The 57,671-nt window shown below is 69.3% G+C and carries 43 protein-coding genes (2 of these 43 cut by a window edge); 22 read left to right on the top strand and 21 right to left on the bottom strand.

Annotated elements, in window-relative coordinates; all coding sequences use genetic code 11:
* Together SCAB_RS37190 and SCAB_RS37185 are read left to right on the top strand one after the other, a co-directional pair.
* A protein-coding gene (locus SCAB_RS37190; protein WP_013005187.1) for a hypothetical protein crosses the window boundary here: on the top strand, positions 1–895 show its 3' portion. Its footprint begins 161 nt before the window's first position; only the last 895 of its 1,056 coding nucleotides appear in the window; its start codon lies beyond the left edge, outside the window; its stop codon occupies positions 893–895.
* Positions 896–1,048: 153 nt separating this feature from the next.
* Positions 1,049–2,437, top strand: coding sequence for an MFS transporter (locus tag SCAB_RS37185; protein WP_013005186.1), 1,389 nt, complete (start codon positions 1,049–1,051; stop codon positions 2,435–2,437).
* On the opposite strand, the gene SCAB_RS37180 is transcribed toward SCAB_RS37185, so the two are convergent.
* The gene (locus SCAB_RS37180) at positions 2,399–3,244 is read right to left on the bottom strand and encodes a spermidine synthase (protein WP_013005185.1); all 846 of its coding nucleotides are present in this window, start codon (positions 3,242–3,244) and stop codon (positions 2,399–2,401) included. The two genes, SCAB_RS37185 and SCAB_RS37180, sit on opposite strands and share 39 nt — an antisense overlap.
* A 125-nt stretch (positions 3,245–3,369) precedes the next feature.
* A complete protein-coding gene (tuf, locus tag SCAB_RS37175; protein ID WP_013005184.1) occupies positions 3,370–4,539 on the bottom strand; it encodes an elongation factor Tu in 1,170 nt (389 codons plus the stop codon).
* Between the two features lie 513 nt (positions 4,540–5,052).
* Between tuf and SCAB_RS37170 the strand changes: the two genes are divergently transcribed.
* Complete coding sequence (locus tag SCAB_RS37170; protein WP_013005183.1) at positions 5,053–5,835, top strand: TVP38/TMEM64 family protein; 783 nt, start codon at positions 5,053–5,055, stop codon at positions 5,833–5,835.
* 35 nt (positions 5,836–5,870) lie between these two features.
* Here the strand turns inward: SCAB_RS37170 and SCAB_RS37165 are convergent, their stop codons facing one another.
* The 3 genes from SCAB_RS37165 to SCAB_RS37155 are packed head-to-tail and all read right to left on the bottom strand — an operon-like array spanning position 5,871 to position 8,727.
* On the bottom strand, positions 5,871–6,584 hold the full coding sequence (locus SCAB_RS37165) for a cupin domain-containing protein (protein WP_013005182.1): 714 nt from the start codon (positions 6,582–6,584) through the stop codon (positions 5,871–5,873).
* The gene (locus tag SCAB_RS37160; protein WP_013005181.1) at positions 6,578–7,513 is read right to left on the bottom strand and encodes a DUF6807 domain-containing protein; all 936 of its coding nucleotides are present in this window, start codon (positions 7,511–7,513) and stop codon (positions 6,578–6,580) included. Before SCAB_RS37160 ends, SCAB_RS37165 begins: the two co-directional genes overlap by 7 nt.
* Positions 7,510–8,727 carry a Gfo/Idh/MocA family protein gene (locus SCAB_RS37155; RefSeq protein WP_173402942.1) on the bottom strand — a complete coding sequence of 406 codons (1,218 nt, stop codon included), beginning with the start codon at positions 8,725–8,727 and terminating at the stop codon, positions 7,510–7,512. Before SCAB_RS37155 ends, SCAB_RS37160 begins: the two co-directional genes overlap by 4 nt.
* A 356-nt stretch (positions 8,728–9,083) precedes the next feature.
* Between SCAB_RS37155 and SCAB_RS37150 the strand changes: the two genes are divergently transcribed.
* The 7 genes from SCAB_RS37150 (at position 9,084) to SCAB_RS37115 (ending at position 16,186) form a co-directional block, all read left to right on the top strand.
* Positions 9,084–9,959: an undecaprenyl-diphosphate phosphatase gene (locus SCAB_RS37150; RefSeq protein ID WP_013005179.1), complete on the top strand. Its 876-nt coding sequence runs from the start codon at positions 9,084–9,086 to the stop codon at positions 9,957–9,959.
* Between the two features lie 455 nt (positions 9,960–10,414).
* A complete protein-coding gene (locus SCAB_RS37145) occupies positions 10,415–11,950 on the top strand; it encodes an ISL3 family transposase (protein ID WP_225966627.1) in 1,536 nt (511 codons plus the stop codon).
* A 353-nt stretch (positions 11,951–12,303) separates the two neighbouring features.
* Positions 12,304–12,666 carry a MaoC family dehydratase gene (locus SCAB_RS37140; protein WP_075693505.1) on the top strand — a complete coding sequence of 121 codons (363 nt, stop codon included), beginning with the start codon at positions 12,304–12,306 and terminating at the stop codon, positions 12,664–12,666.
* Between the two features lie 892 nt (positions 12,667–13,558).
* Positions 13,559–13,999, top strand: coding sequence for an ester cyclase (locus SCAB_RS37130; protein WP_044472782.1), 441 nt, complete (start codon positions 13,559–13,561; stop codon positions 13,997–13,999).
* Positions 13,996–14,550 carry a TetR/AcrR family transcriptional regulator gene (locus SCAB_RS37125; RefSeq protein ID WP_231885174.1) on the top strand — a complete coding sequence of 185 codons (555 nt, stop codon included), beginning with the start codon at positions 13,996–13,998 and terminating at the stop codon, positions 14,548–14,550. Before SCAB_RS37130 ends, SCAB_RS37125 begins: the two co-directional genes overlap by 4 nt.
* A 217-nt stretch (positions 14,551–14,767) precedes the next feature.
* Positions 14,768–15,610, top strand: a complete 843-nt coding sequence (locus SCAB_RS37120; protein ID WP_006379149.1) for an alpha/beta fold hydrolase — start codon at positions 14,768–14,770, stop codon at positions 15,608–15,610.
* 123 nt (positions 15,611–15,733) lie between these two features.
* On the top strand, positions 15,734–16,186 hold the full coding sequence (locus SCAB_RS37115) for a DUF1569 domain-containing protein (protein ID WP_006379044.1): 453 nt from the start codon (positions 15,734–15,736) through the stop codon (positions 16,184–16,186).
* 433 nt (positions 16,187–16,619) lie between these two features.
* Here SCAB_RS37115 and SCAB_RS37110 read toward each other — a convergent pair whose 3' ends face one another.
* From SCAB_RS37110 to SCAB_RS37090, 6 genes are all read right to left on the bottom strand, one after another.
* Complete coding sequence (locus tag SCAB_RS37110) at positions 16,620–18,746, bottom strand: glycoside hydrolase family 2 protein (protein ID WP_173402941.1); 2,127 nt, start codon at positions 18,744–18,746, stop codon at positions 16,620–16,622.
* Between the two features lie 237 nt (positions 18,747–18,983).
* The gene (locus tag SCAB_RS49470; protein ID WP_158512272.1) at positions 18,984–19,388 is read right to left on the bottom strand and encodes an alcohol dehydrogenase catalytic domain-containing protein; all 405 of its coding nucleotides are present in this window, start codon (positions 19,386–19,388) and stop codon (positions 18,984–18,986) included.
* A gap of 384 nt (positions 19,389–19,772) precedes the next feature.
* The gene (locus SCAB_RS37105; RefSeq protein WP_216868753.1) at positions 19,773–22,751 is read right to left on the bottom strand and encodes a glycoside hydrolase family 2 TIM barrel-domain containing protein; all 2,979 of its coding nucleotides are present in this window, start codon (positions 22,749–22,751) and stop codon (positions 19,773–19,775) included.
* Between the two features lie 82 nt (positions 22,752–22,833).
* Complete coding sequence (locus SCAB_RS37100) at positions 22,834–23,775, bottom strand: carbohydrate ABC transporter permease (RefSeq protein ID WP_006379287.1); 942 nt, start codon at positions 23,773–23,775, stop codon at positions 22,834–22,836.
* Complete coding sequence (locus SCAB_RS37095; protein WP_006378583.1) at positions 23,772–24,794, bottom strand: carbohydrate ABC transporter permease; 1,023 nt, start codon at positions 24,792–24,794, stop codon at positions 23,772–23,774. Before SCAB_RS37095 ends, SCAB_RS37100 begins: the two co-directional genes overlap by 4 nt.
* Positions 24,791–26,086, bottom strand: coding sequence for an ABC transporter substrate-binding protein (locus tag SCAB_RS37090; protein WP_006378736.1), 1,296 nt, complete (start codon positions 26,084–26,086; stop codon positions 24,791–24,793). Before SCAB_RS37090 ends, SCAB_RS37095 begins: the two co-directional genes overlap by 4 nt.
* Positions 26,087–26,607: 521 nt before the next feature.
* On the opposite strand from SCAB_RS37090, the gene SCAB_RS37085 reads away from it, so the two are divergent.
* The 3 genes from SCAB_RS37085 to SCAB_RS37075 all read left to right on the top strand — a co-directional run bounded on the left by SCAB_RS37085 (position 26,608) and on the right by SCAB_RS37075 (position 31,321).
* Positions 26,608–27,672 (top strand): LacI family DNA-binding transcriptional regulator, encoded by a 1,065-nt coding sequence (locus tag SCAB_RS37085; protein ID WP_173402939.1) that lies wholly within the window; start codon positions 26,608–26,610, stop codon positions 27,670–27,672.
* Between the two features lie 224 nt (positions 27,673–27,896).
* Positions 27,897–29,954, top strand: coding sequence for an RICIN domain-containing protein (locus tag SCAB_RS37080; protein ID WP_037727461.1), 2,058 nt, complete (start codon positions 27,897–27,899; stop codon positions 29,952–29,954).
* Positions 29,955–30,064: 110 nt separating this feature from the next.
* Positions 30,065–31,321: a sensor histidine kinase gene (locus SCAB_RS37075; protein WP_006378614.1), complete on the top strand. Its 1,257-nt coding sequence runs from the start codon at positions 30,065–30,067 to the stop codon at positions 31,319–31,321.
* A gap of 117 nt (positions 31,322–31,438) precedes the next feature.
* On the opposite strand, the gene SCAB_RS37070 is transcribed toward SCAB_RS37075, so the two are convergent.
* The 7 genes from SCAB_RS37070 to SCAB_RS37040 all read right to left on the bottom strand — a co-directional run bounded on the left by SCAB_RS37070 (position 31,439) and on the right by SCAB_RS37040 (position 41,700).
* Positions 31,439–32,242, bottom strand: coding sequence for an alpha/beta fold hydrolase (locus tag SCAB_RS37070; protein WP_006379216.1), 804 nt, complete (start codon positions 32,240–32,242; stop codon positions 31,439–31,441).
* Entirely contained in the window at positions 32,239–33,837 is a 1,599-nt protein-coding gene (locus tag SCAB_RS37065; protein ID WP_006379147.1) for a glycoside hydrolase family 43 protein, read from the bottom strand. Before SCAB_RS37065 ends, SCAB_RS37070 begins: the two co-directional genes overlap by 4 nt.
* Before the next feature lie 11 nt (positions 33,838–33,848).
* The gene (locus SCAB_RS37060; RefSeq protein ID WP_006378835.1) at positions 33,849–34,997 is read right to left on the bottom strand and encodes an alginate lyase family protein; all 1,149 of its coding nucleotides are present in this window, start codon (positions 34,995–34,997) and stop codon (positions 33,849–33,851) included.
* Between the two features lie 85 nt (positions 34,998–35,082).
* Positions 35,083–38,496 (bottom strand): hypothetical protein, encoded by a 3,414-nt coding sequence (locus SCAB_RS37055; RefSeq protein ID WP_006379029.1) that lies wholly within the window; start codon positions 38,494–38,496, stop codon positions 35,083–35,085.
* Positions 38,497–38,506: 10 nt separating this feature from the next.
* The gene (locus SCAB_RS37050; RefSeq protein ID WP_173402938.1) at positions 38,507–39,373 is read right to left on the bottom strand and encodes a carbohydrate ABC transporter permease; all 867 of its coding nucleotides are present in this window, start codon (positions 39,371–39,373) and stop codon (positions 38,507–38,509) included.
* Positions 39,370–40,323, bottom strand: coding sequence for a carbohydrate ABC transporter permease (locus SCAB_RS37045; protein WP_006379128.1), 954 nt, complete (start codon positions 40,321–40,323; stop codon positions 39,370–39,372). The genes SCAB_RS37050 and SCAB_RS37045 overlap by 4 nt, the downstream gene beginning before the upstream one ends.
* 48 nt (positions 40,324–40,371) lie before the next feature.
* A complete protein-coding gene (locus SCAB_RS37040; RefSeq protein ID WP_006378647.1) occupies positions 40,372–41,700 on the bottom strand; it encodes an ABC transporter substrate-binding protein in 1,329 nt (442 codons plus the stop codon).
* 377 nt (positions 41,701–42,077) lie between these two features.
* Here SCAB_RS37040 and SCAB_RS37035 point away from each other — a divergent pair, with 377 nt between their 5' ends.
* The 3 genes from SCAB_RS37035 to SCAB_RS37025 all read left to right on the top strand — a co-directional run bounded on the left by SCAB_RS37035 (position 42,078) and on the right by SCAB_RS37025 (position 46,396).
* Positions 42,078–43,091: a hydroxyacid dehydrogenase gene (locus tag SCAB_RS37035; protein WP_173402937.1), complete on the top strand. Its 1,014-nt coding sequence runs from the start codon at positions 42,078–42,080 to the stop codon at positions 43,089–43,091.
* Between the two features lie 117 nt (positions 43,092–43,208).
* Positions 43,209–45,173 carry a glycoside hydrolase family 127 protein gene (locus tag SCAB_RS37030; RefSeq protein ID WP_013005177.1) on the top strand — a complete coding sequence of 655 codons (1,965 nt, stop codon included), beginning with the start codon at positions 43,209–43,211 and terminating at the stop codon, positions 45,171–45,173.
* 227 nt (positions 45,174–45,400) lie between these two features.
* On the top strand, positions 45,401–46,396 hold the full coding sequence (locus SCAB_RS37025) for a LacI family DNA-binding transcriptional regulator (protein WP_231885171.1): 996 nt from the start codon (positions 45,401–45,403) through the stop codon (positions 46,394–46,396).
* Positions 46,397–46,840: 444 nt separating this feature from the next.
* Here SCAB_RS37025 and SCAB_RS37020 read toward each other — a convergent pair whose 3' ends face one another.
* Complete coding sequence (locus tag SCAB_RS37020) at positions 46,841–48,391, bottom strand: endo-1,4-beta-xylanase (protein ID WP_231885299.1); 1,551 nt, start codon at positions 48,389–48,391, stop codon at positions 46,841–46,843.
* A 215-nt stretch (positions 48,392–48,606) separates the two neighbouring features.
* Positions 48,607–50,040 (bottom strand): GH1 family beta-glucosidase, encoded by a 1,434-nt coding sequence (locus SCAB_RS37015; RefSeq protein ID WP_010354074.1) that lies wholly within the window; start codon positions 50,038–50,040, stop codon positions 48,607–48,609.
* A gap of 396 nt (positions 50,041–50,436) precedes the next feature.
* On the opposite strand from SCAB_RS37015, the gene SCAB_RS37010 reads away from it, so the two are divergent.
* Both SCAB_RS37010 and SCAB_RS49120 read left to right on the top strand, forming a co-directional pair.
* Positions 50,437–51,453: a LacI family DNA-binding transcriptional regulator gene (locus SCAB_RS37010; protein ID WP_231885170.1), complete on the top strand. Its 1,017-nt coding sequence runs from the start codon at positions 50,437–50,439 to the stop codon at positions 51,451–51,453.
* Complete coding sequence (locus SCAB_RS49120; RefSeq protein WP_223786226.1) at positions 51,335–51,748, top strand: cutinase family protein; 414 nt, start codon at positions 51,335–51,337, stop codon at positions 51,746–51,748. Before SCAB_RS37010 ends, SCAB_RS49120 begins: the two co-directional genes overlap by 119 nt.
* Before the next feature lie 137 nt (positions 51,749–51,885).
* On the opposite strand, the gene SCAB_RS37000 is transcribed toward SCAB_RS49120, so the two are convergent.
* Positions 51,886–52,533 (bottom strand): TetR/AcrR family transcriptional regulator, encoded by a 648-nt coding sequence (locus tag SCAB_RS37000; protein ID WP_013005176.1) that lies wholly within the window; start codon positions 52,531–52,533, stop codon positions 51,886–51,888.
* 295 nt (positions 52,534–52,828) lie between these two features.
* Between SCAB_RS37000 and SCAB_RS36995 the strand changes: the two genes are divergently transcribed.
* The 4 genes from SCAB_RS36995 to SCAB_RS36980 all read left to right on the top strand — a co-directional run.
* Positions 52,829–54,076, top strand: coding sequence for an ABC transporter substrate-binding protein (locus tag SCAB_RS36995; RefSeq protein ID WP_231885169.1), 1,248 nt, complete (start codon positions 52,829–52,831; stop codon positions 54,074–54,076).
* A 164-nt stretch (positions 54,077–54,240) separates the two neighbouring features.
* On the top strand, positions 54,241–55,227 hold the full coding sequence (locus SCAB_RS36990) for a carbohydrate ABC transporter permease (protein ID WP_006378862.1): 987 nt from the start codon (positions 54,241–54,243) through the stop codon (positions 55,225–55,227).
* An 89-nt stretch (positions 55,228–55,316) separates the two neighbouring features.
* On the top strand, positions 55,317–56,138 hold the full coding sequence (locus tag SCAB_RS36985; protein ID WP_006378596.1) for a carbohydrate ABC transporter permease: 822 nt from the start codon (positions 55,317–55,319) through the stop codon (positions 56,136–56,138).
* Positions 56,139–56,265: 127 nt separating this feature from the next.
* A protein-coding gene (locus SCAB_RS36980; RefSeq protein WP_006378679.1) for a glycoside hydrolase family 3 protein crosses the window boundary here: on the top strand, positions 56,266–57,671 show its 5' portion. It continues 430 nt past the right edge of the window; only the first 1,406 of its 1,836 coding nucleotides appear in the window; it begins with the start codon at positions 56,266–56,268; the stop codon falls past the right edge of the window.

The following is a 57,671-nucleotide window of genomic DNA, read 5'->3' as shown; positions in this document are numbered from 1 at the left end:
CCAGCAGCCCTCGTACGGGCAGCAACCGCAGTGGGGCGCACAGGGACCGGCGGGCCCGCCGGTGCCGCCGGGCGGAGGCGGCGGCAACCGGACGAAGCTGATCGCGATCATCGCGGCCACGGCCGTCGTCGTGGCGGCCGGTGTGACGGGCTTCCTGGTCCTCAGAGGTGACAAGGACAAGGACAAGGACAAGGCGTCGACGCAGTCCTCCTCTTCGGCCTCCCCGTCACCGACCGCGTCCGAGAGCACCGAGGACAACCCGCGCGGCGAGGACGCCGGAGCGAAGCCGACCATCGCGGGCTGGAAGGTCGTCGTCAACCCCAAGTGGGGTACGGCCTTCGACGTGCCCCCCGAGTGGGCCGTGCAGTCGGCCGACACCTTCATCGGCTTCGAGGACGACAAGAAGGGCGACGGTTCGGTCCTCATCGGCATGTCGGCACCCGCCATCCTCAAGGAGAAGTGGTGCACGTCCGACGACGACAAGGACGGCAACGAGGAGACCACTTCGCTGGCCGCCGCGGGCACCAAGGGCCAGCAGGGCGCCAAGGGCACCGAGGACGTCGCCCGCAACGACTCGGCGTGGTGGGTCTTCGGCGGCTACACCGACCAGAAGGACGGCGCCAAGAAGAAGATGACCATCGGCAAGCCCGAGCCGTACACGACGACGTCGGGCGTCGAGGGCAGTGTCGCGACGACCTATTCCAAGGGCGTCTCCAAGAAGGGCAAGTGCGACACCGAGGGCAAGGCGACCACGTTCGCCTTCAAGAACTCGGCCGGTGACTACGTCTCCTGGACCTTCCACGGCGCCAAGGACGTCAAGGACGAGGTCCCGGACGCGACGGTGCGGAAGATCCTCAGCACGGTACGGCTGTACGGCGAACCGACGGGCGGCTGAGCCCGCGCCGGACGCCGGGGCGGGGGTCGGCGGACCGCCGGCCGAGCCGCCCCCTCCGGGCGCCGGCCCGGACCGGCTTGCCCTGGCCCGATCCGGCCCCTCCTCCTGCGGAAACGGTTTGGCAGAAGCCGGCGGGGCGGCGATAGTCGGCGGGTGACCACTCCCGCCGCCGCACGCCGCCCCGCCTGGGCGGGCCGCAACTACACCCTGCTGACGGCGGCCTCGGTCGTCACCGGCCTCGGCAGCAACGGCGCCCTGATCGCGGCCGCCTTCGCGGTGCTGGAAGCGGGCGGCGACGGCGGTGACGTCGGTCTGGTCGCGGCGGCCCGCACCCTGCCGCTGGTGCTCTTCCTGCTGATCGGCGGGGCGGTCGCGGACCGGCTCCCCCGGCACCGGGTGATGGTCGCGGCCAACAGCCTCAACTGTCTCTCCCAGGCCGTCTTCGCCGTGCTCGTGCTCACCGGCGAGGCCCGTCTGTGGCAGATGATGCTGCTCTCGGCGCTCGGCGGCACCGGCCAGGCGTTCTTCGGCCCGGCGGCCGAGGGCATGCTGCTGTCCTCGGTCACCGCCGAACAGGCGGGCCGTGCCTTCGCGCTGTTCCGCTTCGCCACGCAGGGCGCGACCATGACGGGCGCGGCTCTCGGCGGCGCCATGGTCGCGGTGATCGGCCCCGGCTGGGTGCTCGCGGTGGACGCCGTCGCCTTCGCGTGTGCCGGCGCCCTGCGCGCCTTCCTCGACGTGAGCCACATCCCCGAACGCGAGCCGGGGCACGGCATGCTCGCCGATCTCCGGGACGGCTGGCGGGAGTTCACCGGCCGTACCTGGCTGTGGGCGATCGTCGTCCAGTTCTCCCTGGTGAACGCCGTCATGGTCGCCGCCGACGCGGTCTACGGCCCCCAGGTCGCCGACGACAGCCTCGGCGGCCCCGGCCCCTGGGGCCTGGCGCTCGCCCTGTTCGGGGCGGGCAACGCCGCGGGGGCGCTGCTCATGACCCGCTGGAAACCGCGCCGCCTCCTCTTCGTGGGCGTCCTGTGCGTCTTCCCGTTCGCCCTGCCGAGCGCCGCGCTCGCCGTTCCGGCACCGATCGCCGTCCTGTGCCTGGCCATGTTCGTCAGCGGTCTGTCCATCGAGGTGTTCGGCGTCTCCTGGATGACCGCGCTGCACCAGGAGATCCCCGAGGACAAGCTGTCCCGTGTCTCGGCCTACGACTGGTTCGGCTCGGTGGCGATGGTGCCGCTGGCCGCCGCGCTGGCGGGTCCGGCGGAGAGCGCGTTCGGGCGTGCGGCGGCCCTGTGGGGCTGCGCCGCGCTGTGCGTGGGGGCCACGGCGGCGGTGCTGTGCGTCCGGGACGTACGGACCCTGACCAGGCACACCGTGCCGGTGGCCCTGGCGAAACCCGACGCCGGACCCGAGGCCGGGCCCACCACCGTCACCGTCACCGTCGCCGAACCCGAACCCGGACCCGAATCCGACGCCGGGGCCGCGGTCCCGGCCGACACCGGCTCAGCCGATGCCGAAGGCTCCGTCCGGCGGCTCGGGTGACGGCACGACGTCCTGCTCCCGCACGGGTGCGGCATCGCCGATGAACCGGCGCAGTTCCGGGCCGTGTTCGACCCGCGCCGGGAAGGCGTCGGCGGCGGTGCGCCGGGCCAGGGCGGCGATGTCGGGCGGCCGGTGAGCCGCGACCAGTACCGCGTTCCCGAACCTCCGGCCGCGCAGCACGCCCGGCTCGGCGATCAGGACCAGCTCCTCGAACACCGTTGCCAGCGTGGCCAGTTGGGACCGCAGGAAGGCGAAGGGCGCGGCGTCGGCCAGGTTCGCGAGGTACATGCCGTCCGCGCGCAGCACCCGCGCGGCGGCCCGCGCGTGCGCCACGGTCGTCAGGTGCGCCGGGATCCGTGAGCCCCGGAACACGTCCCCCACGATCACGTCGGCGGAGTCCGCGGGGGCCTCTTCGAGCCATTCCCCGGCGTCCGCGCCGTGCAGCGCGATCCGCGCGTCGTGGGGCAGCGGCAGCTGTTCGACGACGAGGTCCAGCAGCCCCCGGTCGTACTCGACGACCTCCTGCCGCGAGCCGGGCCGGGTGGCGGCGACGTACCGGGGCAGGGTGAGCGCGCCGCCGCCGAGGTGCAGGACGTCGAGTGCCCGCCCCGGCTGAGCCGCCGTGTCCAGCACATGTCCGAGCCGGCGCGTGTACTCGAACTCCAGATGCTCCGGCTCGTCCAGGTCCACGTACGACTGCGGCGCCCCGTCCACGGTCAGCAGCCAGGCCCGCTCCCGGTCGACGTCGGGCATGAGCTTGGCGGTCCCCCGGTCGATGGCCCGGGAGACGGGTATGGCTTCGTTCACGGCCCCATTGTGCCGGGCCCGACCCCGGCCCGCGGACCGTCGAAGCAGCCCCGGGACGAGCACGGGGACCGCGCGACCGGCCGTGCACCGGCCCGCGGCCCCCCGCCCCGGGCGTCCTGCCCGGCCTACCGCACGGCCGTCACGGTCCCCGCCCCGACGGTCCGGCCGCCCTCGCGGATCGCGAACCCGAGACCGGGCTCCAGGGGAACCTCCCGGCCCAGCTCCACGCTCATCGTGACCCGGTCGCCGGGCCGCGCGACGGCGGTCTCCCCGAGGTCCACGTCCCCGACGACGTCCGCCGTACGGATGTAGAACTGCGGCCGGTACCCGGTGGACACCGGGGTCGACCGCCCGCCCTCGCGCGCCGACAGCACGTACACCTGCGCGGTGAAGTGCCGCCGGGGCTCCACGCTGCCGGGCGCGGCCACCACGTGCCCGCGCCGGACGGCGTCCCGGCCGACCCCGCGCAGCAGCAGCGCCACGTTGTCCCCGGCCTGCGCCTCCGCCATGGGCTTGCCGAAGGTCTCCAGCCCGGTGACGACGGTCTCCAGTTCGGCGCCGAGCACCTCGACGCGGTCCCCCACATGGATCGTGCCGCGCTCGACGGCACCGGTGACGACGGTCCCCCGGCCCGTGATCGTGAGGACGTTCTCCACGGACAGCAGGAACGGCGCGTCCAGATACCGCTCGGGCATCGGTACGTAGGTGTCCACCGCGTCGAGCAGCGCGTCGATGGACGCCGTCCACCGCGGGTCCCCTTCCAGCGCCTTGAGCCCGGACACCCGTACGACCGGTACGGAGTCGCCGCCGTAGCCGTGCGCGGTGAGCAGCTCGCGGACCTCCAGCTCGACGAGGTCGATCAGGTCCTCGTCGCCCGCGTCGGCCTTGTTCAGCGCGACGACGACGTGGTTCACCCCCACCTGCCGGGCCAGCAGCACGTGTTCGGCGGTCTGCGGCATGATCCCGTCGAGCGCGGAGACCACGAGGATCGCCCCGTCGAGCTGCGCGGCCCCGGTGACCATGTTCTTGACGTAGTCGGCGTGGCCGGGCATGTCGACGTGCGCGTAGTGCCGGGTGTCGGTCTCGTACTCGACGTGCGCGATGTTGATGGTGATGCCCCGCGCCGCCTCCTCCGGGGCGCGGTCGATGCGGTCGAACGGCACGAACGTGCCGGACCCGCGCTCGGCCAGGACCTTGGTGATGGCGGCGGTCAGGGTGGTCTTGCCGTGGTCGACGTGACCCATGGTGCCGATGTTCAGATGGGGTTTCGTGCGGACGTAGGCGGTCTTGGACATGGGGGTACCTCGAAGTCTCTTCAGCGGTACTGAGTGAGGTCCCGGCGCGACTACGGGCGCTGCCGGGACGGGGACCCCGAGGTCTGGCCGACCCTCCCCCTGCGGGGTCCGCCGGAATGTGTCCGGGAAGGGTCAGCTTCGGGCGCCGTCTGCGGCGGCCACGACGATCAGAAGGGCAGCCTTCGGGGCATCCGCGCCTGTGGCGGATGCGGCGAGAGCGAAGGCGTGCCGGAACATGTCGTCGATCATCGTCGACGGACCGGCCCCCGTCGAATGGTTTTCGGTACGGGCGGGTTCCGGGAGGGAGCCGAAGAGAGATGCTTCACAGGGGGCGCCCGTGGTGAACGGGGTCCGGGCCGGGACCGTGTTCCGGAAGGCGCAGGCGGCACGGTGCGCGGTGCCCCCGGGAGAGCCGGGCCCACCCGGGCCGGTGGGCTCCGTGGTATGCCCGCTGTGACCCCCGTGAGACGTTCCGCGGGGCGTATGGGTACACGGGTCGGTTACCGTCGACGAATGCTCGATGCCACCACCCGCTCTGGGGGCACCGCCACGGTCCTTCCCCGGACCGCCGCCACGGAGCTCGCCGTCGCCACGCCTGTCGCCCTTCCAGCCGTGCCCCTGGGACGGGCCGCCCGCTGGGGCAGAGCGCTGCTCGCCCCCTGGGCCCGCTTCTCGTTCCTCGTGGTGCTGCTCCTGGGCGCCGTGTCGACCGTCGTGCTGTTCGAGCCGCAGCGGCTGCTGGCCGACGGCTGGCCGCCCCAGCTGAGCGGTGCCGCGGCGGTCGTGATGTTCGCGGTGGCGTACGGACTGTGCACGGTCGCCTTCGTGCCCCGGCCGATCCTCAACATCGCGGCGGGCGCGCTCTTCGGTTCCCAGCTGGGTCTGGTCTCGGCGCTCGGCGGTACGGTCCTCGGCGCCGGCGTCGCCTTCGGCCTGGGCCGGATGCTCGGGCAGGACGCCCTGCGCCCCCTGCTCCGCCACCGCTGGCTGAAGTCGGCGGACGGCCAGCTCAGCCGCCACGGCTTCCGGTCGATGCTGGCGGCCCGGCTCTTCCCCGGGGTGCCGTTCTGGGCGGCGAACTACTGTGCGTCGGTCTCCCGTATGGGCTACCTCCCCTTCCTGCTGGCGACCGCGCTCGGCTCGATCCCCAACACCGCCGCGTACGCGGTCGCCGGGGCCCGGGCCTCGTCCCCGACCTCCCCGGCGTTCCTGATCGCCATGGCGTGCATCGCGGTCCCGGCCCTCATCGGAGCGGTGGTGGCCTGGCGCAAGCGCCACCACCTGCGCACCCGCTGACCTCGGGGGGCGGGAGCGCTCCGGGCGGCCGGCGCTCAGTCCCCCCGGTAGACGTCCAGGCGCCCGCACATGCCGAACTTGCCGTACACGGACGGCTCCTCGGCCCGGACCACGGCGTCGGCCAGATGCGACACGTCTCCCCGCTCCAGCCGGTCCAGCTGTTCCCCCGTCGCGGCGGCGGCGGCCCGCGCGCCCCGCTCCCAGCGCGCCCGCCACTGCGCGAGACGGGGCTTCACGAGCGCGGCTGCGGCCCGGTGGAACGCGGCGAGCGGCTCGGGGCCGGACGCCTCGCGCAGCGCCCGGTAGCCCTCCACGGCGAGGTCGCGCCGGGCGCGGGCGGCCCGCTCCTGCTCCTCCCGCGGCACGTCCGCCGGGATGCGGGTGGCCGCCGCGTAGGTCTCCGGGTCGGTCAGGTACGCCGGGGGCAGGGTGAGGACGGCGTCGCCCGCCTCCGGCAGTCCGCTGTTCTGCATGAGGACGGTGATCCGCAGGTCGCCCTCGTCGACCAGCCGGTGGATGGTGCCGGGCGTGAACCGGGCGACCGTGCCCGGCGCGAGCGGCGTGACCTCGTACCCGGAGGTGGTCAGCGTCTGCACCGCGCCCCGGCCGCCGGTGACGACGTACGCCTCCGAACAGGTCAGATGCATATGGGGAGTTCCGCCGCGGACACCGTCCGCCGCGGGCCAGTCGTAGACGCACAGGTGCGAGACCGCGACCCCGCCCGGCAGTCCCTCGAAGCCGTTCACCACGGGTGCGCCTCCAGGTACTTGGCGATCTCCCCCCGCTCCCAGGCCCCGTCCGCCACCACCACCCGGTAGCGGCGGGTGAGCGTGTCGCCGGGAGCGAGCGCCAGCTCGTCGAAGAAGGCCCAGGAGGGGGCGACGGCGGCGAAGGGCTCGTTGCGGACGAACCAGTGTGCCGGGTGGGCGCCCCCGGCTCCCGTGTGGTCGTTCTCCGGCGCGTGGGCGAAGACGAGGGTGGCGTGTCCGTCGGTACCGTCGTGCTCGCCCGAGTAGGCCAGCCAGGGCGCCTGCTCCCCCATCAGACCGGGCCCCTCGGTGTCGGGCCCGATGATCCGCCCGTCCCGGAAGGCGCGCGGGCCGCGCCAGAACAGGCCCGTGTAGCCGGCCATCTCGCGCCCGGCGGTCGTGGGGCTCCCGAACAGCAGCGGCTCGTCCCGGCGGTTGGTGATCGCGCTCGTCCAGGTCAGTGCCCAGGAACCGGCCTCGGTGTCCACGTCGTGGATCTCGATCCGGCGCTCCTCCTCGGCCCACAGCTCCCCGGTGTACGGGTGCCAGGTCAGCCGCTCGGCGATCACGACCCGCTCGCCGTCGGACTCGACGACGTCGAAGCCGGCGTGCGCCATGGAACCGACCCGCTCGGGGAGCGGCAGATAGCCCTCGCCGTGGACGTACGAGTTGCCGCCCCACAGGTTCTGGCCCGACAGGTGCGAGGCCGTCAGCTGCAGGCCCTTGTGCCAGCGGTGGTCGTTGGGCCGGAAGTCGGTGACGACGTCCCCGGCCAGCGTCCGGACCGGGTGCAGATACGGCTTCGGCGCCTCCCAGGCCGACTCCGGCCGGTAGACGTAGCTCAACAGCTCGACGCCCGTGGCGGACTCGGTGACCGTGATCCGGTCACCGTGGGCGTGGACGACGCGCAGCCCGTCGTGGAAGGTCATGCGGTGCTCTCCTCGGTCGCGTCGGCGGACACCTGGACGGTTCCGGGCGCCCACCCGGGGGCGCCTCCGTGCATGGCCGTGTAGTACGGATCGCCGGGCCCGATCTCACCGCGCCGCACGGTCACGTCGGTGAAGGCCGCCTTGTACAGGGCGGCGATCAGCTCCAGGCTCGTCCGCCCGTCGGCGCCGCTGCTGCGGGGGCGCTCGCCGGCCCGCATGCTCGCCACGAGTTCCCGCAGCTGCGCCAGGTGCGAGCTGGGCACGTCCTCGCCGAAGTCCCGCCAGGCCGCCGCGTCCGCCTCCGGGGTGCCCGGGGCAGGGGTGACGGACCAGTCGGCGTTGGAGTGGCCGTACAGATGGGTCAGTTCGACGGTGGCGCGCTCGCAGTCGATGCGGATGCGGCTGACCTCGTCGGGGCTGAGGACGCTGTTGACGACCGTGGCCAGGGCTCCGCTCTCGAAGCGCACGAGGGCCGTGGAGACGTCCTCGGTCTCCACGTCGTGGACCAGCCGGCCGGCCATCGCCCGCACTTCGCTCCATGGGCCGAGCAGGTCGAGCAGCAGGTCCATCTGGTGGATGCCGTGGCCCATGGCGGGCCCGCCGCCCTCCGTCGCCCAGCGGCCGCGCCAGGGCACGGCGTAGTAGGCGGTGTCCCGGTGCCAGGTGGTCTGGCAGTGGGCGACGAGCGGGCGTCCGAGGCTCCCGTCCGTGAGCAGCGTCCGGACGTGCCGCGCGCCGGAGCCGAAACGGTGCTGGAAGACGATCGAGGCGTACGGGCCTCCGGTCTGCGCCCCCTCCTCCGCCTCGACGGCGTCGAAGTCGGCCAGCGTCGGCACCGGCGGCTTCTCGCACCACACCCAGGCCCCGGCCCGCAGGGCGGCGATCGTCTGGTCCCGGTGCAGGGTCGGCGGGGTGCAGACGCTGACCAGGTCGGGCCGCTGCTCCTCCAGCATGCGGTCCAGATCGGTGTAGCCGTGCGGGATGCCGTGCTCCGCGCAGAACTTCGCCACCGCGTCGGCGTCGATGTCGACCGCCGCGACGACCTCGGTCTCGCCCTCCTCGGCGAGCCGTTCCAGCGCGGGCAGGTGCGAACCGCCGCCGATGGCGCCGATGCCGATGATCGCGGCACGGACACGACGGCCGGCGAGCGGGGCCGGCGGGCGGTTCGGCCGGTGGTCCGCAGCAGGGCTCGGGTCGTTGCTGGATGTGGGCATGGACGTGATCAGCACTCCATCGAACGTGACGTCGGACATCGGCCGGCGCCTGGTGGCGGGGCCCCGGCAGTCGGCGGCCCTCCCAGCGGCAAGCGCTTTCCCTCGCCAGCAAAGTATGTGCGGACATAGTGACTGGTCAACACCGCGCATTCGGCCGTTCCACGCCTCGGAACGCCCGCGCCCCACTCGTTGCGCGCACACCCCCCGCCCGGCCCCCGCGCGGCCCGGCGAAACCCCTGTGACGGGCCCGTCCCTACGGGGCGCTAGGCTGCCCCCAGCACCTGTGATCACCCGCCCCGCGGCGCGGCACGTCTTCCGTCGGCCCTCCACGATCAGCGCTTGGACCACGTAACTTCATGTCTTGGTTTGAATCCCTCATCCTCGGACTCGTCCAGGGGCTGACCGAATTCCTCCCCGTCTCCTCCAGCGCGCACCTGCGCCTGACCGCGGCCTTCTCCGGCTGGGAGGACCCGGGCGCGGCCTTCACGGCCATCACCCAGATCGGCACCGAGGCCGCCGTGCTGATCTACTTCCGCAAGGACATCGCCAACATCATCTCGGCGTGGTCGCGCTCCCTGTTCAACAAGGAACTGCGCTCCGACCACGACGCCCAGATGGGCTGGCTGGTGATCGTCGGCTCCATCCCGATCGGTGTCCTCGGCGTGACCCTCAAGGACCAGATCGAGGGCCCCTTCCGCGACCTGCGCGTCACGGCGACCATGCTGATCGTCATGGGCATCGTGCTCGGCGTGGCGGACCGCCTGGCCGCCCGCGACGAGACCGGCGGCAAGCACCGTGCCGCCAAGGAGCGCAAGGGCCTCGAACAGCTCAACATCAAGGACGGCCTGATCTTCGGCCTCTGCCAGGCCATGGCCCTGATCCCCGGCGTCTCCCGCTCCGGCGCCACGATCAGCGGTGGCCTCCTCATGGGCTACAAGCGTGAGGCCGCGGCCCGCTACTCCTTCCTGCTCGCCATCCCGGCCGTGATCGCCTCGGGCGGCTACGAGCTGAAGGACGCGATGGAGGGCGGTCATGTGTCCTGGGGGCCGACGATCTTCGCCACGGTCATCGCCTTCGTGGTGGGCTACGCGGTCATCGCGTGGTTCATGAAGTTCATCTCGCACAAGAGCTTCATGCCGTTCGTCTGGTACCGCATCGCCCTCGGTGTGGTGGTGATTGTGCTGGTCAGCATGGGTGTGCTGAGCCCGCACGCGGGCGAATCCGGCGGCTGAAACCGGGCCGCACAGGTAGCGCTGTCTAGCATTTCCTAGCGCCTGATTGCAGCATCACGCCATGATCATCTCCCACTTGTCTCCCACTCGTCTCCCACCTGGGAGGCGGGACGCACGGCCAAGTAGGGGATGACGCGGAAGGGCCCGCACGATGGTGCGGGCCCTTCCGCACAGAGGGTGGAACGCGTCATCTGAGGTTCATGTCCGGCCTAGGCCGCGACCCTCTCCACGAGGAAACGCAGCCGCTCGTCCACCGTGTCCCAGGCAGCACCCGGTGAGGTCGTCCAGCGCGGCGGCGGCCGTGAGGGTGAGCCGGCCGAGGCGCGCTTCCATGTCCTCCCACGTGTGCGTCACCTCGACTGCCTCACCAGGCGGACCCGTGCCCCGTACACCGTTATGGCGGCTCTGTTCCGTAGTCGGTGGTGACGGTTGGTGACGGGCGTCGTTGATGTTGTATGCGAGATGTCAACTCCCTCGTGGCAACGGTGTTCTCAGGGCTCTCAGCGCTGGTCATCGAGGATGTGGCGGACGACGGCGAGATGATCCGGGTCTTGGCCCGAACCCGGGATGTTCCCTTTCCCTGCTCGATGTGCGGGGTCCCGACGGGGAAGGTGCACGGATACCACGTCCGGACCGTTGCGGATGTGCCGGTCGATGGCCGCCGGGTCGTGGTCAACGTCCGGGTACGACGTCTGGTCTGCCCGGTCCTGGGCTGTCGGCGGCAGACCTTCCGCGAGCAAGTCCCTGGGCTGATCGAGCGCCTTCAGCGCCGCACCACGCGTCTGACCAGCCAGGTCTCGGGGGTGGTCAAAGAGTTATGCGGCCGGGCGGCTGCCCGGCTCACCCGGTTACTGGCCGTGCCCGTATCGTTCGCCACCGCCCTGCGGGTGCTGCGGGCAATACCCCCGCCGACGCTGCGGATCCCGAGGGTGATCGGGGTCGATGACTTCGCCCTGCGCCGCCGGCACCGCTACGCCACGCTCATCATCGATGCCGAGACCGGGGAACGCGTCGACGTCCTGCCCGACCGGGAAGCCGCCACATTGGAGGCTTGGCTGCACGGGCAGAAAGGGATCGAAGTCGTGTGCCGGGACGGCTCGGCCACCTACGCCGAGGCGATCCGCCGGGCCTTGCCCGACGCGGTGCAGGTCAGCGACCGCTGGCATCTGTGGCGGAACCTGTGCGACAAAGTTCTGGCCGAGGTCCGCGCCCACGCCCCCTGCTGGGCCACCGTCAACCCGCCCCGGCCCGGCGGCGTCCGCGAGCAGACCACCCGCGAGCGCTGGCATAAAGTCCACGCCCTCCTTGACTCCGGCGTGGGCCTGCTCGACTGCTCCCGCAGACTGAACCTCGCCCTGAATACCGTCAAGCGCTACGCCCGCATCCCTGAACCGCCCGCGGATCGCATCGCCCCCCGCTACCGGCCCACCCTTGTCGACCCCTACCGCGACCACCTGCGCCGACGCCGTGCCGAGGAACCCGCCGTCCCGGTCACCCATCTCCTCGAAGAGATCCGGAAGTTGGGCTATACCGGCAGTGCCAACCTGCTGGTCCGCTACCTCAATCAGGGCCGCGCTGAAGGCGACCGCCCCGTGACAACCCCCCGCCGCGTCGCCCGGCTCCTGCTCACCCACCCCGAGCACCTGTGGACCAAGGACACCGACCTGCTCGGCCTCCTCACCGCGGCGTGCCCGGAGATGACCGAACTCGCCCGACTCACCGGCGAGTTCGCCGCGTTCCTTACCCCGGCCCATGGCAACAACGACAAGCTCTCCCGGTGGATCGCGACAGTCCGCACCGCTGGCCTGCCCCACCTGCTCAGCTTCTGTAACGGCCTCGAACTCGACCGCGCCGCCGTGAACGCCGGCCTCACCCTGCCCCACCACAACGGCCGGACCGAGGGCGTCAATACCCGAACCAAGAAGATCATGCGGCAGATGCACGGCCGAGCAGGATTCGACCTCCTCCGTCACCGCATCCTCCTGCAATGAGGAGAACGCACCGTCACCACCGACTACGGAACAGAGCCCGATTGCTGACACGTCCTCAGGCCGATAAACAGGGGCAGCCACGCGCCGTGGACCATTACTGGGCATTCCGGGTCAGCGGGTGCGGGCCACCAGTGGCGGTGCTGGTGGAGAAGGCGTCAACACTGAAGGGGCGGCAGCGCCAGGCCACCCAGGCTTCCGGGGCTCGTCCAGCGAGCGGTGCAGCAGGCGCCCAGCGTTGTGGACCAGGTACGCGACGACGCCAGCAGCGTCACATTGCTGTGTTCAGGGGACCGCGTCCGGCACCTGAACAGCGGTGGCGGTGAGTGCCGCCGTAGCGCCCGCCCCAGAATGACATCGACCGTTTCGCCGATGTCACCGGCGATCACCAGTGGATCCACCTCGACCCGAACAAGGCCGCGAAGGGCCCGTACGGAACGACGGTCGCCCACGGCTATCTGGTCCCGTCCCTCGTCCCCATGCTCCTGTCGGAAGCCGCGCGGACCGAGGGGCTGACCGCCGCCATCAACTACGGCAGCAACAAGGTCCGTTGCCCGGCCCTCACACCCGTGAACTCCCAGGTGAGGGGCATGGTGGAGCTGACGGAACTGCGGCGCGGACCGCAGGGAGCCCAGGCCGTCCTCCGCGTCACCGTCGAGCGGCGGGGCGGCGACAAGCCTGTGTGCGTCGCCGAAGTCGTTGCAGTGCTCTTCGAGTGAACCCACAGAGGAGAAAGCTGACATGAGAACCCCTCCCTCATAGCGGAGGGAGGCATCACCCCGTCGGCGACCTCCTCCCCACGGAGACCAGCCGCGGCATCTTCCCCTTCGGCGGCGTCACCACCCCACCGTTCGACCCGGTCTGCCTCCGGCCAACCAAGGCAGCGCCCTCCTCGACAAGCGGCGGCTGGGCGAACTGGCCGTCCAGCGAGTCGGCCAACTCCCCGCAGGCGAACTGCCACCCCCTATCGTCCCGATACCAAACTTGGATGTCCGCGGCACGCCGTGACTCACCCTTTACCTCGATCCGGCAGCGAGGTTCGGGCGCTGAGCGACTCGGCGGTTCGCTCGCAATGTCCCCTGCAGTCGGGGGTGGGCCGTCGCGTGACGCTGCGGCTGCGCCGGGCTCCACGGGCCCGGGGTGGTGCGGGTCTCCCCCGTTCTGGTCTTCGTCGGGACAGGACCGACGGTCGGGTGACGGCGGGAAGTTCAGAGAGTCGCCGCCCGCAGGTGGTGAACGCGTTGGCCCAGGGCCAGGTGGCCTCGATGCGGAGCAGGCGGCGGGCGTGCTTCGCGATGCGGGCCCGCAGGCGGCAGAGGCGAAAGCGCCTGGTGCCGGGCTCGGCATCGACCAGATCGGCGTGGTCGCGCACCGCCAGGAGCCTCACCCAGGCGTCGCGGTCGGCGGTCAGGTTGGCGGAGAGCATCCAGCCGCAGTTCCCATCCCAGGACTCGGGTGGGAGGTCAATCAGGCCCATCACCTTGTTCGTGGGGCACCCGGTCCTCAGTTCGCTTCGCTGTAGTCGTCACCGCGGATGATGCCCCAAGGCAAGCCCCCACCTTGGGCCAACCGGCCCTTGGCTCGCATCTTACTTACCTGTAAGTTAGAAGCATGGTTACCACCGTGGCCGAAGTGGCCGCATCAGACATCAAGGCCCTTGAGGCGTTCTGCGATCGATGGGAGAGGGCTTGGAACGAGCACGATGGCGATGCCGCGGCGGCGTTGTGCGCCGAAGACCTGGTGTACGACGAGCCGGCGCTCGGTGAGACGGCACACGGCCCCGACAGCCTCCGCGCCTTCGTGACGCAGATGGCACAGGCCTTTCCCGACTACTCGTTCACGCGTATGGGGTTGTACGGGGAGGTGACGCGGCGGGCCGTGCTGGTGGCGTGGCGCTTCTCGGGGACCCTCGCCGGCACGGGGCAGCGCGTGGAGTTCCACGGTGACGACCGTCTGGAGCTGGGAGAGGACGGGCTGATCCACGCCTACCGGTGCCTGTACGACCACCGCTTCGTGCTGAGTCAGATCGGCCGCGCGAAGGCCGAGAAGTGACCGAGCCCGGCCGCACCCGTAAGCCGGCGTCGGTGCGGCGGGCTGAGATCATGGAGGCGGCCGACGCTGAGTTCGCCCGGAAAGGACTGTCGGGGGCGGGCATCGAGGCGATCGCCGCACGGGTCGGCATCTCCCATCCCCGCATCGTGCAGATGTTCGGCTCGAAGCGTGATCTGTTCCTTCAGGTCGTACACGCGGCCTACGACGGGATCGAGGCCACCTTCGAGAGCGCCGAACCGACGCTGAGCGCGCTCGGTGACGCCTACCGGCATCTCCTGCAGAGCCGACCCACTGTCGGCCTCGTCCTGTTGCAGGCTTATGCCGCGTCAGGCGACGCGGTGGTCCAGGAGTCGGTACGGCGGCGCCAGCTCGACCTCCAGCAGACCATCACCCGTCTGACGGGCGCCGACCCGATGCAGGTGCGCTCCTTCTTGGCCACCGGTCTCGTCCTGACGGTCTCCACCGTGCTGGACCTGCCTGAACGGCGCACCGACACGGAGTGGGGCGCCTGGATCATCGGCCGCACGGACCCACCCACCGACGAGCCATGAGGCGCAAGCGGCGACAGAACTGATGCGCCCTGAGGGGCACCCGCAGCGCCGCGACACCGCGCGATCGACGAGCCGTCACCCTAGGTCGCCGCAGCTGTCGCCGCATCTCCACCCGCCGGCTCGTCCTGGCGGTGGCTCTTTCGGCGCTGCTCGGCAGCGGAGCGTTCGTGGGCACGATGCCCCGACGGGGCGCCCACCTTCCCGAAAAGGATGCACCATGACAGAACACCTTGAAATCCCATCGGCTTCAGGCACCTTCGACGCGATCGCAGCAGGACCCGCCGACGGGCGCCCCGTCCTGCTCCTGCACGGCTTTCCCCGGACCGCCGTCCTCTGGGAAGAACAAGTGGCCGCGCTGGGTGACCAGGGCTTCCGCGCGGTCGCGCCCGACACCCGCGGCTATTCGCCAGGTGTGCGCCCGATGCGTGCCGACGCGTACGGGGTGAGCGAACTGGTCGGGGACGTTCTGGCGGTGGCCGACGCACTCGCCTGGAACCGCTTCGACCTCGTCGGACACGACTGGGGCGGCGCCATCGCCTGGTGGACCGCGGCCCGGCACGCCGAGCGACTGCGCACGCTCACCACCGTGTCGACGCCGCATCCCAACGCGCTGGGCGAGGCACATCGCACCGACGACGACCAACGCCGTCGCTCCCAGTACCAGCAGGACTGGCGCAGCCCCGACACAGAGGCCCGCTTCCTCGCGGACGACGCCGCGCTCCTGCGTTCCCTCTACCAGGGCAAGGTTGCCGACCATCACGTCGACTCATACGTACAGCGTCTGTCCGAACCCGGTGCGCTGAGCGCGGCCCTCAACTACTACCGCGCCGACCGGCCTGACGCCGCGGTCGGGAAGATCCAGGTACCCACGCTCTACGTCTGGGGCACCGAGGACGTCGCGCTCGGGTCCACCGCAGCTCATGCCACAGAAAAATGGGTGAGCGGCCCCTACTCGTTCCACGCACTGCAAGGCATCAGTCACTGGGTCCCCGATGAGGCTCCCGAGGTCCTCACCAGCCTGATCATCGACCACCTGAACGAGCATGCACCGGCGCTCTGACGCAGTAGTCAGTACCAGTGCTTGCCCAGCGAGCGGGGAGTGCCCGGCATGGGCCTGCCGCCAGGGGCGGGACCGACGTCGGGGCCCTGGCCGTCGAGCATGCAGGAAACGGAATCTTGCGATATGACCTCACTCACCCTCGTCCAGCTCACTGAACGGCTCCGCAAGGACCTCGGTCGCCCCGAGCGTGACCTGCTGGCGCCGGGCAGCGCCTGGAACCTGTCCCAGACACTGCAGCACTGTGCCCAGACCGTCCGCTACTCCGTCTCCGGTTATCCCAAGCTCAAGCCCGCCCTGTTCCGGGCGACGGCAGGCGCTCTGGCCAAGTGGGTCTTCCTGCGCCGCGGAGCGATGAAGCACCCGCTCGGCGCGGAGATCGACGGAGCGCCGCCGCTGGACCCGGGCCTGCCGGTGAGCGAGGCCGCGGCCGGCTTCACGGACGCGGTGGCCCTGTTCACCGGCCACACCGGAGAACACGCCCCCCACCCCGCCTACGGACGCTGCACACACGACGAGTTCGCGCGGCTGCATACCATGCACCTCGCCGAACACCTCCCGGGACTGGCCCATGCCTGACACTGCTCCCGCCGGTGCTCGTTCATCGTGACGCAGGACGTGCGCGACGCCGTTCTGCGGCCGGGCGAATTCACCCTCCGCACGAAGCTGACAGTTCCCATCGAACGGGCCATGGCTCGCCCTGCCGTGATCATGGCCCCGACGGCAGTCGCACGAAGCTGACGCCGTGGGCGACTCGGCGTGACACGCGGCGGCGGACTGAACGGCACATCGAAGCTCCGGTCGGGCAGAACGACCTGACAGGTCACTCTGCCCACCGGAGCTTCGTCGCGTACGTCGTGTGCCACCTGGCATCGTCACGCCGCCGAGACCCGCCCACCTACGGGATCGTGGCGGTGGTCATACGGCCACCCGAGAACTGTGGCATCGCCCGCCCTACCCCTGTAGCGCCTGTGCCGCGTGCGGACCGGGCGGCTGTCGAGGGGCGGGGTTCTCAGCCGAGTGTCCAGTTGACGCTGTCGGTATAGGTGGAGCCGTTGATGGTCGCGGTGACCGTCACGGTGTTCTGGCCGGGCCTCAAGGTGATGCTGGGCCATCTGAAGATGTGGTCGCTGCTGCTCCGGGTTCCCAGGGAGGTGCCGTTGAGGGTGGCGGTGACCTGGCCCGCGTTGGAGTAGACCTTGAGTTCGGTGGTGGGCTCGGTGCGCTGGGTCCACCGACGGCTGGTGATGTAGAGGGTGGGAGTGGTAGCCCAGTTGGACTTGTACCAATAGAAGGCGTCCTTGCGGATCTGCCGGTCGCGGGTGACCAGGCCCTTGTCGTTGATGCCGGGCTGGCCCCCCTCGCTGCGGCCGTCGGAGGGGAAGTCGAACATGGCCCAGACGAACGTGCCCCAGATGAAGGGACGGGCGGCGAGCTGCTTCCAGGCCGCTTCGTGGAACAGCGACTGGTACTCCTCGGGGTGCCAGGATCCGCCCGGAGCCGGCTTGGGCGGGTTGAGGGCGTGCTGGGTGGTGCTGGCGCCGACGCCGTACTCCGACATGGCGATCCTGCGGGACGGGGAGGTGGCGTGCAGGTTGTCGGCCCACGCGCCGAGGTCGCCGTCCTTGGAGCCGTAGTACCAGCCGTAGTACTTGTTGAAGCCCGTGGTCTGGGTGTGCAGTCCCGCCTGCGCGTTGTCGGGGTCCTCGCCGCGGACCGCGTAGGTGGAGAGCCTGTCCGGGTCCTCGGCCTCGACGATGTCGGCCAGTGACGCGAGCAGCGTGTTCGTGGCGGTGCCGTTGTAGTCGATCTGCTCGTTGCCGATGCCCCAGAAGGCGATCGAGGGGTGGTTGTAGTTCTGCCGGATCAGTTCCCGCAGCTGGTTCTGGGTGCTGGTGGTGAAGGCGGCCGAGTCGGTGACGAGGTCGACCAGGGGAATCTCCGCCCACACGATCATTCCGCGTTCGTCAGCGAGGTTGTAGTCCTTCTGGTCGTGCTGGTAGTGCGCCATCCGGACGGCGTTGGCGCCGATCTCGCTGATGAGGTCGAAGTCCTGGGTGTGATCGGCGTCGGATATCGCCCAGCCCTGGCCGGCCCGGTCCTGGTGCAGGTTGACGCCATGCAGGTGGAGGTGGCTGCCGTTGAGGCGGAACCCGGTGTTGGCGTCGACGGCGATGGAGCGAAGACCCAGGCGTTCGGTCACCACATCCGTGATCTGGTCCCCGCCCCCGGTGACGTCATGGATCTCGACGCCGGCGTTGTGGAGGTAGGGATCCGCCAGGCCGTTCCACAGGTGCGGGCTGCTGATGTGGAGAGTCTGCTGGACCTCCGTGCCGGTGGCCGCGAGGACGGTCTGCGCGGTGCTGCTCGTCTCCGCGACGACGGTCCCGCTCTTGTCCGCGATGACGCTGCGCACGACCACCGATCTGGTGGTGGTGCTGTCGTTCCACAGCTTCGTCGTGACGGTCACCGTGGCCGAGGCCGCGCTCACGTTGGTCTGCCGGAGGTAGACGCCGGGGCCCGCGTAGTCCGTCATCCGGACGTGGAGGTCGTCGACGGCCCACAGGCTCACGTTGCGGTAGATGCCGCCCTGGAAGGTGTAGTCCGCGCTCAACGGGGCGATGCCGGTGTCGCGGGCGTTGGTCACCTTCACCGCGATGACGTTGTCCCCGCCCGGGACGAGCGCGGCCGTGGCGTCGAAACGGAAGCGGGAGTACCCGCCCTTGTGCTGCCCGAGGTACGTGCCGTTGACCCAGACGTCGGCGATCTGGTTGACCCCGGCGAACTGCAGGTACAGCCTCTTTCCGGCGAGTTCGGCCGGCACGGTGTAGCGGCGGCGGTACCAGCCCACTCCGCGGTAGTAGTCGTTGCCGCCGTCGGCACCGCCGACGGCGTTCCACGTGTGGGGGGTGACGACGGACGTCCATCCGGAGTCGTCGAAACCGGGCGCTTGCGCACCAGTGGCGTCCGCTCTGATGAATCGCCACCCGTTGTTGAGGTGGATCCACACCCGCGGATCCGGCGCCGTGTACGTCACAGCGGCGGACGCGGCACCGGCATGCGGGATCCCGGCCAGCGTGGCCAGTACTCCCGCTGCCGTCCCGCCGAGTACCTGTCGGCGACTGGGCAAACCTGTCATGTCAGAACTCACTTTCCGTGGAGTCGAGAAGGAAATCGACCTGGCGCGGCATTACGCCGACGACCGTGGCGGGCCGGGCAGCACCCGGATCGGGCTGACGGCCTGCTTCAGACAACCGGGAGGAGTGCCCCGGCCCGCCTCGCGTCCAGTCGGCGCTTCTCCCGGGCAGCGGCGCCGTAGTGGCACGAGGTGTGATTCTCGGAGATGCGGGGCCGCGCCGGCCGGCGCGGCCGTTGGTCATGTGGAAGCCGGGCGAGGTCGCACCTGGAGAGAGGGCCCCGGCACGTCGGCACAGTCGAGCGGAATGCCTCCCGATGACCCCATGGCCGAACCTCGCCAAGCCCGAGGAAGGACCGACACACGGAGCAACCCCCTATACCTGGGCTCACCACTCGGCTTCCGCCATCGGCTCTCGGACGACTGCGACGCGCTCATGGAGTCGGGAACCCGGTAGAGACAACGCTCGTGGCCGACCCTGCGCGCAGGGCACAGCCCGCAAGGCTGGGTGGGGTTGATCACGACCAGGCCACCGGGCTTGAGGCCGGCGACGGCCGGGCCGACCTCGGTGACCGTGCCCACGCCCTCGCGGCCGAGGATCAGGCCCTTCTGTCCGATGGCGTACTTGCCCTTCCGTTTGGTCATCAGACGGTGTGCGAACCCATGGATGCATCCTTGAAGACCGCACCGCTGTTTCGGCCCGTCGCTGACGAAGTGTGTGCCGGGAAACGGTCCTGACGAGGGCGGTGGGCTTCGCCGGGTCGCCTGGCCGGCCGCCATCGCCCCTCGACAGCGGCCCGGGGCTCGCCGAGCTCGGCACAGGCTCGCGCGTAGGCCTCGGCCCGGCCGATCTCGGAGAGGGGGATGCGGCAGGCGCCCGGCTCGAGCGGCATGCTCTCGTCGAGGGCAGTCCGCGGTCCGGGACCATCGTTCGGGGAACCGCCAGCCACCCCCGCCGCCGGGCCGTGCAGCGCCCGGTCGGCCCGCCGGCCCACGGTGGGCAGCAGCGTCGCCGACGGGCTCTGTTGCTCAGGCGCCCGGTGTGATGCGCAGCCTGATGGTGCGGGCTTCGGGGCGCAGCACGAACTCCGGCCACACGTCCGGCCCGCAGGACCGGGAGCCGAGTCCGTGCTGGACGGCGTCGATGATCAGGTGACTCGCGGTCGACTCCGGGAGCTCGAAGGGATGTGCGGCGCTGGCGATCTGCTGGGGGGTGTGGCGCCCGAGGGTGAAGCCGGGGCGCCGACCGCGGGCGTCGGGGAGTGCCACGAGCCGCAGTACCTCGGTGCCGCCGCTGGTCAGCGTGAGGCGCCGCAGCTGGGAGCGGTGGCCGGTCTCCTGGGGGCGCGCGTAGGCGACCGCGAGGTCCCCGATCGGGTAGGAGAAGCGGCCGGTGCGGGCCGCGCGGAGACTGTCGGGGTAGGACTCCAGCGGGCCCAGGCCGAACCAGTCCGCGCCGTCGACGGGTGCCGTCCCGTCGGGCAGTTCGAAGCGCACCCCGATCCGCGGCCACACCGACCGCCAGCCGCGCGACGGCTCGATCTCCACGCGCAGTTCGAGTTCGCCGTCCTCGATCGACCAGAGGGACTCCACGGTCACCGAGAGGGCGGAGCCCGCGGCGGAGACCCGGTCCACGGTGCGCAGGGCGTCCGCGGCCTGCTCGACGTCGAGGCGCCGCGTGGTCAGCCGGTCCAGGCCGTCGCGGCGCCAGGTGTCGGCGCTCGACACCCCGAGGACGCTGTTGTCGCTTCCCTCCAGCCGGTCGGCCCGGCTCTCGTCGTTGTCGGTGGGCGCGCGGAACAGTTCCAGGCGAGGGCCGGCCACGGGGCGCCCGGCGAGGCGGGTGAGGGAGCCGCCGGTGAACTCGGCGATGCCGAGCGTGAGCGTTCCCTCGCCGGGCCGCCAGTCGCGCCGGGGCCGGGCGACGGGCACCGGCCGCCGTACCGAGCGGTCGAGTTGGGCGGTGGCGATCTCATGCCCCTGCGGCGCCCAGGCGGTCGCCGTCGCCAGCACCGCCTCGACCGTCAGCCAGGTCTCGCCGTCCGGGGCCACCGCGACCGGCGGCAACGGCACCCGCCCCGACTCGCCCGCCGCGAGGACCGGGGCATCCCACTCCCCCAAGTCCACGAGGTTCCCGTCGTGCTCGACGCGCCAGCGAAAGCGCAGGTCGGACGTGTCGGCCGAGTGCCGCAGGTTGGTGATCACGAGCTTGTCGCCGTCGAAGGCGAAGCGGATCGGCGTCACGACCGCCTTGAACTCGTACAGGCTCGGCGTCGGCACGTCGTCGCTGAGCAGCATCCCGTCCATCACGAAGTTGCCGTCGTGCACGACCTCCCCGAAGTCGCCGCCGTAGGCGTGGTACGGCGTCCCGTCCGGGGCCGTGGCCAGGATGCCGTGGTCGCGCCACTCCCAGACGAAACCGCCGTGCACCCGCGGGAACCGGTGGACCAGTTCCTCGTACTGGTCGAGGGCACCCGGCCCGTTGCCCATCGAGTGGGCGTACTCGCACAGCAGGAACGGCTTGGTGCGCTGCCGGGCGCCCTGCGCGGGGGTGCAGCCGAGCAGCGGCGCGACGGAACCGTCCGTGCCGATCTGCTCGATCTCCGGGACCGTCGGATACATGCGGGAGTAGACGTCGGTGTACTCGCCGGTGTAATCGCCTTCGTAGTGCACGGGACGCTCGGGGTCGCGGGCGTGGACCCAGGCCGACATCGCGGCGAGGTTGGCGCCGGTTCCGGCCTCGTTGCCGAGTGACCAGATCACGATGGCGGGGTGGTTCTTGTCCCGCTCGACGGTGCGCTGGACACGGTCCAGATAGGCGGCGCGCCAGGCCGGGTCGTCGCTCGGGTTGTCGGCCCAGTCGACGTTCTCGAAGCCGTGGGTCTCCAGATCGCTTTCGAGGACGACCCAGAAGCCGAGTTCGTCGGCGAGGTCGAGCAGCCGGGGATGCGGGGGGTAGTGACTGGTGCGGATGGCGTTGACGTTGAACCGCTTCATGCGGGCCAGGTCCGCGCGGGCGTGCTCCTCGTCGAAGACCCGGCCGCGCTCGGGGTGGGCCTCGTGCCGGTTCATCCCGTGGAAGACGACACGGCGGCCGTTGACCAGGAGCCGGTCGCCGTGGATCTCGACCGTGCGGAAGCCGACCCGCAGGGCGATGCTCTCCGCGGCCGAGGACACGGTGGCGTCGTACAGGCGGGGCCGCTCGGCCGACCACGGCTGGACGCCCGCGATGTCGAGGGGCGCCACGTCGGCCGGGGTGGCCCAGACCCGCTCGACGCCGAGTTCGGGGATGCGCAGGGTGACGGGGAACGCGGCGGCGTCGGCGGTGACCTCCGGGTCGATACGGCCGTTTCCGTGGTCGTAGCCGGTGCGCAGCCAGACGTCCTCGACGCCCCCGGCCGGGCGGGCGAGCAGGGTGACGTCCCGGAAGATGCCCGGCAGCCACCACTGGTCCTGGTCTTCCAGGTAGCTGGCGGCCGACCACTGGTGCACCCGTACGGCGACGACGTTGCCGCCCGGTCGCACCGCGGACGTCACGTCGAACTCGTGGGCCAGCCTGCTGCCACTGGCGCTGCCGATCTCGACGCCGTTCACCCACACCCGGAACAGCGACTCCACCCCGTCGAACCGCAGCAGGACCCGCTCGGCGTCCGACCAGTCCTCGGGGACGTCGAAACGGCGGCGGTAGTCGCCGGTGGAGTTCTCGTCGGGGACGTGCGGCGGGTCGATCGGGAAGGGGTACTGGACGTTCGTGTAGATCGGCCGGCCGTAGGCGCCGTCGCCCTCCAGCACCCAGTGCGCCGGCACCGGGATGCTGTCCCAGCCCCGGTCGTCGAAGTCCTCGGAGGCGAAGTCCTCGGCGACGGCCGCCGTGGGCGACAGACGGAACTGCCAGGAGCCGTTGAGCGACTGGGAGGGAGCGTCGGAATGCAGCCAGGAGCGGGCCGGGCGCAGGGCGCCCCGCCACGGTGCGGTGTCCGACACATACGTGGGGAGCTGGGAAGGCAAGGGGCTCACAACCTTGTTGGGGCGTTCGGTGCTCACAGGTGCTGCTCCGGGGAAGTGCGGGGAACGAGTGGGGGGTTCAGGTTCAGCCCTTGTTGGCGCCCAGCGTGAGGCCGCTGACGAACTGCCGCTGGAGCACGAAGTACACGATCAGGGTCGGGATCGCGGTGAGCAGGGCTCCGGCTGCGACCAGGTTGGGGTCGGTGAAGTACTGGCCGGAGAGGTTGTTCAGCGCCGAGGTGATCGGCATGTTCTCGCCGGTGGAGATCAGCACGATCGCCCAGAAGAAATCGTTGTAGATCCAGATGGACAGCAACGTCGCCAGGGCGGCCATGGCGGGCTTGCACAGGGGCAGCACGATCTGCCAGTACAGGCGCCAGACGGAGGCGCCGTCGACCAGGGCGGCCTCGGTCAGCTCGTGCGGCAGGGAGCGCATGTAGTTGGCCAGCACGAAGGCGCAGAAGCCGGACTGGAACGCCACGTGGATCAGTACCAGGCCCAGCGCGGAGTCGTAGAGCTTGCCGCTCATGGTGATGCCGGGCAGGTCGATGAGCAGATACAGGCGGTACAGCGGGGTGATGATGACCTGCTGGGGCAGCAGGTTGCCGGCCGTGAACACCAGCAGCAGGAACAGATTGACCCGGAAGTCGAAGCGGCTGACGTAGAAGGCGACCATCGACGACAGGAACAGCGTCAGCAGCACCGCGGGGATCGCCACCAGCAATGTGTTGCCGAAGTAGTGCAGCATGTCTGACTGCTGGAAGGCGTTGGTGAAGTTGTCGAGGCTCAGTTCGTCGGGCCAGGAGACGTAGCCCTTGGTGCTGGTCTCGGCGTACGGGCGCATCGCCGCGTACATCGCCCACAGCAGGGGTGCGAGCCAGGCCAGCGCGGCACCGGCGAGGAAGACGTGCAGCAGGATCCGGGCAGGGCGGACGGGGGTGCGCTGCTTGGCCAGCGCGCCAGAGTTCAAAGGGGTGGCGCGAAGCGCCTCGTTCAGGGTGGTGGTGGGCGACGGGTGGGAGCTCATGCGCGCCGCTCCTTCCGGAAGGTCGCGATCAGATACGGGATGATCACGGCAAGCGAGATCACCAGCAGGACCACGGCGATCGCGGAGCCGTATCCGATGCGGCTGGACTCACCGATGATGTTGTTGGTGACCAGGATCGACAGCAACTCGGTGCCCTCGGCGCCCTTGTTGAAGACGAAGACGAGGTCGAAGGCGCGCAGCGCCTCGATGATCGTCACGACCAGGACGACGGTGTTGGTGGGGCGCAGGGTGGGGAAGATGACGTTCTTGAACGTCTGCCACTCGTTGGCGCCGTCCAGCGAGGACGCCTCCCGAAGCGCCGGGTCGACACCCTTCAGGCCGGCCAGGTAGAGAATCATCATGTAGCCGGTGTGGCGCCAGGAGGCGGCGATGAGGACGGACCACAGGTTGAGGTCCGGGTCGCCGATCCAGTCGATGTAGTGGCCGGGCTCGTTGGCGCCGATGATGCTGTTGATCAGGCCGGTGTCGGGGTTGTAGACGAGCTGCCATACGAACCCGATGACCGCCATCGACAGCACGACGGGCAGGAAGAACGCGGTCTGGTACACCTTGCTGAACCGGATCTTCTTGTCGAGCTGCACGGCCAGGAACAGGCCGAGCGGCGTCGGGATCAGGATGAGCACGACGAACCAGACGATGTTGTGCTCGACGGCGGGCCAGAACTGCGGGTTGCTGGTGAACAGCTCACGGAAGTTGTCCAGGCCGACCCATGTGATGGAGTCGAAGCCGATGCCGTCCCAGGTGGTGAAGGCCAGCGCGATCGAGGCGAGAGCTGTGAGCCAGACGAGCATGACGTGCAGGATCGTCGGCACCCCGGCCATCAGGCCGAGGGTGAGGCGGTCCCGTCGGGTGAGCAGCCGTCGGTGGCCCAAGGGGGCGCGCAGCCGCTTGGTCTGATTCTTGGTCACATTCTTCGGGTTGCCCGGGGGCGGCACTGCGGCCGCCCCCGAGGTGCTGGTGGTTCCGGTCCCGGTACCGGTGTTCGTGGTGGCGGTCATGCGGACGCGAAGATCGTCTTCTTCTGGCGCTCGATCGACGCCAGCAGGCTGTCGACGCCCTTGGGGTCGCGGACGAACTTCTGCAGGGCGGGCTGCATCACCGTGGAGGTGAAGTCCGGGCGGCTGTCGCGGTCCATGAACTGGGTGAGGTGCTTGGCGCCGGCGATCGTCTCGTACGCCTTCTTCTGGAGCGGGGTGTACGAGGAGGTGTCGGCCTTGTTGGAAGCCGCGACCAGGCTCGGGTCGGACTTCAGGTAGATCTGCTCTGCCTCCGGGGTGCCCAGGAACTCCAGGAGCTTCAGCGCGCCGTCCTTGTTCTTCGGAGCCTTGGAGAGCATGAAGCCGTCGGTGGGCGCCTCGACGGTGTCCTGTCCGTGCGCGGAGTCGATCTCCGGGAAGGGGAAGAAGTCAAGGTCGTCCAGGTCGGCCTTGTTCGTGAACTGCTGCGCCACGAAGCTGCCGAACAGGTACATGCCCGCCTTCTTCGAGATCAGCGTCTGGGCCGCGTCCTGCCAGGTGCGGCCGACCGCGCCCTCCTGGTGGTAGGGGAGGATCTCGGCCCAGTGGTCGAAGGCGGTGCGGACCTTGGCATCCGTCCAGGACGCCTTGCCGGCCATCAGCTCGACGTGGAAGTCGTAGCCGTTGGTACGGAAGTTGATCTGGTCGAAGGTGCCGAGCGCGGGCCAGGCGTCCTTGTCGCCGAAGGCGAACGGAACCAGGCCGTCCTTCTTCATCTGCTTGCACAGGGCGACGAGCTGGTCCCAGGTGGTGGGGACCTCGTAGCCGTACTTCTCGAAGACGCTCTTGCGGTAGAAGACGCCCCAGAGGGACGTGGAGATGGGCACGAAGTAGTACTTGCCGTCCGCGCCCTTGCTGAGCGCCTTCATCGCCTCGGGGAAGTTTCCGCCGATCTTCTGCCACACGTCGTCGATCGGGGAGGCGAGGCCCTTGGCGGCGAAGAACTGCATGCGGTAGCCGGCGAACCAGTTGAACACGTCGTCCGGGGTGCCCTGGAGGTAGGTGTTGATCTGCTCCTGGAACGTGTTGTGGTCCTTGGTGTTCACGTCGACCGTGATCCCGGACTGCTTCGTGAACGCCGCGTAGATCTCGGCGAACGCCTTCTTCGGCACCGCGTCCGACGCGTTCGACCCGAGGCTGACGGTCTTGGGGTCGGATGCCGTGCCGCTGCCGCTGCCGCTGCCGCCGCAGGCGCTGAGCAGCGGTATGCCGGCGCCGAGGACGGCTGCGCCACCGATACCGCGCAGGACGGTGCGTCGGCTGGCAGAAGGCATGGGCCGACCGAGGGAGGAAGAGTGCATTTCGGCTCCTGACAGGGCGGCCGTGCTCAGGCGGCACGTCGGCCCGCGGGGTGTGACGGGGAAGCGGTCGTCTACGCGACCAAGACTCAACACGATCGAACAAATTCGACCGGCGGTTGGGAGGAAGAGTGAACGCTCCGAGGAGTCGCTGTCAAGCCCCTTCGACCTGACCTCAGAGCTGACCGTACCTGTCGGCAGGACGGCCGGCCTACCGCCGGAGGGGAGCGACACCCCCGTTCCGCGAGCCGGCGCGAGAGCCAACTTGTATCCCTTGACCAGCAGATATGTCCACCACGGGGGCTCTCCGCACGGCGACTGCGACTCCCTTCGCCGACCGGCCGCCCTCCGACGAACCCGCATCCGCCCCTCGGAATCGATACCGCCGGAACCCTTGACGTACCGCTGTCGGCTACGTAGACATGACCACGCGGTCAGACCGCGTGGTCATACAGTTGACCGCCTTCGATGCAGACGTACGGCCGTCGGGAGACTTCATGGCAGCAGTGGTGGGACGGAGCGAGGGCTCCGCTGTGCCGCGCAGCGCGGACGTGGCCCGCCTGGCCGGGGTGTCACGCAAGACGGTGTCCCGGGTCCTCAACAACGAGCCGTACGTCTCCGAGGACGCCCGCACCAAGGTCCTCGCGGCCGCCGAGGAACTCGGCTACCGGCTGAACCAGGCGGCCAGGACACTGGTCTCCGGGCGTACCGGCTCCATCGGTGTGGTCGCCCTGGGCACCGCCGGCTACGGGACCGCTTCACTGCTCGTGCACATCGAGCGGGCCGTGCGCGACGCGGGCTACGCGCTCCGCGTGGTCAACACGCCCGACGGCGACCCGACGGGCATCGCGGGTGCCGTGGCGTCGCTGCTCGAACAAGGGGTGGACGGCGTCATCGTCTCCGAACCCATCGTGGAAGGAGACATCAGCGTCCGCGTCGGCGTCCCCGTCCTCTTCCTGGGAGCACCGCCCGCCTTCACCGCCACCCGCACCGTGACCATGGGTGTGGGCGCACAGGAACTGGCGCGGGCGGCCACCGAGCATCTGCTGGACCTGGGACACACGACCGTTCATCATCTCGCCGGTCCGCGGCGCTGGTACGCCACCAAGGACCGCATCGAAGGATGGCGTGCGGCGCTCGCGGCACGGGGCGCGCACGAGCCGCCACTGCTCAACGGTGACTGGTCGGCTGCCTCCGGCCATGCCGTGGGCCGGGCGCTGGCGTCGGACAGGTCCGTGACCGCTGTCTTCGCGGCGGGCGACGAGATGGCCATCGGGCTCATCCACGCCCTGCGGGAAGCCGGGCGCCGCGTACCCGAGGACATCAGCGTCGTCGGCTTCGACGGCAACCCGGTCTTCGCCTACGTCTCTCCTCCCCTGACCACCGTGCGCCAGCCCTTCGAGGCCGCGGCCAGAGAGGGCATCCGCCTTCTCGTGCACGCGATCGAGAAGCCCGACACCGACCTGCCGCAGGCGAGCGACCCACCGGTCGAACTCGTCGTCCGCGGCTCGACCGCGCCTCCGCCGTCGCACCCCGACAAGACGGACCGGCCCACCACCTGAGAGCACCCCGGCTTCGGAGAACACACCGCGCCCCGGGCACAGCTCCGCCACTCGCACCAGCCGTCTCACTCGCGAGGCGGATCGGTCCGACTCCTATGCCGCACGACACCGCGGTTCCTCGTACGCGGTGGACGTGCACTCCGGGCTCGCCGCTTCCCACCCGGTTTCGTCCCGGGCGGCACGCACCGGACCCTCCTGTCCCTCCCCTGCCCTGAGAGCCGCACATGTCCCCTGCACTGTTGAGCGCCAGACCCGGCGCCGCTCAGCATTCCCGCCCCACCACCCTGCTGTTGCTCATCCTGGCGCTGATCGTCGCCGCGGCGACGATTGTGCTGCCTGCCTCGGGGCGGGCTCAGGCCCTCTCCCGTCCCTCGCAGACCATGTACACCCCGCCCGCGGGTGCGCCCTCGCCCGGTTCGCTGTACCCGCGGGTGCTGCGTCTGCAGCACAACGGATCGGCCAACGGCACCCTGCTCGCCACGTTCGAGCAGTACACCAACGGTACGCCCGTCTTCCCGATCTACCGCTCCACCGACAACGGCGACTCCTGGAGCAAGCTCTCCGACGTAGCCGACACCGAGAACGGCTGGGGCATGCGCTGGCAGCCCGAGCTCTTCGAACTGCCCACGGCCATAGGCGACTTCCCGGCCGGGACCATCCTGGCCGCAGGTGACTCGGTGCCCTCCGACCGGTCGGCCACCAAGATCGACATGTACGCCAGCACCGACCGCGGTCAGACCTGGGACTTCGTCAGCAACATCGCCACAGGCGGCTCGGCGTTCGACACGAACGGCCAGACTCCCGTGTGGGAGCCGTTCTTCCTCGTCTCCGACGGCAAGCTGATCGTCTACTACTCCGACCAGCGCGACCCCGACCACGGCCAGAAGATCGTCCACCAGGTCTCCACCGACGTCCGCAACTGGGGCCCCGTCGTCGACGACGTGGCAATGCCCACCGCCGGCGACCGGCCGGGCATGCCCACCGTCGCGAAGCTGCCGAACGGCAAGTACGTCATGTCTTACGAGTACGGCGGCGCTCCCGAGGGCAACTTCTCCGTCTACTACAAGATCTCCTCCGACCCGGAGGCGTTCGGCTCGGTCACCGGCATCCCGCTGCGGACGACGGGCGGCGTGGTGCCGCAGAGCGCTCCCTACATGACCTGGCTGCCCACCGGCGGCCCCAACGGCACACTCGTCGTCAGCGCCAACAGCGCCGAGGACCTGTTCATCAACACGCAGAACGGCGCCGCGAACACCTGGACGCGCATCAGCGCCAATGTGATCGGCGGCTACAGCCGCGGCATGACGGCCCTCGCCGACGGGCACAGCCTGCTGATCCTCAGCGCCGGACGGGGAGGCAGCGGCCTCTCCAACCCGGTCACCTACAGCACGATCGACCTGGGCGGCGGCGTCTCCGACGGTGCCACCTACACCATGACCAACGCGAACAGCGCCCTGAACCTCACGATCGTCGGCGGCTCCACCACCAACGGCACCACCGCCACCCAGCAGAACCCCACCACCTCCACCAACCAGCAGTGGCGCTTCGAGCAGCAGTCCTCGGGCTACTTCAAGATCTTCAACGTCGCCAGTGGCAAGGTCCTCGGCGTCCAGAGCCAGTCCACCGCCAACGGCGCCACAGTCCTGCAGTGGGATGACAACGGCACGCCCGACCACGAATGGGCCATCGCGCCCCACCCGGCCGGCGGGTACAGCATCACCAACCGCAGCAGTGGCAAGCTCCTCGAAATACCCAGCGCCTCCACCACCGTCGGCACCGCCGCCGTCCAGTGGAGCGGCACCAGCTGCGGCTGCCAGCGCTGGAACCTCACCCAGACCGCCCTGCCGCCCCTGGGCACCGGCCAGTACGTCCTGGTGAACAAGAACAGCGGCAAGTACCTCGACATCCCGAACGGCTCCACCACCGCCGGCACCGCCGCCAACCAGTGGCAGAACACGAACTGCACCTGCCAGCTCTTCACCTTCCAGTCCGCCGGCAGCGGCGCCTGGAACATCAAGAACACCAAGAGCAACCTCAACCTCGACATCCAAGGCTCCTCCAGCGCCGCGGGCGCTGCCATCGTCCAGAACACCGCCTCCAGCGCCGACTCCCAGAAGTGGACCCTCACCGACGGGGGCGGCGGCTACTACAAACTCCGGAACGTGAACAGCACCCTCGTCGCCGGCGTCACCCAGTCCTCCACCGCCGACGGGGCAGCCGTCATCCAGTGGGGCAGCGCCAGCCTCGACGACCAGCTCTGGAAGATCGTCCGGATCAACTGACCGTCCCACCGTGCCATGACCAGGCGCGGGGACCGCCGGCGAAGCGGTTCCCGCGCCTGACGTCCGCCTCGGCCGACCAGCCGAGGCGCAGCCGACCGCTCCTCTCTACAGTGACCGATGTGAACCTCCTGCCTGCGACGGACGACCCGACCACGACGCGGACCCGCCGACAGGGCTGCCTGCGTGCGACGGGCGTCATCACACTGGTCCTGCTGGCCGCCGCGGACGTGCTCATCGCCGTCACCAACGGCAAGACCCTCTGGCCTGTGCTCCTGCTGCTGTCGCTCGGCCTCGCGGCCGTCCTGTGGCCCTCCGCCCGGCAACCCGCGTGGCTCACTCCCCAACTGCGGGCCGCCCTACCAGCAGGCGCTTCCCTGGCCTTGACCGCCGTGGCCACGACGACCGAGCGAATTCGTATGTTCGGCCCTGGGGAAGTGGCGGTCCTGCTCTGCCTGCTGCTGCTCGCCGTCCGTACCTGCCCACCACGATGGGCAGGCCCCTGTGCCCTGCTCGTCGGCGGGGCGGCCATCGCTGCACCGCTGCGCTTCTACGCAACCGGCACCCAGGACGACGCCCTGATCCTGGGGCTCACACTGGTAGTAGCGCTGATGACCGGCATCACCATCGGCCTCGGCGGCTACCTGCGCTCCCTGGACCACAGGCGCGGCGTCGCGGTCGCCGAGACCCGTCGCTCCGAACGCCTCGCCATGGCAGCCGACCTGCACGACTTCGTCGCCCACCACGTCACCGGCATCCTCATCCAGACACAGATGGCCCGCATGATGGTCAGCAGCGAACCAGATCGCCTGGACCCGGTCCTGGCGGGAATCGAGCACGCCGCGACCGAGGCGCTCGACTCCATGCGGTTGACCGTCGGAATCCTGCGCGAAGGCCCGGAGCAAACGGCCCGGCTGGAGCCGGGCGAGAACCACCTGGTGGGCGACCTGGCAGCCCTCACGGAACTCGTCGACCGATTCGGCGGCCCGACCGGCCCGAAGGCCGAACTGCACCGCTCCGCCTCCATGCCCCCGAATCTGCCCCACGAGGTACAGGCCGCCGCCTACCGCGTCGTCCAGGAAGCCCTCACGAACGTACGGCGCCACGCCGCCGACGCCACCGAAGTCACCGTCGCCCTCGCTCACGCCGACGACACCCTGCACGTGACGGTGCGCGACAACGGCCGCGCAGGCGCCCCGCTGCCCTACGCCGCCCGCGGCGGAGGCTTCGGCATCGTCGGCCTCACCGAACGCGTCACCGCACTCGGCGGCACACTGCACACCGGCCCACGCGAGGACCACGGCTGGGAGGTCATAGCACTCCTCCCCACCATGCGACGAGCGGGCCCTGGCAGGGCCGGGCATCGCTAAGGGCGCCGCCAACTCCCGCAGTCCACCCGCCCCCCGGCACCGGACTGAGGTCTGCCCGCCGGGGCGAGCAGGTGCTGCGTCCAGTTGCTGGAGCCGGTGAACGGGCGCAGGCACTTCCTACCGGGTCCCTTGTCCAGCCGTCGCCCAGTCCTCCAACAGGCGCACTGTGCGTCCGACATGTTCCTCGTGCAGGTAGTGCCCGGTGTCAGGCCAGTGTTCGACGCGGGAGCCGGGGACATGCAGGGTGCCGCGTTCCCAGGTGGCCGCTTGCGCCGAGGTCCATACGGTGAGCGCGGGCTGGCTGCGCCGGCGCAGATACGCCTCGCTGTGCGGGCGGACGCCGACCGCGCCGGAGTCGGTGTACATGCCCGCGTACGCCTGGGCGATGACGTGATCCGGGGTGCCGAGCATGGTGCGGACATGTGCCGTACGCAGTCCGGCCGGAGCGCCTGCCGGGAAGGCGCCGGCGATGAACTCGGCCGCGGCACGCGCCCCGCGTTCCCGGTACTCCGCGAGCCGGGCGGGAATCCCCTCCACTTCCGCCCCGTGCGCGCCGTGAGCCGGATCAAGGGCGATGACCGAGCGGACGAGCTCCTGATGCCGGACCGCGAGCAGGTTGACGACCTGGCCGCCCATGGAGTGGCCCACGGCGATCGCCGGCCCGGTGCCAAGGTGCCGGAGCAGCGCGGCGAGGTCGTCGGCCATCTCCGTCGGCGTGTTGCCCTCGTCGGGGACGTCCGACCGGCCGTGCCCGCGCAGGTCGGGGACGATCACGCGGAACCGGTCGGCCAGCGCCTCGGCGTGCGCGGACCACTCCCGGCCGTCCCCGCCCCAGCCGTGCACCAGAAGCAGCGGCACCGCCTCGTCGGACCCGAGATCGGTGCGGAAGAGGTGGACGCGTCTCAGGTCGTCGATCGTCATGCGGGGCCGTCCGGAAAGGTCCGGTACGTGGCGTGGGCGAAGTCCGCGTGGACACCGGCGCCGTCGAGGTCCTGCACCCACAGGCCCCACATGGCGCCGGTGAAGCCGAGAACGCGCAACTGGCCGTCGTGGAACTCGTCGGCGTGCTCGTCGGACAGGACGGTGGCGTCGAGCTCGATCGGCAGCGTCTGGACTCCCCCGCCGGTGTCGTACGAGAAGCGCAGGGCCGGAACGTCGAGTTCCGCGTGCAGGACGACCGGGCGTCCGGGCTTCAGCGGTACGGTCGGCTCATGTGCGACGAGACGGCCGGCTTCGCAGCTCAGTGCCCGCAGGACCGGGGAGCCGTCGTCCTCGGCGGTGACGTACAGGTAGTGCCAGTTGCGGGTGTTGTAGTAGGCCGTCAGACCGGCCAGATGGTCGGGGGTGCGGGGCGAGAAGGTCAGGCTGGTCTCGAAGGAGCAGCGCGGGGCGGTCACCCGCCGGGCCACCAGACTGGGCGTGCGGCGGCCCACCGGCGACTGACCGCCCCGGATGCGCAGCCGCCCCGGTGCCGGCTCGATCCAGTCGTCGCCGGCCGGGCGGCGCAGGGTGGACCAGTCGGGGCCGAGAACCGGAGCGTCGAAGCAGTCGTGCGCCGGTGGTTCGGCGACGGGCGCCGGTGGCAGCGCGGGTGCCGGCACCGCTACGGCGGGTACGGCGCCGGGGATGCGGGGCCAGCCGTCGTCGGTCCAGGTCACCGGTTGCAATGCGGTCTCCCGGCCGAGCACGCACCGGCCCCGCTCCGTGTGAGGGCGGGCGGCGATGTGAGCGGCGTACCACTGGCCCGTCGCCGTCTCGACGAGGGAGCAGTGCCCGGCCTTCTGCAACTCCAGGGACGGGTCGTGCCGGGACGTGAGCAGGGGGCCGGCCGGATCGGCCTCGTACGGGCCGAGCAGGTCGCGGGAGCGGGCCACGGCCGCGCCGTGTTCGTATCCGGTGCCGCCCTCCGCGTGCACCAGGTAGTACCAGCCGTCGCGCCGGTAGAGATGCGGGCCCTCGGCGACACCGACGGAGGTTCCGGTGGTGAGGGTGCGGGGTTCGCCGAGCAGGGCCCGGGTCTTGCGGTCGTACTCCTGGATCTCGATCCCGGCGAATCCCTCGCGGTCCGGACGCCAGTCGAACCGCATGTTCAGCAGCCAGCTGCGGCCGTCACCGTCCTCGTCATGGAACAAGGAGACGTCGAAGCCGCGGCCGTGCAGCGGAACCGGGTCGGACCACGGTCCTTCGATCGAGGGGGCCGTGGTGACGTAGTTGGGAAGGTCCTTCCATCCCTCGGCGTAGGTGTCGACGACGGTGAAGACGAGGTGGAACAGGCCGTCCGCGTACGACAGTCCGGGCGCCCAGATGCCGCCGGAGTCGGGGACGCCGGTGAGGTCGAGCAGGCGCGTGCTGTCCAGAACCCCGCCCAGGGACCGCCAGTCGACCAGGTCCCTGGAGTGGTGGATCCGGACGCCCGGGTACCACTCGAAGGTGGAGGTGGCGATGTAGAAGTCGTCGCCGACGCGGAGGATCACGGGGTCGGGTTCGAAGCCGCGCAGGACGGGGTTGTGGATCACGAAAGCTCCGCTCAGAGGGTGAACAGCAGGGTGCCGAAGCCCACGTGGTCACATTGGAACGCCGCGCCCTCCGGGCTGATGTTCCCGATGGCCGCGTACGTCCAGGGGGCGGGCAGGCTGCGGCGTTTGACGTAGTGGTTGAAGGCCATCTCGTAGATCGGGCGCAGATTCCCGCGCTCGACGGTGGAGATGGAGTTGAACGTGAGCCGGCAGGAGCCCCAGACGGTGTACGGCACGTCGTTGCCGGTGTTGTACTTCGCCGTGTACTCGAAGCCGGCCAGCAGCCGGTTGGCGGAGGCGGAGTACAGGTCCTGGCCCTGGACCCAGGCGATCTCGCAGGCCTCGGCCATGCTGCCCAGGATGAGCTGGGTGTGGGCCTGGTCGCGTCCGCTGTCCACGCACTGGCCGGAGTCCCTGATCACCCGGCTGATCTTGCAGCAGTCGTGCAGGTGGAAGGCGTCGACGGCGGCGTTGTAGAGGGAGGTGTCGTTGCAGAACACCCCGAACGCCATCATCGCCTTGATGCAGTTGGTGCCCCAGCCCGCGTCGCCGAACGTCCTCACCAGGGGCACGAAGACGTTCCTGAAGAGGTTCTCGGTCTGGGTGATCTCGGCCGCGGACCAGCTGCCCGAGGGGGCGGTGTACCGCATCAGCTCGGCTGCCGCCGCGAGTTTGAAGCCGTAGATGGAGGCCGCGAGCTGGGCGTCCTTGCCGGTGATCGAGGTGAGGGTGGAGGACCATGCCTTGATGATCTGCAGTGCCTTGGTGGCGTGGGCGGTGGTGCCCGTCAGGTTCCACATCAGGGCGTTCTGGTAGGCCGCGTTGCAGTCGTTCCAGAACTCCCAGTTGCCGATCTCGGTGGTGCCCCGGTCGATGGTCGTGCGCGGGCCCAGCATGGCGTAGGTCGACTGCGAGTACGCGTTCGCCCTGAACACGTTCCAGCCGCTGAGCCAGGGCTCGGTGGCGGCCGCGATCCGCGTCTTCATCCGCTGGATGTCGGAGAGTTTGTGCAGCACCCCGGGGTGGATGAAGGAGGTCAGGGCGTCCGCGGTCGGGGCCGCGGCGATCCCGGTGGCGGCCGCCGTGGTGCCGACGGCGGTGATCTGCAGGAAACGGCGGCGGCTCGGGGACGCGGGCGTGGCGGGCTGTGACTCGGACATGCGTCTTCCTCTTTCACTCGACGTTGAGTGTCAGGGGGTGGCAGATGAGGGGGAACCGGGCGTCGGCCCGGCTCCCCCGGTGCGGTCAGCCGGCCGCGCGCCGGCCCCGGTACAGCACGAGCGTGCTGCGCGGGCCGACCTTGGGACGCTGTCCGGCGCCGATGACGCGGCCGGTGGCAAGGTCGCGGGCCGGACCGAAGTCCTGACGGGCGGGCAGGGTGTACGTCCGTTCGGTGCTGGTGTTCATGGCGATCAGGTAGTCGCCGTACTCGCACAGATAGAACGGGGCGCGTCCGACGAGCATGGTCTCCACGCCCTCGAAGTCGACGCCCATGGCCGGGTCCGGGACGTCGGCCGGGACCGGAGCGAGCGGGTACACGTCACCCTTGAGTGCCTGGTGGAGGGTGTCGCCGGGGGGCGGGAAGCCGCCGGGCGGGATGTGTCCGGCCCCGGGATCGTTGATCGCGTAGTCCCACAGGATCCAGTCGTGGACCGTGTACGTGTCGTCGGTGGCGCCCGCCGAACGCTGGCGGATCGTCGCGGAGCGCTGGTCGGTGGGTGTGAGGTGGTGGATGCGGGCGTAGTCGTTGACGCCCTGCCGGGCGCGCCAGTACAGGGAGGCGAAGAGGAGTTCCTCGCCGTTCTTCACGGCCAGGACGCCGTTCTCCTCGTCGGTGAAGACGAAGTCGGGCCGGTCCCAGGCGGTGGGGATGCGCCCCGGGCGGGCCGGGAGGGCCTGGAAGGCGTCCCAGTCGCGGGAGACCAGGCGCAGCGCGGCGAGGCCGACGCGGGTCCAGGTGTGGTGGACGAGCAGATCGAGCTGCCGGTAGAACTGCCCGTCGTCGACCATCTCCTGGGTCCAGCCGACGATGTCCGGGTCCTTGAACACCACCGCCGACATCAGCGGGTGCGAGTCCCAGGCCGTGCGGGAGGCGTAGGCGACCTCACCGGGGTAGACCTCGTTGCGCCAGCCGACGACGGTCTCGATGCGGGAGACGCGGGCGCCCGTCTCGTCGACGTCGACCACCCGGAACCGCCCCCGGGCCTTGATGATCTTCACCATCTGCTCGCGCAGCTCCGGCGCCTCCTGGGCCCGGTATCCGCGCGTGACCGACTCGTACATCATGACCAGCCAGTCGTGGACCTCGCCGTAGCTGCCCACGTACCCCAGTTCGCGGGTCAGGCCGGCCCGGCTGACCTGGTGGTAGCTCTCACCCAGCGGCTTGGTGGGGTTGCCGTCCTTGTCCTCCTTGCCGAGGTAGGGCTTCATGCCGAGCGACTGGTACAGGTAGTCGCGGGCCTTGTCCTCCGGCAGTGCGAGGTCAGGGGCGAGCAGGCCGAGGCCGCGGTTGGCCTGGTAGAGGCCGATGGCGCAGATCTGCGACTGGTTGGTGTAGTGCGGGAAGTGCTGACGCCAGTAGTCCCGGCTCGACTTCAGCATGTCGGTGTAGGCGGCGCGCCGCACCGGCTGCTCGTGGGTTCCGGTGGCCTCGGGCGCGACAACGGCCAGGTCGTCGAACCAGGCGGTGCCCGGTCCGCTCAGCCGCAGATGGAACTCCACCTGGGTGGCGCCGGAAGGGGTTTCCAGGTCTATGGAGACCTGCTCCCACCCATGGGTTCCGGTGGCGGCGTACTGCCGGTGGTCGCCGCCGACGAGTTTGCCGCTCGCGTCGAAGAACAGCGGGTCGATGTGGGCGCCCGTGCCGGTGACGCCGTCGGTCCTGACCCAGGCGCCGTAGGTGTACTTCCCCTTGCCGACCTGGAGCTTCGCCGTGTTGTACGCCGTGACGAAGCCGTTCGCCGCGGTGGCGGCCAGCCTCAGCGACGCGGAACCGGACCGGTTGACGGACGCGTCCCGAGCCCAGGAGGCGTCGGCGGTCTTCCCCCAGCCCGGCACCTCCCAGCCCGACGGGGTGCCGGTGCCCTGCTCGAAGCCGGGGTTGCGCAGCTCGGTGGGCCCCACCATGTCCACGGAGTCGAACCAGGCCGTGCCGGGGCCGGACAGTCGCAGGTGCATCTCCACCTGGGTGGCGCCGTCGGGTGTGTCCAGGTCTATGGAGACGTATTCCCAGCCATGGGTGCCGGTGGTGGCGAACTGGCGGTGGTCGCTGCCGACCAGCTTGCCGCCCGCGTCGAAGAACAGCGGGTCGATGTGGGCGCCCGTGCCCGTGACGCCGTCGGTCCTGATCCAGGCGCCGTAGGTGTACTTCCCCTTGCCCACGCGGGTCTTGGGCGAGTTGTACACGGTGATGAATCCGTTCGCCGCGCTCGCCGTCACCTTGAGCGAGGCGGAGCCCGACCGGTTGACGGTGGTGTCCCGGGACCAGGAGGCGTCGGCGGTCTTCCCCCAGCCAGGTACCTCCCATCCCATGGGAGTGTCGCCGCCCTCTTCGAAACCGGGGTTGGAGATCTCGTACGGCGAACCGGTCACCTTCTCGTCCAGGCGGTCGCCCAGGTGCTCCCAGAGCAGCGCCAGCACCAGCCCGACCCGGCCGAAGCCCTGCCACTGCTGGTCGGAGCCGGTCATCACGGTCGCGTCGTTCTTCCACGCCATGTACCGGCCGTCGAGCGCGCGCAGGACGCGGTCCAGCGCCGCCGGGTCGTGGTACGCGGGGCTGCCGGACCAGAGGTAGCCCTCGGCGAGCGACTGGAAGGCGAAGGCGTCCATGCCGGCGGGGTTGGCCCCGGTCAGGTAGTGCTTCTGGTCCTTGGCGACCCGTTGACGCACCGCCTCCAGGATCTCGGGGCCCTCGACGGTACGAGCCTTCGGCAGCGGCGCGGGGCCCTGCACCTCACCCTTGGGCGGGACGAAGTACGGCTCGGTGTGGGTGTAGAGGCGGTAGATGCCCCGCGACGGCGTGGTCATCTTGTAGTACAGCTGGTCGACGTTCTGGCCGTAGGACCAGATGCGGCCCATCGAGCGGATCTCCAGCTTCACCTTCTTCCTGCCCCGGGTGAGCCGCTCCGGAAGCGGCAGGGTGTGGAAGAAGAACCGGCCCGGGGTGCGCGGCGCGGTGTCCAGGATGTCGAGGCTGTCGACGGCTCCCTCGTCCTGGTAGCCGACCTGCTTGCCGTCGCAGAACAGCTGCAGCCGCCACATGTTCGTGCCGGAGCCCGCCTGCTGCGAGGTGGTGTCGTAGTCGTCGCCCCACAGGCGAACGGTGACGTAGGTGGTGTCGGTCGGGCTGACGACTACGTCGAACTCGAGCGTGCCGCCCCAGTACGTGGCCGGCTCGGTGGGGTTGAGGACACGGGCCTTCTGGCCGAGGCCTCCGGTGACCGTGTCGGAGAGCGTGGCAGTGAGACCGTGCGCCGACTCGGAGCTCCCGTTGCCGAAGACGACGATGTCCAGGGGCTTGCAGACGGCCGGCTCGAAGGCGGCGTCCGCGGCCGGGGCCGCGGCGGCGGACGGGGAGTTCAGCAGGCCGAGGCCGGCCGCGGCGACGCCGGTGGTGCCGGCGTACTTGAGGACATCACGTCTTCTGGGTGCGTTGGGCACGGCTGATCCTTTACTTGAGGCTGCCCATGAGGATTCCGCTGCGCCAGTACTTCTGGAGCGCGAACATGAAGACCGCGAGCGGAACGATGGACAACAGGGACCCGGTGAGGACGAGGGTGTTCATGTCGCGGGCGGTCTGCGCCTGCTGGAGCCAGGAGTACAGCCCGAGGCTCACAGGGAACGTGCGCTCACCGGTGAGCATGAACAGGGGCAGGAAGAAGTTGTTCCAGATGTTGATGAATTCGAGCATGAAGATGGTGATGCCGCCGGTCCGCATCAGCCGCAGCGCGACCGACCAGAAGATCCGCAGCTCCCCGGCGCCGTCGAGACGGGCCGCTTCCATCAGTTCGGTGGGGACGGAGCTGTCCGCGTACACCTTGCCCAGGTAGACCCCGAACGGATTGATGAAGTACGGGATGAGTACCGACCAGATGGTGTTGGTCAGGCCGATCTGGGCGAAGACGAGGTACAGCGGGAAGGCCAGCAGGGTGCTCGGCAGCAGCGAGGCACCGACGATGACCGCGAAGAACGCGCCCCGGCCCCGGAAGTCGAACTTCGACAGCCCGTACCCGGCGGCGAGCGAGACCAGGGTGGAACCGGCCGCGCCGAGTGTGGAGTAGAGGATCGAGTTGCCGATCCAGCGGTTGAACACCCCGTCGTGGTAGGTCCAGATCTCCTGGACGTTGTCCGCCAGGTGGTTGGAGGAGAACCACAGTCCGAAGGTGGAGTACAGGTCCGTCTGGTTCTTGGTCGCGGAGACGATCAGGAACCACGTCGGGGCGAGTGAGTAGATCAGGAAGAGGACCAGCAGGCCGGTGGTGAGCGCCACCGCGCGGCGGGTGGGGCGCACGCCGCCCCCGGATACGGCAGCGCTCATGACATCTTCCTGTTCGTGGCCCGGTAGAAGACGAAGGCGAGGATGCCGGTGACCACGGCCAGGACCAGCGACTCGGCGGCGGCGTACTGGTAGTCACCGGTCTTGAACGCCTTGTCGTAGATCTCCATCATCGGAGTGAAGTCGGTGTTGATCGACTCCGGCGCGATCTGCCGCAGCAGCAGTGGTTCGGCGAACAGCTGCAGCCTCCCGATGAGGGAGAACATGCCGGTCAGCACCAGGATGCCGGTGATGTTGGGAATCTTGACCGACCAGGCGATCCGCCACTCCCTGGCCCCGTCCAGTCGGGCCGCCTCGTACAGCTCGCGGGGCAGCGCCTGTAGCGAGGCGGAGATCAGGATCATGTTGAAGCCGATCCCCTGCCAGGTCAGCAGATTGCCCAGGGAGAGGTAGGTGTTGAGGCCGCCGAAGAAGGTGATGTCCGTGCCGGCGCCGTGCGCGAGGTCGAGCAGCGGAGAGCCCGTCGGGCTGTAGAGGAACAGCCAGATCACGGTGGACACCACGGCGGGCACCACGTACGGGATGAGCAGCGCCGCGCGGAAGAACCGCACCGCACGGGCGGCCACCCCGTCCAGGAGCAGGGCGAGCAGCAGCGACAGGCCCAGCATCACCGTGATCTGAGCCGCTCCGAACAGCAGCGTGCGCAGCATGCTCGACCAGAAGGCGCCGTCGCCGAGGATGGAGGCGAAGTTGGAGAAGCCGGTGAAGACGACCCGGGTCGGGCCGAAGCCCAGCCCGCTGCTCTTCTTCTCCCTCAGGCTCTGGCTGAAGGCATAGCCGATCGGCACGACGTACGTGGCCAGGAAGCCGAGCAGGAAGGGCAGTGCGAACAGCAGTCCCTTGTGGGCTCCCCGGCTCCCGGCCCGGCGGGGGGAGGGCCGCCGGGCCGGGGAGTCGGTGGCGACCTTGGGGGGTCGCGTCAGGGTGGACACGGGTGTCTCCAGAGGTGGGTCCTACAGAGGCGGGGCCTACAGGGGAGGTCAGCTGCCGGCGACGGCCTTGATGCCCTTGCGGTTGAGGTCGTCCACGGTCCACTTCTGCAGCGAGGTCAGCATGTCCTTGACCGTCAGCTGCTTCTTCATGACCTTGCCCCACTGCTTCTGCATCTCGGAGTACATCGCCGCGTAGTTCGGCCCGTACTGCCACTGCTCGCCGACCCGCGAGGCCGCCGTGGTAATCACCTGCGCGCTGTCCGACTTCCCGTTGAACATCCCGGTCGGGATGATCTTGTCGACGTACGGCGAGACGTCCTTGACGGCGGGGAACAGGCCCGACTTGGAGTCCGGGTCGGTGAGCGCCGTCAGTGACTCCTTGCTGCTGCTCAGCCAGGCGGCGAACTCGGCGGCGCGGTCGGGGTACCTACAGCCCTTGAGGACGCCGGTGGTGTCGAAGTTACTGGAGGTCTGCGGCTTGGCGGTGTCGAAGGCCGGCGAGTCGGCGAGCTGCCACTTGCCCTTGGACTTGGGGAAGTTCGTGTCGTAGATCGGCAGCTGCCAGGTCGAGCTGGTCATCGCGATGGTCTTGCCGAGGTCCCAGGTCTTGAAGACACCCGGGTCGGCGTACGACGCGTTGGAGGCGAGGTCGTTGTCGACGAGCTGCTGGACGATGTCACCGGCCTTGAGCGCCTCGGGAGAGGCGAAGTCGATGACCCAGTGGTCGCCGTCCACCTTGTACCACTGCGCGCCGGCCTCCCAGGACAGGTCGACGAGCGAGCTCGGGTCCTCGCCCGCCATGTTGTAGATCTTGACGTCCTTGTCCTTCTCCTGGACCTTCTTGCCCGCGGCGATCAGGTCGTCCCAGGTCTTCGGGGCCTCGATCCCGTACTTCTGGAACAGGTCCGCGCGGTAGGCGGTGAACAGCGGCGCCGACCCCATCGGAATGCCGAAGGTGGTGCCTCCGGGGCTGACCGCGTTCCACGCGGCGACCGTGTACGCGTCCTTGTGCTTGGCCGCGACCTCGCTGATGTCGGTCAGCAGTCCGTCGGCGGCGAAGCTCGCCAGGTTCATCCCGTCCATCTTGGACAGACAGGGCGCGGTGCCCGCGTTCACCGCGGCCCGCAGCTTCTGGTAAGCGGTGTCACCCGCAGCGTTGACGAACTTGATCTGCGTCTCGGGGTGCTTCTTGTTCCACACCTCGGCCTGCGCCTCGATGCCGTCCGTCCAGCTCCAGAACTCCAGCGTGACGTTGCCCTTCGTGGCCGCCGAGGCGTCGGTGCCGGAGTCGTCAGAGCAGGCGGTCAGCAGCAGCGAGAGAGAAGCGGCGGCGGCCACCGAGACAAGGACCCTGGGGCGCATACCGGACTTGGACATCGGTCCTCCACGAAAGGAATGGGACGGCGCCTGCACGTGGGGGAACGGCGCGGTCAGGGCGACGCGAGGGGAGAGAAACGGGTACTGCGCGGCGAGGCAGTAATCGTTTGTTGTCGTGGACGGTACGACCGAGGGAGCCAGATCCACAAGAGGTGGCGCCGGATTGTTTCGCTCGACTTTCCAGAACGTTACCTGTCGATGCGCCTGACCATGGACGTTCGCGCCATCGCGGGGCAGGTGGGTGGACTCTCTGTGACGTACCTGTGTCGCAGAGCTGGTCATTGACCGGGTTCTCTGGGGCTTCTAGCGTGGAATACGTTTACTGTGACGCTCAGGCTTGTCGCCGGCCGATCCCGGCGCCCCTCCCCAGGAGCAGCATGCATACGTCAGTGCCGCCGTTCGCCCTCTTCGCCATGAATCCGGTACATCTGCCCGAACTCTTCCCGCCTCCGCTGCTGACCCGCCTCCAGCAACTGGCGCGGGTCGACCTCACGCTCGTCGCCCAGGACTTCTCCGATCCCGCCGTGGCCGAGGCCCTGGGCCGCGCCGAGGTACTGGTCACCGGCTGGGGCTGCCCGCACCTCGGCGCGGAGGTACTGGCGGCGGCGCCGCGACTGCGCGCCGTCATGCACGCCGGCGGCAGCGTCCGCCACCTCGTGGGTGAGCCGTTCTGGGAGCGCGGTCTCACCCTCTCCAGCGCGGTGCGGGCCAACGCCCTGCCCGTGGCCGAGTACACGCTCGCCGCGATCCTGCTGGCCGGCAAGGACGCCTTCGGGCTGCGCGAACGCTTCCGGGCCGAGCACGTCTACCCCGCTGCGACGGAGTACGTGACGGTCGGCAACCTCGGCCGCCGGGTCGGTCTGATCGGCGCCTCCCGGGTGGGCCGCCGGGTCCTGGAACTGCTGCGGCCCTTCGAGCTGTCGGTGAGCCTCCACGACCCCTACGTCGACGCCGCCCAGGCCGCGGAACTGGGCGCGGTCCCGCTGGGCCTCGACGAGTTGCTGCGCACCAGTGACATCGTCAGCGTGCACGCCCCCGACACCCCGCAGACCCATCACATGCTCAACCGCGAGCGGCTGGCGCTCATCCCCGACGGCGGCGTCCTCATCAACACCTCACGGGGCGCCCTCGTCGACCACACCGCGCTCACCGAGGAACTGGTGAACGGCCGGCTCAGCGCGATCCTGGACGTCACCGACCCCGAGCCGCTGCCCGCGGACTCCCCGCTCTACCGCCTTCCGAACGTGTTCCTCACGCCGCACATCGCCGGCTCCCTCGGCAACGAACTGGCCCGCCTCGGCGGCACGGTGGTGACGGAACTGGAACGCCTGACGACGGGGCTGCCGCCTGCCCACCCGGTCCACCGGGCCGAACTGGCGATCAGCGCCTGAGGACTTCGACGCCCACCCGCCGGCCGAGGACGCCGCCCGCCCGCCCGGGCTCCCGCAACGCCGATCCCGTCGCACCCCACCCCACCCCAGCCCGTCCCTCTTCCCTCGGAGACACCCTTGAACACCATTCAGGCCGGACCGGTCCACCCCTCCCCACGTGCCGTCTCACCCCTGCGTCCCGCCTCCGCGGCCCGCATCGAGGGCGGCTTCTGGGCCGAACGTCGCCGGGTCAACGCCCGGATCTCCCTCGCCGAGGGCCCGGGGCGGCTGGAGCAGGCCGGCAACCTGGCCAACTTCCGTGCCGCCGCGGCCCCGCGCACCGACGGCGCGGACACCCCGTCCGGCACCGGCTTCTCCGGCGACTTCCAGTTCCAGGACTCCGACGTCTACAAGTGGCTGGAAGCCGCCTGCTGGCAGCTCGCGGACACTCCCGACGAGACACTCGCCACCGAGGTCGAAGCCATCGTCGAGCTGATCGCCGCCGCCCAGCGCGAGGACGGCTACCTCCAGACGTACTACCAGCTCGGCGGCGGCATTCCCTGGACCGAGCCGGGCTGGGGACACGAGCTGTACTGCGCGGGACATCTGATCCAGGCCGCCGTGGCGCACCACCGGGCCACCGGTTCCGACCGGCTGCTCGCCGTGGCCCGCCGGCTCGCGGACCACATCGACTCCGTCTTCGGCCCTGGCAAGCAGGTGGACACCGTCTGTGGCCATCCCGAGGTGGAGACCGCCCTCGTCGAACTCCACCGGACGACCGACGAGAAGCGGTACCTGGACCTCGCCCGCTACTTCCTGGAACGCCGCGGTCACGGCACCCTCTCCTCCGGCGCCGACCGGGGCCACGACCGCGACCCGGGGCCCGAGTACTGGCAGGACCACACGCCGGTCCGCGCGGCGGACGAGGTCACCGGCCACGCCGTACGCCAGCTCTACCTCCTCGCCGGAGCCGCCGACCTGGCCGCGGAGACCGGCGACACGGAACTCCGCACGGCGCTGGAGCGGCTGTGGCGGGACATGGTCACGACCAAGACCTACCTCACCGGCGCCGTCGGCTCCCGGCACGACTGGGAGGCCTTCGGCGACGCCCACGAACTGCCGGCCGACCGCGCCTACGCCGAGACCTGCGCCGCCATCGCCTCCGTCCACTTCTCCTGGCGCATGGCCCTGCTCACCGGCGAGGCCCGCTACTCCGACCTCGTCGAGCGCACCCTGTTCAACGGCTTCCTGGCCGGCGCCGGTCTCGACGGCCGCACCTGGCTGTACGTCAACCCGCTTCATCGGCGGGCCCGTTCACACGAACGCCCCGGCGACCAGACCGCCCACCGCACCCCCTGGTTCCGCTGCGCGTGCTGCCCGCCCAACGTCATGCGCCTGCTCGCCGGGCTCCCGCACTACCTGGCCACAGCCGACGACAGCGGTCTGCAACTGCACCAGTACGCCACGGGCGTCTACGGCGGCGACGGCCTCACCGTACGGGTGACGACGGAGTATCCGTGGGAGGGCACGGTGACCGTCACCGTGGACGAGGCTCCCACCGCCCTGCCGCGCACGCTCTCCCTACGCCTGCCGGCGTGGTGCGCCGACCACACCCTGACCGTGAACGGCACCACCGTCGAAGACGGGGCCGACTCCGGCTGGCTGCGCATCACCCGCGCGTTCACCCCCGGCGACACCGTCCGCCTCGACCTCGCGATGCCGGCCCGGCTCACCGTCCCTTCCTCACGCGTCGACGCCGTCCGGGGCTGCGCCGCCGTCGAACGCGGTCCGCTGGTCTACTGCCTGGAGCAGACCGACCAACCGGGGCGCCTGGACCCGGACACGATCGCTGTGCCGCCGGACACGCCACTGACCGTGCGCAGCCGCCCCGAACTGCTCGGCGGGGTGCGAACGGTGAGCGTCGCGGGGAACCGGCTCCGCGCCGACGATACGTCCGGCGACTGGCCCTACCTGCCGTACACGTCGGCGACTTCCGGCGAACCCCACGAGAGCGTCGAGCTGACGGCGGTGCCGTACTACGCCTGGGCCAACCGCGAGCCGGGCGCCATGCGGGTCTGGCTGCCGCTGGCCGCCCGCGGGTAGACGTCGGCGCGGTCAACATGCCCGCAGTAATCGTTTACCAAGATTCGGGAACCGGTCGCACCCTTCTGTGTCCGCGAGGATGCTCAGTGCAGTAACGTCAAGGTGTGACAGCGAACGGAAACGGTTCTCCCCCAACGCCCGCCTCCCAGGCTTCTAGGCGTCGGCGCAAGAACCAGGCAGGTGAAGAGCGCCCCAGCACGATTCGCGATGTCGCCGAACGGGCGGGGGTGTCGGTAGCAACCGTTTCCAGGGCCCTGGCCGGCAACTATCCCGTGTCGGCCGCCACCCGGGAGCGCATCATGGCTGCCGTGGAGTCGCTGCACTACGTGGTGAACGTCCACGCCAAAGCCCTCTCCGGTCGGGTGGCCGGTCCCGTCGCACTGGTCCTGCGGGACATCACCGGGCCGTCGCTGGCCCATGTCGCCGCCGGGGTCGAGCAGGAGGCGGCCCTGCGGGGCCGGCTGAGCCTGGTCTGCGCCACTCACGGAGACACTGCCCGCGAGGACGACCTGGTGCAGTTGATGCGCGAGCAGCACGCGGCCGCGGTGGTCCTCGTCGGCGGGGCAGTGCAGGACGAGGTCTACTTCCAGCGCATGACCGAGTACGCGCGCGCCCTGGACGCCGCCGGGTCACGTCTGGTCCTGGTCGGCCGCCCGCCCCTGCCCGGGCATCACCCAGTCACCGTCGTGGACTACGACAACCGCGGAGGCGCCTTCCAGGCCGCAGACCATCTGTTCGTCCAAGGCCACCGGCGCGTCCTCTTCCTGGGCGGCGACCCACAACTCAGTACGGGGGCGCAACGGAGGGAGGGCTACCTCCACGCCCTGCGCGCGCACGGCGTGGAGTACGCGGAAGAACTGGACGTCCCCGGTCCGTACACCCGCGTCTCCGGCTACCAGCGCACGAGGGACGCGCTGAAGGCGGGGGTCGATTTCACGGGCGTCCTCGCGGGGACGGACATGGTGGCCCTCGGTGCGTTGGCCGCGCTCCGCGACGCCGGCCTGAACGTCCCCCGGGACATCTCCCTGGTGGGCTTCGACGACGTCCCCTTCGCCTCGGACCTGACCCCGTCGCTCACGTCGGTCCGGGTGCCGTACGAGGATCTCGGCAGAACAGCGGTCCGGCTCGCCCTGGAGCACAGCGAACGCATCAGCGGCGACGACCATGTCGTCCTCAGTACGCAACTGGTGATCCGTCAGTCCGTACGCCGCCCCCGTCCGTAAGGCCGTTGAGACTCCTCGTCCGTTCGGTCGGGAACCCTGGACGGCGGGAACAACTCCGCAGATCCCGCCCTGGGTCACTCCGCCCCCGCCAGGGCAATATCACCCAGTCCCGCAGTCCTCTTGGCAACCTCCCACTTCGTTCATACCGACTTCCACTCCAGAAAGAGGCCCGCAGCGGTGTACTCCCGCAGCCCGGACCACCACCCATCCACAATAGCGAGGGCAACGACCAACGCAGCACTTCGTGCGCAAGTCGCAGCCGGGGCGAGTGCAAACCCTCCGTCAACGCATTGGGTGCCCGTGTCTCCAGCCTGCCGGTGGCCCTTCGTCCTCTCACCCGGCGGAGGAGTTGGACAGCACGCGACGCAGACGCCCGGCGCACCCTGTCGTGAGCGCGCCGGGCGTCTATCCCCCGTTTGACCGTAGACGAGAAACTACTTGACGTCAGGCGACCGTCACGTCCACGGGATCCGATTCGGTCGATCCCCTCGCGTTGGTAAGGACGACCTTCAGGCTGTGCTTGCCCTTCGGAACCCCGGACAGAGCTACCTGAGGCGACTGTGCGTTCGGCGAATCGGCGGCCAGCTGGCCCTCACCGACGACTGCCCCGTCGAGGTAGAAGGTGTACGAGGTGGCGTTGGTGCCCCACCACAGGTTCGCGGTGGCGGTGAAGGTGCCGTCCTTGTCCCAGTTGTCGTGGCTGACCACGGGCTTGCCCGGGGCGGCATCCGTGACCGTGACAGTCGTGGTGTTCGTGGACGTGGTGCCCTTCGAGTTGATCAGTTCGGCCCGGTACGCGTAGGTGCCGTTGGGCCTGTCCTTGAATTCGGTCACGACTGACTGCGAGGTGCCGCTGACTGTCGTGGGCACCCGCGCGGCGACGAGCTTGTCGTTCTCGTAAAGACGGAAGAAGCTGCCTGGCGTGCCGTGCCAAAGGTTCATCTTCACGCTGTAGTTGCCGTCATGGAGGCCGTGGGTCCACCCGCTGGTGTTCGACAGGGTGCCGGCGCCAGCAGCCGAGGAAGCGGAGACGAAGTTCCGCAGAGCGTCGCGCGTGGCGTAGTACGCGGGCTTGGGGTTGTACTCCTCGTCGAACATGAGGGGCTTCGCGCCCGGCAGCCACGTGTAGGCGTGCTTGTCGGTGAAGCCCCAGAAGCTGATGTCCCGGATTCCGGCCGCCAGCGCCTCGGCCATGACGTCCCCGTAGATCTGCGTCTGCTGATCCACGTCGTAGGTGTGCACGTCGAGTTCGGTGATCGCGACTTCGAGTCCGAGCTTCTGGTAGGACTTCGTCATCTCTGTGATGACTCCGGGCTCGGGACCCGCCTGTGTCTCGTGCATCTCGAAGCCCACCCCGTCGATGGGCACACCGTCGGCGACCATGCCGGCCACTAGGTCGTAGAGCTCCTGGCGCTTCGCCGGGTAGAACTCCACCAACGCCTCGTTGATGAACAGCTTCGCCTCGGGGTCAGCGGCGTGCGCGATCCGGAACGCTTCCGCGATGTAGTCCTCGCCGAGCACCTCGTAGAAGTGGTTCGGCGCGAGGCCGGTGCCGCCGAAGGTGGAGAACGGCTCGGTCATCACGTCCCACCGGTCCATCTTTCCGGCGTAGCGGTCCATGATCGTGTTGAAGTGAGTCTTCATGACCGCGCGCAACTCGTCCGGGTCGGTGACGTCGGTCACGTATTCCGGGTTGCAGCACTGGGAGATGAGCCCGTGTCCCTTGACTACCATGTCGTTGTCTTCAACGAAGTCGACGAGCCGGTCGAGGCCCCCGAACTCGAAGTCGCCCTCCGTGGGCTGGACGAATTTCCACTTCAGCTCGTTCTCGGGAGACAAGCTGTTGAACTGTTCCGCCAGCACCTCGCCGAACTTCGGTTCGTCGAGATAGGTGGGGTTGGTCGCCCCCGAGCCGATGAGGATTCCCTCCTTCGCTGCCAGTTCGCGGAGGGTCGCGTCTGAATCAGCTGAGGCGCCGGTGGTGGGGAGGGCCACGGTCAAGAGCCCTATGGTGACAGTTGCGAGCGCCGCGCCGATGCGGTGCATTCTCATTGAATGGTGTCTCGCTTTCCTGTTGAAGGATGGTCCGAGGGCACGCTGCGGTATCCGGACGACGTGGACCGTACGCTGTCTCCCGGCGGCCCACGAACGCGGCTCGGCCCGAGACCGCCTCTGCGGGTGTGCAGAATGCGGAAATTGAGGGTGGTCGCTCAGCGGCCGGCGAGGGCCGGGACGACCTTCGTGGCACACAATTCCGCGAACCAGTGCGCGCTCAGTTTCGGAATGCGCTCGTGGGTGTCGTAGTCGACCCGGATGATGCCGAACCGCGGGCCGTATCCCATGACCCATTCGAAGTTGTCGAGCAGCGACCACACGAGGTACCCGACAACGCGGGCGCCCCTCTCGCGAGCACGATGAGCCGCCGTGACGTGATCGATGAGGAACTGTGTTCGGTCGCGGTCGACGACCACGCGCCGGCCACCCGAGTCGTCGACCACGTCCTCGAAGGCCGCGCCGTTCTCCATCACCATGATCGGCAGTTCGGGGAACTCCTTGGAAAGGGCGACCAGATGATCCTCGAGGCCTCGTGGTTCGATCCCCCAGTCCATCACCGTTCGCGCCAGCTCGTCGCGGCGGACGAACTCGATGCGCTCCGAGCCCGGGAAGGGCGTGCCGCCGGAGCTTTCGGCGCTGGGGTCGAAGTCCTGATTCAGACGTACGTGCATGACCTCGTAGTAGTTGACGCCGAGCAGGTCGATGGGCTGGTGGCAGATCTCCAAGTCGCCCGGCAGAACGAAGCTCCAGTCGGTGAAAGCCCGGGTGTCTTGCAGCAGATCGGCCGGATAGTTCCCGCGGAGCATGGGCCCTGTGAACACGCGGTTGGCCACAGCGTCGAACCGACGCGCGGCTTCGGCGTCCTCGGGGGTCTCGGCTTCGATGCGGAAGATGTTGAGCACCACGGAAATCTGTGCTTCGGCATTGGTCACGGTGCGCCGCAGTGCTGCCACCGCGAGTCCGTGGGAAAGGTTGAGGTGGTGCGCAGCCTTGAGCGCATCTGCATGGCTCTTACCGCCAGGCGCGAACACGCCATTGCCGTACCCGGCGAAGGAGTTGTTCCACGGCTCGTTGTGGGTTGACCAGACGGCGACCCGGTCCCCGAGGGCCGCCCCCACGATCTCCGCGTACTTCTCGAAGGCGAATGCGGTTTCCCGCCCTCGCCAGCCGCCGTAGCGATCCTCCAATGCCTGCGGGAGGTCCCAGTGGTTGAGCGTCACGATCGGCTTGATGCCGCGTGCGAGCAGTCCGTCGACGAGGCGCGAGTAGAACTCCAGACCCTCCGGATTCGCTTCGCCCTCGCCCGTGGGCATCACGCGCGGCCAGGAGATGGAGAACCGGTAGGCGTCGAGGTGGAGCGAGGCCATCAGGTCGAGATCGACCTCGACGCGGTGATAGTGGTCCGCGGCGACGTCCCCGGTCGCCCCCTCAGCAGTCTTCCCCGGGGCGTGGCTGAACGTGTCCCAGATGGACGAGCCTCGACCGCCCTCCCTCGCGCCACCCTCGATCTGGTACGCGGCGGTCGCGGCGCCGAGGATGAAGTCGGGCGGGAACGCCAAGTGCCCGCGGTCGATGGAGTCGCGATACATGGATCAGCCTCTCTGGTGACGTGGCGCCAAAACCTATCACCTGAACTGTTATCGGCACAGGGTTGCGTCAAGGCGAACTGCGACTTCACATTCGCGATGACTTCCGCTGCCGAACATCCACGTTGACCTGAGGGGAAGACGGCGATCGACTCACGATGGGCGTGCTTCTGCAGGGATCGACCAATCGGCGCACTTCGGACCAAGCCGTTTCGCCGTCACGGCAGTTGCGGGTGCGTACGGCAACGACGGCAGCCGACGAGGCGCTTGCCAACGCTGACCAGCGCAGGGCTGCCTGAACGCCACAGGTCCTGACCGACCATGGCCGGTGTCGGTGCGGTCCCTGGGCTGGTGCCGTCAGGCAGAGCGCCCCAGGTCGGGCGTAAGGTGGCCGTCGGGTTGCGGCTGGACGGCTCCGGCAGCCGGCGCTTGGAGGGTCTCGGTGGTGCGTCGCGGGTGACGAGCGCGGATGTCGCGCGGGAGTCAGGCGTGTCGCGGTCAACGGTGAGCTTCGTACTCAACTACGTGCCGAAACAGACCATCCCGGAAGCGACGCGACAGAAGGTTCTGGCGGCTGCCGAGCGGTTGGGTTACACCCCGAACGGGCCCACGCAGGCACTGTCGCGAGGACGCGGCAGCACTGTGCTGCTGCGCCTGCCGGACTTTCCGCCCAGCTCGATCGTCGCCGAGCTCGATCGGGGATTGGCCTCGCAAGGATTGATGCTGGTGACCCATACGGCCAGCCCGGGCCGCCAGCCGGCTCTATCGCTGGCCGCCCCGGTCGCGGTACCGGGACTGACCCCCTTCGACGCAAGGCAAGTCGTCGCATTTCAGGCACGCGGCGCCCGGGTGGTACTGCCAGGACCCGACGACCCGCCGCCTCCCCGTGACGACGCGGGCCGCGTCGTCGGCGCGGCCCAGGCGACCCACTTGGCCTGGCGCGGCACCGTCCGCATCGGCTACGTCCACCCCGCCGATCCCCGGCTCGGACCGATGTCCGACCGGCGCCACGCGGGCGCCGACGAAACAGCGCGCCGGCTCGGCCTGCCTATGGTGCCCTCGCGTCGCATGCCCGACGACGGGGACTTCACGCCGATACTGCGCAGTTGGCCGGCACAAGCGCCCGTCACCGCGATCGCCGCGTTCAACGACGACGTCGCCCTGGCGATCTTGAACGCCGCGTGGGTTCTGGGCGTGGAAGTTCCCTCCGAGCCGGCCGTGATCGGCGCGGACGACATCGCGGCCGCCCGGTACGCCTGCCCACCGCTGACTACGATCCGCGGCTCCAACAAGCCCTTTGGGGCCATGCTGGCCGGGTGGGTTCTGCAGCGGCTCGACGCCGGCGGAGTCGCGCCCCCCAGCTCGGACGAACCTCCGGTGTGGACACCGGACATCGTGGCCCGAGCGTCCGCCTGACCGGTTCTCCAATGTCGGAGTCTGCAGCCAAGGAGCCCTCACGGGTGCGGCCACCGTGGCCGTCATACCCGGCGCCACAGAGCCGAAGGTCAAGGCAGTTGTGCTCTTCGGCAACCCCATCCGCGGGTTCCCGACCTACCGTCAGGTGACCGGCACCTACCAGGCACGCACGCTCGACGACTGCGCGACCGGCGACCCGATCTGTGGCGGCGGGACGGACTCCGCCGCCCACGGCGCCTACTCCCAACCGCAACACAACGACTCCGCCGCGGAGTTCATTGCGGCACGCATGTGACGCAACGTCCACAGTCCGACAACGGATGCGAGTCATGAGCACCGCTGAGACCGCCGCCTGACGGCCGCTTGCGCCTCCGGCTTCGCGCGCGAGCGGAGCCGGAGGTCTTCATCAACCCGGCGGACCGTGAACGACGCTCAGTCGGAGTCGTCGTCGCGGCGGTTGGAGTCGTCCGAAGCCGCCTGCTGCACCCAGTGCGCCCGAGCAGCAGCCACGAGCCGCCAGAAGGCGTCGATGGCCTCGACGACATCCAGGTCGTCCCGGTATCGCCGCTGGATCTGGAGCCCGTCCTGCAGGGCGGTCCCCAGCGTGGCGATCATCTCCGGGCTGATCCCCATCGGGGCACCTTCGGGCGCCTCAGGGCCGGGGTCGAGCGTGAGTGTCTGGGCTGCCTGGTAGTGCTCGACGAAGTACGGGTGCGCCGGATGATCGCGATCAATCGCCTCGGCCGAGAGGATGATGTACAGGGACGTCAGTCCCTCGTGCTCCGCGGAGTGACGCGCGACCTCGCGGGACCGCGTAGCGACATCGGTGGCGTGCTGCTCCGACAGGTAGTCGGCAACGGACGTATCGCGCAAGTTGAGCACTTCGACCAGGAGTTCTTCCTTGTCGGCGAAGTGGTGGAGAAGCCCTGTCTGTGTCAGGCGCATCCGCCTGGCGAGCTCACGCATCGACGAGTGTGCGTATCCGGATTCAGCAAAGAGCTCGGCTGCAGCGGCGACGATCTCCCGGCGGCGCTGGAGCCCCTTGCGATAGGGCCCCCGAGGCCCGGTGCTTTCCGCCATGCCTTCAACATACAGCGACGCGGCGGCCCGTTTGACCTGGGTGTGGGCGTGACGATGAAAACTCCACGAAAACTTGTCAGGTGAACTGTGTTACGTGATACTGACGGCCACCGCCACTCCGAGACGACATCTCAGCCGGGGACGCAGCGGCATACACGACGTTCGGGTGACGGGGTTCGCGCACGTCTCAGGAGCGTGGTGCGGCCGGGGGGGGCGGCTCCTTGCCGCCGCAACATCGCGGCACACCGCCTGGAAATAAGGAGTACAGATGCGATCCATTCGAAGGTCCCTCGCTGTGCTTGCAGCGGTCGCATTGACCGCCGTCACCGCCGGGTGCGGATCCAGCGACGAGGGCGATGCCGGCGGCAAGATCACCCTCAACGTCTCGACGTTCAGCGAGTGGGGTTACAGCGGCCTGCTGAAGGAGTACCAGAAGCTCCACCCCGACATCACGATCAAGCACAACCGCTTCGCCACGAGTGATGAGGCCAAGGAGCAGTTCCAGACCGCGCTCGGCGCGGGCTCGGGTCTCGCCGATGTCATCGGTGTCGACAACAGCTGGATGCCGCAGATCCTCAAGTACCCGGACAACTTCGTGGATCTCTCCTCACCGAAGGTCGAGGGCCGCTGGCTGGACTGGACAACGAAGATCGCCACCACGGACGACGGCAAGCTGCTCGGATACGCGACGGACCTGGGACCGCAGACGATCGCCTACCGCGCCGACCTGTTCAAGGAGGCCGGTCTGCCGAACGACCGCGAGGAGGTCGCCAAGCTCTTCGGTGGCGACAACGCGACATGGGACGACTTCTTCGCCGTCGGCGAGAAGTTCAAGGCCGCCAAGACAGGTCCGGCGTTCTACGATGCGTCGGCCTCGGTGGCGACCGGCTGGACCGACCAGTACGAGGTGCTCTGGGAGGACCCCAAGAACGGCGAGATCATCGCCGGCGAGAACAAGGACCTCCGGAACATCTACGACACCGTGATGTCGCATGAGGGCCTGTCCGCAGACCTCGCGCGGTTCAGTGAGGACTGGGTCAGCGCATTCCAGAAGGACAAGTTCGCGGTGATGCTCGCGCCTTCGTGGATGCTCGGCGTCATCAAGGGCAATTCGGCCGGGGTCAAGGGCTGGGATATCGCCGACGTCTTCCCCAACGGCGGTGTCAACAGCGGCGGTTCGTACCTCAGCGTGCCGAAGCAGTCCAAGCACCCCGAGGAGGCGCAGGCGCTGGCGGAGTGGCTCACCGCCCCGGAGCAGCAGATGAAGGCGTTCAAGGCGTCGGGCAACTTCCCCAGCCAGGTCGAGGCCCAGAAGAGCCCTGAGATGCAGAAGGTGACCGAACCCTTCTTCAACGATGCGCCCGTAGGAAAGGTCCTCGCCGAGCGCGCGTCGAACATCAGCGTGGTCCCGTACAAGGGTGACAACTACTTCGCGATCACAGCGGCATTCAACGACGCGGTCAACCGTGTCTCGGTCGACAAGACCCACTCCGCCAAGGAGTCATGGGACATGTTCGTCGAGGGACTGGACTCGCTGAAGTGATCGGTTCGTCCGCGCGCTCGGGGGCGCCCTCCGCGGACGGCGCCCCCGATTCACCATCGGAGGAAGAGCGCATGGTCCGTCCGGCAGGGAGCGCGTCACCCCGTGGTGATGCCTCACCTCCACACACGCCCTCGCCCTGGCATCAGCGTCTGGGCCGCTGGGACATGAAGGCGTCGCCGTACGCCTATATCTCCCCGTTCTTCATCCTGTTCGGGATCGTCGGCCTGTTCCCGCTGCTGTACACCGCCTACGTCTCGCTGCACGACTGGGACCTCATCGGTGGGCAGAGCGAATTCGTCGGGCTCGACAACTTCACCTTTATCCTCGACCAGCCGGTCTTCTGGGATGCGATGGGCAACACCGTCAGCATCTTCCTGCTCTCGACGGTCCCCCAGATTCTGATCGCCCTCGTACTTGCCAGCCTCCTGCACGCGAACATTCGTGCGCGCACCTTCTGGCGGATGGGGGTACTGCTGCCGTACGTGATCGCTCCGGTCGCCGTGACGCTGATCTTCTCGCGCATGTTCGCGGACCAGTCCGGTCTGGTGAACGCGCTTCTCGAGCAGCTGGGCATGGATCCGATCGGATGGCACCGGGACAGCCTTCCGGCGCACATCGTCATCGCAAACATGGTCAACTTCCGGTGGACCGGCTTCAACACCCTCGTGCTGCTTGCGGCGATGCAGGCGATCTCCCGTGACCTGTACGAGGCGGCGATCCTCGACGGCGCGGGGCGGATTCGACAGTTCTTCTCCGTCACGGTGCCGTCCGTGCGTCCGACGCTCATCTTCGTCGTGATCACGTCCACGATCGGCGGGCTGCAGATCTTTGACGAGCCGCGTCTGTACGACACGCAAGGGCTCGGCGGCAGTTCAGGGCAGTGGAAGACGATCACTCTGTACCTGTACGAACTCGGCTGGAACCAGCAGCGACTGGGCCGTGCAGCGGCCGTCGCGTGGCTGCTCTTCCTGCTGATCATCGCATTCGCTCTGGTCAGCAACTGGCTGTCGCGCCGCATCGCTTCCGGAGACGACGCCACGGCCGGCTCCCGGCAGACGCGCCGTGCCGCCCGACGCAGCGCACCGAGCGCAGCAGCTCGTACGCCCGACTCCTCCGCACCGTCCGGTGCCACGCCCGGGAGCAGCACGTGACCCCTCCTTCCATCCCATACATCGAGCAGACGTCCGGTCGTGGAGCCGCCCGTGCGGCGCGCCGTCGGCGTGGACGGAACGACGGCGCTGTGCGCCGACCGGGAAAGACGACCTACGTCATCCTCACTCTGGTCGCGCTCATTTCGATCTTCCCGCTCTACTACGCGCTCCTGCTCGCGTCCTCGACGTCGGCAGAGGTCGCGCAGAACCCGATCCCCTCGCCGATCCCGGGCGGGCAGCTGGCCGACAATCTCACGCGGGTCTTCGAGTCGGACATCGACCTGCCGCGCGCGGTCTGGAACTCGGTCTTCGTCTCGGTGACAACGGCCCTCGCCGTCGTGTTGGTGTCCACGTTGGCCGGCTTCGCCTTCTCGAAGCTCCGGTTCAAGGGACGTGCCGGCCTCCTCACATTCGTGGTGGGCACCATGGCGGTACCCACTCAGCTCGGGGTCGTGCCGTTGTTCATCGTCATGCGCGAGATGGGCCTGACGGGAAGCCTCTGGGCGGTCATCATCCCCGGTATCGCCTCCGCCTTCGGCGTGTTCTGGATGACGCAGTACCTCCAGTCGGCGCTGCCCTATGAGCTCATCGAGGCAGCCCGCATCGACGGGGCATCAACGTTCCGGATCTTCCGCTCCATCGTGCTGCCGGCCGCCAGGCCCGCGGCCGCCATGCTGGGCCTGTTCACCTTCATCGGGGCGTGGACCCAGTACTTCTGGCCGTCGATCGTGCTCGGCACGACCAATCCGACACTCCCCGTCGCGCTGCAACTGCTGCAGGCCGGGTTCTTCAAGGACATCCCCCTCATCATGACCGGCGTTCTCGTGTCCGTGGTGCCGCTTCTCGTGCTGTTCGCCGTACTCGGCAGGCAGTTGGTCGCAGGCGTCATGCAGGGAGCCGTCAAGGGGTGACCCGCCCGCACCGCACTGCCGGACCGGGACATGTGCCGGTGCACTGACACGGTGCACGGCCCCGACCGCCCCGAGGGGGCCTGCACCCAGGCCCCGGGAACGAAATCGAGAGGAACTCCCACCACTCATGCCTGCGACGACTGCATCGGGCAGTACCACCTTCCGCGATCTCAACGGCAACGGGCGCATGGAGCCCTACGAGAACCCGCGGCTCAGCGCCGAGGAACGCACGGAAGATCTGTTGACCCGGCTCTCGCTCGAAGAGAAAGTCGGTCTGCTCTTCCACACAGTCATCGAGATGGGCCCGGGAGGCACCGTCCTCGAAGAGCCCGGTGCGATCAGCAAGTCACCCACCAGCGAGGTGATCCTGGGCAGGGGGATCAGCCACTTCAACACGCACCGAATCGAAGACCCTCGGGCAGCCGCACGGTGGCACAACGCGATCCAGCGGCTCGCAGAGAAGACCCCGCACGGCATCCCGGTCACGATTTCCAGCGACCCTCGACACGGATTCCTGGAGAACATCGGGGCTTCCTTCACTGCAGGTCCGTTCTCGCAGTGGCCCGACGCCCTCGGCCTTGCGGCACTGCGCGACCCGGACACCGTGCGCGAGTTCGCGCGCCGGGTGCGCGAGGAGTACCGCGCCGTCGGCATCCGCATGGCACTGCATCCTCAGGTCGACCTCGCCAGCGAACCCCGCTGGGCACGCCAACTCCAGACGTTCGGCGCCGACACCGATCTCGTGGTCGCCTACACGCGCGCGTACCTCGAAGGTTTCCAGGGCGCGGCGCTCGACTCAACGAGCATCGCCTGCGTCACCAAGCACTTCCCCGGCGGCGGCGCGCAGCTGGACGGCGAGGATGCGCACTTCCCGTACGGTCGCGAGCAGGTCTACCCGGGTGGTGCGTTCGAGGAGCACCTCCGTCCGTTCGTCACCGCCGTCGAGCACGGCACCGCCGCGGTCATGCCCTACTACGGCATGCCGGTCGGTCTTGAGATCGACGGCGAACCGATCGAGGAGGTCGGGTTCGGGTACAACAAGCAGATCCTCACCGGGCTGCTGCGCGAGCGGCTGGGCTTCGACGGGCTGATCGTCACGGACTGGGAGCTGGTGAACGACAACCACGTCGGGGACCAGGTCCTGCCCGCACGCGCGTGGGGGGTTGAAGAGCTCGACGCCCGCGAGCGCATGGTCAAGATCCTCAATGCCGGCGCGGACCAGTTCGGCGGTGAACAGTGCACGGATCTCCTGCTTGAGCTCGTACGGGATGGCGTCGTCCCGGAGAGCAGGATCGACGAGTCGGCGCGCCGCGTCCTGCTGATCAAGTTCCGGCTCGGTCTGTTCGACAACCCTTTCATCGACGAAGATGCCGCCGTGGCCGTTGTGGGCAACGCCGAGACCCGGCGGGTCGCCCTGGAGACACAGTCCCGTTCCGTCACCGTCCTGAAGAACTCCGTGGTCGAAGGAAGGCCAGTGCTTCCGCTCGCCGTGGGCGCGCGCTTGTACGCGGAGGGGATCGATCCGGAGGTCCT

Origin of the sequence: Streptomyces scabiei 87.22, assembly GCF_000091305.1 — a bacterium.
GTDB lineage: Bacteria > Actinomycetota > Actinomycetes > Streptomycetales > Streptomycetaceae > Streptomyces > Streptomyces scabiei.
Note: the sequence above shows the minus strand (reverse complement) of the source record. Positions and strands in the feature narration are given on the sequence as shown.

Excerpts from the sequence above, each read along its gene's own strand:
- SCAB_RS37035 (WP_173402937.1), top strand. The coding sequence starts at position 42,078 with ATGCATACGTCAGTGCCGCCGTTCGCCCTCTTCGCCATGAATCCGGTA.
- SCAB_RS37080 (WP_037727461.1), top strand. The coding sequence starts at position 27,897 with ATGTCCCCTGCACTGTTGAGCGCCAGACCCGGCGCCGCTCAGCATTCC.
- SCAB_RS37170 (WP_013005183.1), top strand. The coding sequence starts at position 5,053 with ATGCTCGATGCCACCACCCGCTCTGGGGGCACCGCCACGGTCCTTCCC.
- SCAB_RS36990 (WP_006378862.1), top strand. The coding sequence starts at position 54,241 with ATGAAGGCGTCGCCGTACGCCTATATCTCCCCGTTCTTCATCCTGTTC.
- SCAB_RS37000 (WP_013005176.1), bottom strand. The coding sequence starts at position 52,533 with ATGGCGGAAAGCACCGGGCCTCGGGGGCCCTATCGCAAGGGGCTCCAG.
- SCAB_RS37015 (WP_010354074.1), bottom strand. The coding sequence starts at position 50,040 with ATGTATCGCGACTCCATCGACCGCGGGCACTTGGCGTTCCCGCCCGAC.
- SCAB_RS37070 (WP_006379216.1), bottom strand. The coding sequence starts at position 32,242 with ATGACGATCGACGACCTGAGACGCGTCCACCTCTTCCGCACCGATCTC.
- SCAB_RS37130 (WP_044472782.1), top strand. The coding sequence starts at position 13,559 with ATGGTTACCACCGTGGCCGAAGTGGCCGCATCAGACATCAAGGCCCTT.
- SCAB_RS37090 (WP_006378736.1), bottom strand. The coding sequence starts at position 26,086 with ATGCCTTCTGCCAGCCGACGCACCGTCCTGCGCGGTATCGGTGGCGCA.
- SCAB_RS49470 (WP_158512272.1), bottom strand. The coding sequence starts at position 19,388 with ATGACCAAACGGAAGGGCAAGTACGCCATCGGACAGAAGGGCCTGATC.
- SCAB_RS37155 (WP_173402942.1), bottom strand. The coding sequence starts at position 8,727 with ATGCCCACATCCAGCAACGACCCGAGCCCTGCTGCGGACCACCGGCCG.
- SCAB_RS37050 (WP_173402938.1), bottom strand. The coding sequence starts at position 39,373 with ATGAGCGCTGCCGTATCCGGGGGCGGCGTGCGCCCCACCCGCCGCGCG.
- SCAB_RS37120 (WP_006379149.1), top strand. The coding sequence starts at position 14,768 with ATGACAGAACACCTTGAAATCCCATCGGCTTCAGGCACCTTCGACGCG.
- SCAB_RS37040 (WP_006378647.1), bottom strand. The coding sequence starts at position 41,700 with ATGTCCAAGTCCGGTATGCGCCCCAGGGTCCTTGTCTCGGTGGCCGCC.
- SCAB_RS37100 (WP_006379287.1), bottom strand. The coding sequence starts at position 23,775 with ATGAGCTCCCACCCGTCGCCCACCACCACCCTGAACGAGGCGCTTCGC.
- SCAB_RS37085 (WP_173402939.1), top strand. The coding sequence starts at position 26,608 with ATGGCAGCAGTGGTGGGACGGAGCGAGGGCTCCGCTGTGCCGCGCAGC.
- SCAB_RS37110 (WP_173402941.1), bottom strand. The coding sequence starts at position 18,746 with ATGACAGGTTTGCCCAGTCGCCGACAGGTACTCGGCGGGACGGCAGCG.
- SCAB_RS37145 (WP_225966627.1), top strand. The coding sequence starts at position 10,415 with ATGCGAGATGTCAACTCCCTCGTGGCAACGGTGTTCTCAGGGCTCTCA.
- SCAB_RS37060 (WP_006378835.1), bottom strand. The coding sequence starts at position 34,997 with ATGTCCGAGTCACAGCCCGCCACGCCCGCGTCCCCGAGCCGCCGCCGT.
- tuf (WP_013005184.1), bottom strand. The coding sequence starts at position 4,539 with ATGTCCAAGACCGCCTACGTCCGCACGAAACCCCATCTGAACATCGGC.
- SCAB_RS37095 (WP_006378583.1), bottom strand. The coding sequence starts at position 24,794 with ATGACCGCCACCACGAACACCGGTACCGGGACCGGAACCACCAGCACC.
- SCAB_RS37150 (WP_013005179.1), top strand. The coding sequence starts at position 9,084 with ATGTCTTGGTTTGAATCCCTCATCCTCGGACTCGTCCAGGGGCTGACC.
- SCAB_RS37160 (WP_013005181.1), bottom strand. The coding sequence starts at position 7,513 with ATGACCTTCCACGACGGGCTGCGCGTCGTCCACGCCCACGGTGACCGG.
- SCAB_RS37115 (WP_006379044.1), top strand. The coding sequence starts at position 15,734 with ATGACCTCACTCACCCTCGTCCAGCTCACTGAACGGCTCCGCAAGGAC.